General features: G+C 71.8%; 50 protein-coding genes and 1 pseudogene (1 of these 51 running past the window's edge). 29 read left to right on the top strand and 22 right to left on the bottom strand.

Translation table 11 applies throughout. From position 1 onward, the window contains the following. From ACWD12_RS20800 to ACWD12_RS20785, 4 genes are all read left to right on the top strand, one after another. On the top strand, positions 1–634 hold the 3' portion of the coding sequence (locus ACWD12_RS20800) for a helix-turn-helix domain-containing protein (protein WP_450100747.1). It extends 86 nt beyond the left edge of the window; the window shows 634 of its 720 coding nt (coding positions 87–720); the start codon falls outside the window, past its left edge; it ends in the stop codon at positions 632–634. Positions 635–826: 192 nt separating this feature from the next. Next, positions 827–1,759, top strand: a complete 933-nt coding sequence (locus tag ACWD12_RS20795) for a tyrosine-protein phosphatase (RefSeq protein ID WP_450100746.1) — start codon at positions 827–829, stop codon at positions 1,757–1,759. Positions 1,760–2,016: 257 nt separating this feature from the next. Beyond that, positions 2,017–2,643 (top strand): TetR/AcrR family transcriptional regulator, encoded by a 627-nt coding sequence (locus ACWD12_RS20790; protein WP_450100745.1) that lies wholly within the window; start codon positions 2,017–2,019, stop codon positions 2,641–2,643. Positions 2,644–2,766: 123 nt separating this feature from the next. After that, entirely contained in the window at positions 2,767–5,070 is a 2,304-nt protein-coding gene (locus ACWD12_RS20785) for an arylsulfatase (RefSeq protein ID WP_450100744.1), read from the top strand. A 52-nt stretch (positions 5,071–5,122) separates the two neighbouring features. On the opposite strand, the gene ACWD12_RS20780 is transcribed toward ACWD12_RS20785, so the two are convergent. The 6 genes from ACWD12_RS20780 to ACWD12_RS20755 form a co-directional block, all read right to left on the bottom strand. Further along, on the bottom strand, positions 5,123–5,476 hold the full coding sequence (locus tag ACWD12_RS20780) for a VOC family protein (protein WP_450100743.1): 354 nt from the start codon (positions 5,474–5,476) through the stop codon (positions 5,123–5,125). Between the two features lie 147 nt (positions 5,477–5,623). Further along, positions 5,624–6,544, bottom strand: coding sequence for a TauD/TfdA dioxygenase family protein (locus tag ACWD12_RS20775; protein ID WP_450100742.1), 921 nt, complete (start codon positions 6,542–6,544; stop codon positions 5,624–5,626). Next, positions 6,541–7,281 (bottom strand): TetR/AcrR family transcriptional regulator, encoded by a 741-nt coding sequence (locus ACWD12_RS20770; RefSeq protein ID WP_450100741.1) that lies wholly within the window; start codon positions 7,279–7,281, stop codon positions 6,541–6,543. Before ACWD12_RS20770 ends, ACWD12_RS20775 begins: the two co-directional genes overlap by 4 nt. Before the next feature lie 31 nt (positions 7,282–7,312). Then, positions 7,313–7,828, bottom strand: a complete 516-nt coding sequence (locus ACWD12_RS20765) for a MarR family winged helix-turn-helix transcriptional regulator (protein WP_450100740.1) — start codon at positions 7,826–7,828, stop codon at positions 7,313–7,315. Positions 7,829–7,917: 89 nt separating this feature from the next. Continuing rightward, positions 7,918–8,793: a TIGR03620 family F420-dependent LLM class oxidoreductase gene (locus ACWD12_RS20760; protein WP_450100739.1), complete on the bottom strand. Its 876-nt coding sequence runs from the start codon at positions 8,791–8,793 to the stop codon at positions 7,918–7,920. A gap of 106 nt (positions 8,794–8,899) precedes the next feature. Next, positions 8,900–9,232, bottom strand: a complete 333-nt coding sequence (locus tag ACWD12_RS20755) for an ArsR/SmtB family transcription factor (protein WP_450100738.1) — start codon at positions 9,230–9,232, stop codon at positions 8,900–8,902. 264 nt (positions 9,233–9,496) lie between these two features. Between ACWD12_RS20755 and ACWD12_RS20750 the strand changes: the two genes are divergently transcribed. The 3 genes from ACWD12_RS20750 to ACWD12_RS20740 all read left to right on the top strand — a co-directional run bounded on the left by ACWD12_RS20750 (position 9,497) and on the right by ACWD12_RS20740 (position 11,417). Further along, the gene (locus tag ACWD12_RS20750; RefSeq protein ID WP_450100737.1) at positions 9,497–9,919 is read left to right on the top strand and encodes a BlaI/MecI/CopY family transcriptional regulator; all 423 of its coding nucleotides are present in this window, start codon (positions 9,497–9,499) and stop codon (positions 9,917–9,919) included. A gap of 3 nt (positions 9,920–9,922) precedes the next feature. After that, positions 9,923–10,870 (top strand): M56 family metallopeptidase, encoded by a 948-nt coding sequence (locus ACWD12_RS20745; protein ID WP_450100736.1) that lies wholly within the window; start codon positions 9,923–9,925, stop codon positions 10,868–10,870. Positions 10,871–10,961: 91 nt separating this feature from the next. Next, positions 10,962–11,417 carry a tellurite resistance TerB family protein gene (locus ACWD12_RS20740; RefSeq protein ID WP_358358060.1) on the top strand — a complete coding sequence of 152 codons (456 nt, stop codon included), beginning with the start codon at positions 10,962–10,964 and terminating at the stop codon, positions 11,415–11,417. Positions 11,418–11,830: 413 nt separating this feature from the next. Here ACWD12_RS20740 and ACWD12_RS20735 read toward each other — a convergent pair whose 3' ends face one another. Further along, a complete protein-coding gene (locus ACWD12_RS20735; protein WP_450100735.1) occupies positions 11,831–13,417 on the bottom strand; it encodes an ABC transporter substrate-binding protein in 1,587 nt (528 codons plus the stop codon). Positions 13,418–13,565: 148 nt separating this feature from the next. On the opposite strand from ACWD12_RS20735, the gene ACWD12_RS20730 reads away from it, so the two are divergent. After that, a complete protein-coding gene (locus ACWD12_RS20730; RefSeq protein WP_358358055.1) occupies positions 13,566–14,252 on the top strand; it encodes a GntR family transcriptional regulator in 687 nt (228 codons plus the stop codon). Positions 14,253–14,324: 72 nt separating this feature from the next. On the opposite strand, the gene ACWD12_RS20725 is transcribed toward ACWD12_RS20730, so the two are convergent. Both ACWD12_RS20725 and ACWD12_RS20720 read right to left on the bottom strand, forming a co-directional pair. Then, positions 14,325–16,739, bottom strand: a complete 2,415-nt coding sequence (locus tag ACWD12_RS20725; RefSeq protein WP_450100734.1) for a CaiB/BaiF CoA transferase family protein — start codon at positions 16,737–16,739, stop codon at positions 14,325–14,327. A gap of 32 nt (positions 16,740–16,771) precedes the next feature. Then, the gene (locus tag ACWD12_RS20720; RefSeq protein WP_450100733.1) at positions 16,772–17,512 is read right to left on the bottom strand and encodes an NIPSNAP family protein; all 741 of its coding nucleotides are present in this window, start codon (positions 17,510–17,512) and stop codon (positions 16,772–16,774) included. A gap of 126 nt (positions 17,513–17,638) precedes the next feature. On the opposite strand from ACWD12_RS20720, the gene ACWD12_RS20715 reads away from it, so the two are divergent. The 14 genes from ACWD12_RS20715 to ACWD12_RS20650 all read left to right on the top strand — a co-directional run bounded on the left by ACWD12_RS20715 (position 17,639) and on the right by ACWD12_RS20650 (position 34,237). Continuing rightward, on the top strand, positions 17,639–18,385 hold the full coding sequence (locus ACWD12_RS20715) for an enoyl-CoA hydratase-related protein (RefSeq protein WP_450100732.1): 747 nt from the start codon (positions 17,639–17,641) through the stop codon (positions 18,383–18,385). Positions 18,386–18,600: 215 nt separating this feature from the next. Further along, positions 18,601–19,221, top strand: a complete 621-nt coding sequence (locus ACWD12_RS20710) for a TetR family transcriptional regulator (RefSeq protein ID WP_450100731.1) — start codon at positions 18,601–18,603, stop codon at positions 19,219–19,221. Between the two features lie 199 nt (positions 19,222–19,420). After that, positions 19,421–20,599 (top strand): amidohydrolase family protein, encoded by a 1,179-nt coding sequence (locus ACWD12_RS20705; protein ID WP_450100730.1) that lies wholly within the window; start codon positions 19,421–19,423, stop codon positions 20,597–20,599. Positions 20,600–20,639: 40 nt separating this feature from the next. After that, entirely contained in the window at positions 20,640–21,506 is an 867-nt protein-coding gene (locus ACWD12_RS20700; protein ID WP_450100729.1) for an amidohydrolase family protein, read from the top strand. A 59-nt stretch (positions 21,507–21,565) separates the two neighbouring features. Then, positions 21,566–22,687, top strand: a complete 1,122-nt coding sequence (locus ACWD12_RS20695) for an LLM class flavin-dependent oxidoreductase (protein ID WP_358358038.1) — start codon at positions 21,566–21,568, stop codon at positions 22,685–22,687. A 488-nt stretch (positions 22,688–23,175) separates the two neighbouring features. Further along, positions 23,176–25,428: an MMPL family transporter gene (locus ACWD12_RS20690; protein ID WP_450100728.1), complete on the top strand. Its 2,253-nt coding sequence runs from the start codon at positions 23,176–23,178 to the stop codon at positions 25,426–25,428. Between the two features lie 476 nt (positions 25,429–25,904). Continuing rightward, on the top strand, positions 25,905–26,726 hold the full coding sequence (locus tag ACWD12_RS20685; RefSeq protein WP_450100727.1) for an alpha/beta fold hydrolase: 822 nt from the start codon (positions 25,905–25,907) through the stop codon (positions 26,724–26,726). A 288-nt stretch (positions 26,727–27,014) separates the two neighbouring features. Beyond that, positions 27,015–27,494: a carboxymuconolactone decarboxylase family protein gene (locus ACWD12_RS20680; protein ID WP_358358032.1), complete on the top strand. Its 480-nt coding sequence runs from the start codon at positions 27,015–27,017 to the stop codon at positions 27,492–27,494. Between the two features lie 606 nt (positions 27,495–28,100). Then, positions 28,101–29,744, top strand: a complete 1,644-nt coding sequence (locus ACWD12_RS20675; protein WP_358358030.1) for a GMC oxidoreductase — start codon at positions 28,101–28,103, stop codon at positions 29,742–29,744. Between the two features lie 382 nt (positions 29,745–30,126). Continuing rightward, complete coding sequence (locus tag ACWD12_RS20670; protein ID WP_450100726.1) at positions 30,127–31,596, top strand: serine hydrolase domain-containing protein; 1,470 nt, start codon at positions 30,127–30,129, stop codon at positions 31,594–31,596. Positions 31,597–31,856: 260 nt separating this feature from the next. Continuing rightward, a complete protein-coding gene (locus tag ACWD12_RS20665; protein ID WP_450100725.1) occupies positions 31,857–32,399 on the top strand; it encodes a hypothetical protein in 543 nt (180 codons plus the stop codon). Between the two features lie 114 nt (positions 32,400–32,513). Further along, positions 32,514–33,146 (top strand): hypothetical protein, encoded by a 633-nt coding sequence (locus ACWD12_RS20660; protein WP_450100724.1) that lies wholly within the window; start codon positions 32,514–32,516, stop codon positions 33,144–33,146. Positions 33,147–33,590: 444 nt separating this feature from the next. Beyond that, on the top strand, positions 33,591–33,719 hold the full coding sequence (locus ACWD12_RS20655; RefSeq protein ID WP_358363318.1) for an LPFR motif small protein: 129 nt from the start codon (positions 33,591–33,593) through the stop codon (positions 33,717–33,719). Between the two features lie 80 nt (positions 33,720–33,799). Then, positions 33,800–34,237, top strand: coding sequence for an STAS domain-containing protein (locus ACWD12_RS20650; RefSeq protein WP_450100723.1), 438 nt, complete (start codon positions 33,800–33,802; stop codon positions 34,235–34,237). Between the two features lie 50 nt (positions 34,238–34,287). On the opposite strand, the gene ACWD12_RS20645 is transcribed toward ACWD12_RS20650, so the two are convergent. Continuing rightward, positions 34,288–34,701, bottom strand: a complete 414-nt coding sequence (locus ACWD12_RS20645) for a peptidase inhibitor family I36 protein (RefSeq protein WP_450100722.1) — start codon at positions 34,699–34,701, stop codon at positions 34,288–34,290. 158 nt (positions 34,702–34,859) lie between these two features. Beyond that, complete coding sequence (locus tag ACWD12_RS20640) at positions 34,860–36,056, bottom strand: MFS transporter (protein WP_450100721.1); 1,197 nt, start codon at positions 36,054–36,056, stop codon at positions 34,860–34,862. 161 nt (positions 36,057–36,217) lie between these two features. Here ACWD12_RS20640 and ACWD12_RS20635 point away from each other — a divergent pair, with 161 nt between their 5' ends. After that, positions 36,218–37,141, top strand: coding sequence for a LysR family transcriptional regulator (locus ACWD12_RS20635; protein ID WP_450100720.1), 924 nt, complete (start codon positions 36,218–36,220; stop codon positions 37,139–37,141). Between the two features lie 59 nt (positions 37,142–37,200). Here the strand turns inward: ACWD12_RS20635 and ACWD12_RS20630 are convergent, their stop codons facing one another. Beyond that, positions 37,201–38,118 carry a glutathione S-transferase C-terminal domain-containing protein gene (locus ACWD12_RS20630; RefSeq protein WP_450100719.1) on the bottom strand — a complete coding sequence of 306 codons (918 nt, stop codon included), beginning with the start codon at positions 38,116–38,118 and terminating at the stop codon, positions 37,201–37,203. A gap of 71 nt (positions 38,119–38,189) precedes the next feature. Continuing rightward, positions 38,190–40,112, bottom strand: a complete 1,923-nt coding sequence (locus ACWD12_RS20625) for an FAD/NAD(P)-binding protein (protein ID WP_450100718.1) — start codon at positions 40,110–40,112, stop codon at positions 38,190–38,192. 674 nt (positions 40,113–40,786) lie between these two features. Here ACWD12_RS20625 and ssuE point away from each other — a divergent pair. After that, the gene (ssuE, locus tag ACWD12_RS20620; protein WP_450100717.1) at positions 40,787–41,353 is read left to right on the top strand and encodes an NADPH-dependent FMN reductase; all 567 of its coding nucleotides are present in this window, start codon (positions 40,787–40,789) and stop codon (positions 41,351–41,353) included. A gap of 129 nt (positions 41,354–41,482) precedes the next feature. On the opposite strand, the gene ACWD12_RS20615 is transcribed toward ssuE, so the two are convergent. From ACWD12_RS20615 to ACWD12_RS20595, 5 genes are all read right to left on the bottom strand, one after another. Further along, positions 41,483–42,517, bottom strand: a complete 1,035-nt coding sequence (locus tag ACWD12_RS20615) for an LLM class flavin-dependent oxidoreductase (protein WP_450100716.1) — start codon at positions 42,515–42,517, stop codon at positions 41,483–41,485. Between the two features lie 100 nt (positions 42,518–42,617). Continuing rightward, a complete protein-coding gene (locus tag ACWD12_RS20610; protein ID WP_450100715.1) occupies positions 42,618–44,255 on the bottom strand; it encodes a dipeptide ABC transporter ATP-binding protein in 1,638 nt (545 codons plus the stop codon). Further along, positions 44,252–45,262, bottom strand: a complete 1,011-nt coding sequence (locus tag ACWD12_RS20605) for an ABC transporter permease (protein ID WP_450100714.1) — start codon at positions 45,260–45,262, stop codon at positions 44,252–44,254. Before ACWD12_RS20605 ends, ACWD12_RS20610 begins: the two co-directional genes overlap by 4 nt. A gap of 11 nt (positions 45,263–45,273) precedes the next feature. Then, positions 45,274–46,218, bottom strand: coding sequence for an ABC transporter permease (locus tag ACWD12_RS20600; RefSeq protein WP_450100713.1), 945 nt, complete (start codon positions 46,216–46,218; stop codon positions 45,274–45,276). A 7-nt stretch (positions 46,219–46,225) separates the two neighbouring features. Next, a complete protein-coding gene (locus ACWD12_RS20595) occupies positions 46,226–47,917 on the bottom strand; it encodes an ABC transporter substrate-binding protein (protein ID WP_450100712.1) in 1,692 nt (563 codons plus the stop codon). Between the two features lie 454 nt (positions 47,918–48,371). Here ACWD12_RS20595 and ACWD12_RS20590 point away from each other — a divergent pair, with 454 nt between their 5' ends. Continuing rightward, the gene (locus ACWD12_RS20590) at positions 48,372–48,842 is read left to right on the top strand and encodes a TIGR03667 family PPOX class F420-dependent oxidoreductase (RefSeq protein ID WP_450100711.1); all 471 of its coding nucleotides are present in this window, start codon (positions 48,372–48,374) and stop codon (positions 48,840–48,842) included. A 290-nt stretch (positions 48,843–49,132) separates the two neighbouring features. Here ACWD12_RS20590 and ACWD12_RS20585 read toward each other — a convergent pair whose 3' ends face one another. The 3 genes from ACWD12_RS20585 to ACWD12_RS20575 all read right to left on the bottom strand — a co-directional run bounded on the left by ACWD12_RS20585 (position 49,133) and on the right by ACWD12_RS20575 (position 52,991). Then, the gene (locus ACWD12_RS20585) at positions 49,133–49,426 is read right to left on the bottom strand and encodes a hypothetical protein (RefSeq protein ID WP_450100710.1); all 294 of its coding nucleotides are present in this window, start codon (positions 49,424–49,426) and stop codon (positions 49,133–49,135) included. Between the two features lie 136 nt (positions 49,427–49,562). Beyond that, a complete protein-coding gene (locus ACWD12_RS20580; RefSeq protein ID WP_450100709.1) occupies positions 49,563–52,085 on the bottom strand; it encodes an ATP-binding protein in 2,523 nt (840 codons plus the stop codon). Between the two features lie 180 nt (positions 52,086–52,265). After that, positions 52,266–52,991: a Crp/Fnr family transcriptional regulator gene (locus ACWD12_RS20575; RefSeq protein ID WP_450100708.1), complete on the bottom strand. Its 726-nt coding sequence runs from the start codon at positions 52,989–52,991 to the stop codon at positions 52,266–52,268. Positions 52,992–53,143: 152 nt separating this feature from the next. On the opposite strand from ACWD12_RS20575, the gene ACWD12_RS20570 reads away from it, so the two are divergent. The 3 genes from ACWD12_RS20570 (at position 53,144) to ACWD12_RS20560 (ending at position 55,854) form a co-directional block, all read left to right on the top strand. Next, entirely contained in the window at positions 53,144–53,998 is an 855-nt protein-coding gene (locus tag ACWD12_RS20570; protein ID WP_450100707.1) for a hypothetical protein, read from the top strand. Between the two features lie 40 nt (positions 53,999–54,038). Beyond that, complete coding sequence (locus ACWD12_RS20565) at positions 54,039–54,839, top strand: FadR/GntR family transcriptional regulator (RefSeq protein ID WP_450100706.1); 801 nt, start codon at positions 54,039–54,041, stop codon at positions 54,837–54,839. Positions 54,840–55,035: 196 nt separating this feature from the next. Beyond that, positions 55,036–55,854: a sugar phosphate isomerase/epimerase family protein gene (locus tag ACWD12_RS20560; RefSeq protein ID WP_450100705.1), complete on the top strand. Its 819-nt coding sequence runs from the start codon at positions 55,036–55,038 to the stop codon at positions 55,852–55,854. Positions 55,855–55,881: 27 nt separating this feature from the next. On the opposite strand, the gene ACWD12_RS20555 is transcribed toward ACWD12_RS20560, so the two are convergent. Further along, a complete protein-coding gene (locus ACWD12_RS20555) occupies positions 55,882–56,631 on the bottom strand; it encodes a TetR/AcrR family transcriptional regulator (protein WP_358363346.1) in 750 nt (249 codons plus the stop codon). A gap of 225 nt (positions 56,632–56,856) precedes the next feature. On the opposite strand from ACWD12_RS20555, the pseudogene ACWD12_RS20550 reads away from it, so the two are divergent. Beyond that, positions 56,857–57,050: pseudogene (locus tag ACWD12_RS20550) on the top strand (LLM class flavin-dependent oxidoreductase); the annotation flags it as partial.

Genomic DNA, 57,050 nt, shown 5'->3' with positions numbered 1-57,050 from the left:
CGAAAGGGTGGCGGCGACACTCGCGTCGTACGGCGTCAACGTACTGCCCAAACACGTCCGCGCCTGGGAGAACTCCTCCGTCGCCCCGACCGAGGACGAACTCGTCGCGCTGGCCCGGACGCTCGCGGTCCCCGTCGCCCAACTGATGGGCCCCACCGCGGCCACCCTGCACGCTCTCCGGCTGCGCGCCGGCCTGACGCGCGCGCAGGCGGGCAAGTCGGTCGGCATGTCCGAGGCCACGTGGACGCGCATGGAGCAGACGAACCGCTGGCGCGCCGACGAGCGGCGCACAGAGGCCCTGGTGCGCGTGCTCGGCGGCCTCTCGCACCGCCAACTCGTCGAAGTCTCCGGCGCCGCCGACGAACTGGCCGAACTCCTGGCCCGCGGCGTCTCCGACGGCCGGTGGCAAGCGCACCTTTCGGCCGTCACCGAAGTCCTGGGCGTCCGCCGCCGCCGCGTCGCACAGGCGCTGGAAGGCTTCGGCGCCGAGTTCCCGCCCGCCGGCGCCAAGCCGGACGACGCTCCGGCCCCGCTCCCCGACGGCGCGGTCGACCGCTTCTGGCACCACCTCGGCGACCCGCCCGCGGACCCCTTCGCGCCGGGCCCCTGGCGCCGGCCGCCCGGCCGCCGCTGAGACCCGACCGGCAGCGAGCGCCGACCGACGCCGTGGCCTGCCCTCACAAAGTGCGAGGGCAGGCCACGGCGTCGGCGCATTCACGCGACGTGCCCGTGCCGCGCGCCCCGAAGCCGCGACCGACGCACATTCCGGATTGCGGACACAACTGGTAAACCGGGTCCCGCTTGTCCCCGATCACACGGAGGAACCATGGGCTCGGAGAACTTCGCCATGCCGGAACGCGGTTCGTCGTCGTTCGGCCGCCGCGCTTTCGCGGCGGGTGTCGTCGGCGCCGTCGCCGCGGTCCTGCCGGGCGCTCCGGCGTACGCCCACGACGACCCGCGGCCGCACTCGCGCCTGATCCCGCTCACCGGTGCCGTCAACACCCGTGACCTGGGCGGCTATCGCACCTGGCACGGCCGCACCGTCCGCTGGGGACGCGTCGTCCGCGGCGACGCCCTCGGCAAGCTCACCGCTGAGGACGTCGCCCGGCTGGGCCGCCTGGGCCTGCATACGGTCGTCGACTTCCGCGGACCGAAGGAGATTGCGAAGGACGGTGTCGACCGCCTGCCGCCGCGAACTCTCCTGGTCAACAACCCCGTTCTCGATGCCGCCGGCGACGCCATGACCGACGCCATCACGCGGGCCCTGGCGACCGGCGACCCGGCCGTCCTCGACGAACTCCTCGGCGACGGCAGGGGCGCCGCGCTGATGACCGAGGGGCACCGCAGTTCGGTCACCTCACTCGCCGCCCGCGCGGGCTTCGGCGACACACTGCGCCGCATCGCCGAGCACGGGACGCCGCTGCTCTACCACTGCACCGCCGGCAAGGACCGCACCGGCTGGATGAGCGCGCTGCTGCTGACCGCCCTCGAAGTCCCCGACCGCACGATCGTCGAGGACTACATGCTCTCGAACGAGAACCGCCGGGCCTCGAACGAGGCGACGTACGCCTTCCTGCGCTCGCGCGGCATCGACGTCGAGCTGGTGCGCCCGCTCATGGAGCAGCGGCCCGCGTACATCGAGGCAGCGCTCGCCACGATGCGCGCCGAGTACGGGTCGGTGGACCGCTACGTCCGCCGCGGCCTCGGCCTGTCCGCCGGCACGATCCCACGCCTGCGCGCCCGACTCCTCACCCGTTGAAGCACGCCTGAGCACTCCCCGGGCGCGTCCCGGCAGGTCCGTCCCCGGTGCGAACCAGATCCGAAGCCGGCCGCAGGAACGTTTCCGAAGCCCGCCGCGGGGATGTTCGGGCACGTCCCTCGCCGCCCCGTGGCTTATCCGCAGCACACCCTCCACCCCTTGAGAGCACCGCTCCCCCGGCGGGCCGCACCCGGTGCGGCCCGCCGCTTCCGCACGCCCCCTTGACTCGTTAATGCGCGTGATTTAACTTCACCGTCGTGAACACCCGCGACGAATTGATCCTGGCCGCCGAGCGGTTGTTCGCCGTGCACGGCGTCGACGCCGTGTCCCTGCGCAGAATCAGCGCCACCACGGGGCAGCGGAACGTCGCGGCGGCGCAGTACCACTTCGGCGACAAGCAGGCCCTGATCCAGGCCATCTTCGACTTCCGGCTCGCCCACGTGGACGCGGACAGGCGCGCGCTGCTGGACCGGGTCCGGGCCGAGGGCCGCACGCACGACGTGCGCGCGCTGGTCGAGGTGCTCGTGCTGCCGCTCGCCGCGCAGGCCACCCGTCCCGACAGCCACTACCTGCGGTTCCTCAACCGGATGTGCGACCACCAGGGGCGGGCGGTGGTCCCCCTGTCGGACATCGGCCCGGTCAACAGCGCCGTCGAGGTCGGCCATCTCATCCTCGACGCCCTCGGCCCCGCTCCGGATCCGCGGACCGCGCAGCGCAACAGCCTTGCCGGGCGCCTGATCATCTCAGGGCTCGCCGACCTCGAACACCAGGTCGGCGCGGCGGGACCGTCCCCCGACACCGAGGTGTACGCGGCCGGGCTCGTCGACGCCGTCGTCGCGGTGCTCACCGCCCCGTCCTCGGTGCCCCGCCCGCAGGATGCCTGACCGCCGACACCGGCGCCCCTCTTCTTCGCCTCCACCGTCACCCGGCCGGGGGCGTGCGGCGGTTCCCGCTCCGACTCCCGCTCGTACCAAGTCCGTTGCCGATCCTCGAGGAATGGTGAGCCCATGACGACCCCGCCCGTACCGAACGGCAACCGCCGAGGCCGTACGCTGACCGCCTCGGCCACCGACCGGGTCTACCCCCGGGACCCGCGCCCGCGCGAGGGTGCGCCCGACGTGCTGGTCATCGTGCTCGACGACCTCGGCTTCGCGCAGATCGGCGCGTTCGGATCGGACATCGCGACGCCGAACATGGACCGCCTCGCGGCCGGCGGGCTGCGCTACAACCGGTTCCACGTCACCGCGCTCTGCTCGCCCACGCGCGCCGCCCTGCTGACCGGTCGCAACCACCACGCCGTGGGGATGGGCTTCCTGGTCGACCTGCCGATCGCGTACCAGGGCTACAACTCCCGGGTGCCGAAGTCGGCGGCGACGATGCCGCGCATCCTCAAGGACGCCGGGTACTCCACGCTGGCCGTCGGCAAATGGCATCTGACGCCGCGTTGGGAGCGGTCCGCCGCGGGCCCGTTCGACCGGTGGCCGCTCGGCTACGGCTTCGAGCGCTTCTACGGCTTCCTCCAGGGCGACGCCAACCACTGGGCGCCGGAACTCGTGTGCGACAACCACTACACCGAGCCCCCGGCCGGCCCCGAGGACGGCTATCACCTGAGCGAGGACCTGGTCGACACCGCGCAGCGGATGATCCTCGACCAGAAGCAAGCCGCCCCCGACAAGCCGTACTTCATGTATCTGCCGTTCGGCGCCATGCACTCGCCGCACCATGTCGCGCCCGAGTGGGTCGAGCCGTACCGGGGCAAGTTCGACGGCGGCTGGGAGCGCTGGCGCGAGGAGACCTTCGCCCGCCAGGTAGCGGCCGGCATCGTGCCCGAGGGCACCGAACTGCCCGAGCGGCCCCCGTGGATCCAGGAGTGGGAGGCCCTCGACCCGGACGACCGGCGGATGTTCGCACGCATGCAGGAGGTGTACGCCGGGTTCCTCACCCACACCGACGCCCAGATCGGCCGCCTGCTCGACTTCCTCGAACGCACCGGACGCCTGGACAACACCCTCGTGATGCTCATGTCCGACAACGGCGCCAGCGCCGAGGGCGGGCAGTTGGGCACCGTCAACGAGCACCGCTTCTCGTCCCGCATGGGCGACTCGACCGAGCGCAACATCGCCGACCTGGAGAACTGGGGCGGGCCGGACACGTACCCGCACTACGCCTGGGGATGGGCGTGGGCCGGCAACACCCCGCTCCGGCTGTGGAAGCGCTACACCTGGCTGGGCGGCACCCGGGCGCCGCTGATCGTGCACTGGCCCGACGGCATCGCGGCCCGCGGCGAGATCCGCAGCCAACTGACGCATGCCGTCGACCTGATGCCGACGATCCTGGAAGCCTGCGGCGTCGACATCCCCGAGACCGTGGACGGGGTGACGCAGCAGGAGGTGGACGGCCGTTCCCTCGTCGGCACGTTCGCCGATGCGTCCGCCGAATCCCCGCGCGAGACCCAGTACTTCGAGATGCTCGGCTCGCGTTCGATCATCCACGGGGAGTGGAAGGCCACCACCGACCACGTGTCGCGCGGCGTCCTGGACGAGGAGCGGCTGCTGCTCGGCAGCCGGGACTTCGCCACCGACCGCTGGTCCCTGTTCAACCTCGCCGACGACTTCGCCGAGGCGCGCGACCTGGCCGACGAACACCCCGCACTGGTCGAGAAGTTGGAAGACCTGTGGTTCGACGAGGCGGAGCGCAACCATGTGCTGCCGCTCGACGACACGATGCAGGAACGCCTCGCCGCGCTGATCTTCCCGACGTACGGCCTGCAACCGCGCGGCACGTACCTGCCCGGCGGCGGCCCGGTCCACGAGGAGTCCCTGCCCCCGCTGTTCGGGGGCTTCACGCTCACCGCCGACGTGGAGGTGCCCGCGGACGGGGCGGACGGAGTCCTGTGCGCGTTCGGCGACCTGACGGGCGGCTTCGTCCTGCGGGTGGCGGACGGCCGGCTGAGCTTCACCTGCTCGCGGGCCGGTGAGGTCGACCGGGTCACGGCCGACGCCCCGCTGGCGCCGGGCCGCCGCGTGGTCGGCGTACGCTTCCGCCCCGGCGCCGACGCGCCCGGAACGCTCGCGCTGCTCGACGCGGGCGCCGAGGTCGCCTCTGCCCCGCTCGGCGGGCCCTGGCCCGTCGCGTTCCAGCACGGCGGCGCGGGCCTGTCCGTCGGACACGACCACGGCCTACCGGTGGACCGCGACTACCGGCCCCCGCACCCGTGGACCGGCACGCTCCACACCGTCGAGATCGACACCGCCGCGGTGCCCGAGCCCGATCTGGACACCGCGCTGCGCACCGCCCTGCACAGCGACTGACCGGGCCGGGTGGGGGTGGACCGGGTCCACCCCCACCCGCGGCCGTGTCCCGCTAACCCACCGAGAAGTGCGGGTTCTCCATCACGCCCAGCACGCTGCCCTGCGGGTCCAACACGGTCGCCACGCGGATGCCGCCACCGACCTCGCGTACGGCGGCGTGCGGCTCGGCCCCGCGTTCCAGCAGGAGCGCCAACGCCGCGTCCGCGTCCTCGACGCCCCAGTACGTCACCGGCAGTTCGCCCAGCAACTCGACGGGCTGCAAGGCGAGTTCATAGCCGCCGACGTCGAACCCCACGTAGTACGGCTCGGCGAAATAGGGCTCGAAGCCCAACACCTGGGCGTACCAGGCCGTGGCGGCGGCAAGGTCGGTCGCGGGGTATACGACGGTTCGCAGTCCGAGCAGCATCGAAGATCGTCCGTTCGCCGGGGATCCCACTCTCGCACAGCACGGCTCTCGCACAGCACAGCTCTCACACAGCGCGGCGGTGCCGCCGATCACCGACCAGGTCCGTCCGGCGGTCCCGCCGACCGCTGCCCGGATCGGGTGTACCGCTCAGATCGGCCGGTCGCCGACGATGGTCACGCGCTCCATGACCCGCGGATGGGGGTAGTAGTCGGCGCTGGCGTAGTGCTGCGTGGCGCGGTTGTCCCAGAACGCCACCGTGCCGGGACGCCAGTGCAGCCGGACCTGGTACTCGGGGTGGCGCGCCTGGTCGTACAAGTAGGCGAGCAGGTCCCTGCTCTCCGCGTCCGGCAGCCCGACGATGTGACTGGTGAAGATGCGGTTGACATAGAGGAGCCGGCGGCCGGTCTCCGGGTGCGTGCGGATCACCGGATGTGTGACCGCCGGGTACTTGCGTTGCTGGCGGGCCAGTTCGTCGGCCGACAGTTGGGAGCCGAAGGTCCGCGTGAAGTCGTGGACGGCGGCGAGTGTGTCCAGGCGCTTGCGCGTGTCCGCCGGCAGGCCGTCGTACGCGGCGCCCATGTCCGACCACAGCGTGTCGCCGCCGACGTCGGGTACGCGTACCGCACGCAGGATCGACCCCATCGGCGGCGTGGTCTCGAACGAGGCGTCGGAGTGCCAGACGTTCTCGACGGCCGGCGAGTCCGCGCCGCGGCTGAGCCGGACGACCTCGGGCACGTCGGCCTTGGGCAGGAAGGGGTGCACTTCCGGGGTGCCCCACCAGCGCGCGAGATCGCGGTGTTGACGGGCGGTCAGGTCCTGGTCGCGGAAGAACAGCACCTTCCACTCCAGGAGTGCGCGGTGGAGTTCGGCGTGCAGCTCGGCGGTGAGCGGCGCGCCCAGGTCGACCCCGGAGATCTCGGCGCCGATCACCGGAGTGCAGGGCGTGAGCCCGAACAGCCGGTAGGGGGCGGACTCTTCGAAGTCCCCGGTCGGACTCAGCTCGCGGACCGGCACCGCGGATATGCCGTTGTCGAAGACGGGGCGCGGCAGGGTCTGGGCGTGCGTCATATGGTCCTCCCAAGAGGGGTGGCGCCCGCCGTCGCCGAGCGCAGCGCCGAGGACCGGGCCGGCGCCGTGAGCAGCGCGGTCGCGGTGTCGACGAGGTCGGCGACGAAGAGGTCGAGCGGCATCGTGCCGCCGCCCGGACCCCGGTCGGCGGGCGTGTTGTCGAGGTGCGCCGCTCGGCCCACGGACGTGCGCAGTTCGCGGTCGGCGAGCGCGTGGACGACGAACGAGCAGAAGTGGTGCCAGCGTTGGGCGCGGATCGTGTCCGGCAGGCCGGCCGTGAGTTCCATGGCACGGCGGTACAGGACGAGCAGCCCTTGGGTGTGCGGCCGCTCGCCCAATTGCGCGGGCTGCATGACCACCGCGTCCGGACTCACGGTGTACGTCGCCTGGACGCAGAACCGCAGGTACCAGCTCGGCGCGCCGCCCTCGCGCAGGAGTTCGGCCATCGGGAGGGTGAACGCCTCGGCGACGGCGTACGGGTCGCGCGCCCGCCCCTCGAGGTCGTGGCTCTCGATGAGGCCCGTGCGGCGCGCGTTGATCGGTGCCATCCGATGCTCGAAGATCGCGCCGACCAGGTCCTCCTTCGCGCCGAAGTGGTACCGGACGGCGTTGGTGTTGCGCTGCCCGGCCTCCGCCGCGATCTCCCGCACGGACACCCCGTTGATGCCGCGTTCCGCGAACAGGCGCTCGCCGGCGGCGATCAGGTGCAGCCGGGTGGCCGCGGTGGTCGTGTCCATAAACAGAAATTAACGCATCTGCGTTAACTTATCAAGGGCGTGATTCCCCGGCGGTCCCGGAGACGTTGGCGATCATGCGCTGCAGCACCCGCACGGTCGTCGCGTAGTCGGCGTCGCTGATGCCCTCGTGGATGTGCGCCCGCACCGACGGCCCGATCTCCTTGACGCGCAGCCGCGCCGCCTCGCCCTCCGGCGTGATCCGCACCCGGCCGTCGCCCTCCTCGGCCAGCCATCCGCGCGCGACCAGTGCGGCGGCCTCCGGCCCGAGGTCGTCGGTGGGCAGCAGGTAGGTGCTCATCGCCTCGGCGAGTTCTTCGAGCGACTGCGGCGCCCCGTCCGGCGACAGGTCGTCGGCGGAGAGGTTGCGCAGCAGCCAGAACTGCGGCTGCGTGATCCCGATCTCCGCTTGGCGGCTGCGGATGTACGCGATGACCTCGCGGTGCGCGAGCCCCGCCCAGTAGCCGACCGGCTGCCCGGCAAGCGCCGCGTCGGTGGCGGGTGCGGCAGCGGTGTTCGTGGTGGCAGTCGTCGCCTGCGTGTCGTTCATCGGGATCCCCTCCGGTTCGTGCGGTTCGTCGTGATCTTCACGCTACGCACGGCCCGCACCGGGCGAATCCGTAGAACTACCGGGATGCGCTACGGAAGCAGCGCCTCCCCCAGCACGCGCCAATGAGGCATGGCCGACTCGCCGGGCCGGACGCCGATGACCTGGATGCCGACGTGGTCGGCCCCCGCGTCCACGTGGCCGCGCAGCTTCTTGACGACGGCGTCGGGGTCGCCCCAGAAGACGAGGTCGTCCACGAACCGGTCGCTGCCGCCGTGTGCGAGGTCGTCGTCGGTGTAGCCGAGCCGGCGGAACTTCGCGATGTTGAACTCGGAGGCCAGGTAGCCGCTCAGGTGTTCGCGGGCGACCGCGCGGGCGGTGGCGGCGTCGGTCTCGAACAGCACCGCGTGCTCGACCCCCAGGAACGCGTCCGCCCCCAAGATCTCGCGGGACTGCTCCGTGTGCGCCACGTTCACGTGGTAGGTATGGGCCCCGGCCGAACGGTCGCGCGCCAGCTCCAGCATCTTCGGACCGTACGCCGCAAGGATCCGCCGCATCGGCGCGGCGGGCGCCGGATTGGGCGTCTCCAGCGCGTCCAACTCGTCCAGGTACTCGACCATCGCAGCGTACGGCTTCGTCCCCGGCTTTCCGCCGCTGACCCCGAGCCCGAGGACGTGGCGGTCGGGGTACGCGTCGGCCAGCAGCAGCCCGGCACCGTACGTCCAGCGCGCCTCCCGCGACCAGATCCGCGCGATCCCGTTGACGACGTGCATCCGCTCGGTCGACGCGAGCAGGAACCCGGCGTGCGTCAGCGCCTCACGCCCGTCACGCTCGGGGATCCACACCGCCCGCCAACCCAGCGCCTCCAGTTCCTGTGCCGCGTCGCGGATGCCGGCCGCGGGCAGGTCCTCGAAGTCGAAGGTCCAGATCCCGAAAGCACCCAGGTCCAAGCCGTCCAAATCACGCATAACGCCACTCCTCGTAAAGACGCGACCGCATCGCCGACGCATCGAAGTATCGCAGATTTACGATATGACGAGCAAGCGACCACCTCCGCGCAGGCCGCGCACGAGGCTAGAGCGCCTTCCCCAATTCCGCCACGAGGCCCGCGATCCGCGCCTCGTCGCGCTTGTAATGCGTCCACTTCCCGACCCGCGTGGCACGCACCAGCCCCGCCCGCTGCAACTCTGCCATGTACGCCGACACCGTCGACTGGGCCAGCCCCACCTTCGCCTGGATGTGGCTCACACACACGCCCACGTCGTGCGGATCGGCGATCGCCCCGGTCAGGTCGAAGTTCCGCGTCGGATCCCGCAGCCACATCAGCAGTTGCAGCCGCATCGGATTCGACAACGCCCGCAGTGCCCCGACCAGATCGGAGTCCGTCGCGATCGCACTCTCAGCCATGCCCCCGACGATACCCAACGACATTTCGCAAGTTTTCGATGGGACCAGGTCCACTCGGTCGCCAGCAGGCCGGCCACTGTCACCGCACTCCGGTGGCACGGATCCGTCTGCCAACCGGGATTTCTTCCACCCGCCGAGTGCGTCCACTCACCTCCACGGGCACGCGGCGCCGGTGCGACGGTGCCGGTGCGGGCGCTCGCGGTACGCTCCGGCGGAGGCGTCGGTTCCGGACGCCCGTTCCACGCGACCGACCGGGGAGGCACCATGACGGACCGTCGGCGGCGGGGGTCCGGCTCCGGACCGCGCGCCCCCCGGCGCGGGCCCGGCGAGTTGGAGGCCGCGGTCCTCGGGCTGCTCTGGGCCTCGGACGCGCCCGCCACGGCCACGTGGGTGCAGCAGCGCATCGGCGACGACCTGGCGTACAGCACCGTGGTGACGATCATGTCGCGGCTCTACGACAAGGGGCTGCTGACCCGCAGCCGGCACGGGCGCTCGTACGCCTACCAGCCCGTCTCCGACGAAGCCGGCCTCGCCGCCCGCCGGATGCGGCAGGTGCTGGACCGCGAGGACGACCGGGCCGCGGTGCTGGCGAGCTTCGTCTCGGACCTGTCCGACGAGGACGAGAGAACGCTGCGCGACCTCCTGCGCCGCGAGGCGCGGGATCCGGAAGACGGCCGCGGGGGCTGACCGGTGCGTCTGGCGGTCTACCTGCCCCTGATCCTGCCGCTGACGGCGCTGCCGGTGGCGCGGCTGGCGAGCGACCACTTGCATCCGCGTACCGCGACCCGCCTGCTCACGGCCGTCGCCGTGGTGCTCGCCGCGTGCAGCACGTTGTGCCTGGCCCTGCTCATGGTCGTGGGCACCGCCCAGGTCCCGGGCAATCCGCTGCCGGACGGCTGGGCCGATCCGGAGGTGCGCGACGAGGTCCCGCTCGTCCGGGTGTCCGGCTCGATCGCGATCGCGGGCCTGCTGGTGGTCCTCGTCGCGGCCGCGGTGGTGCTGCGCCGCGCGGCCCGGGTCCGGCGCGACGCCCTGAAGGCGATCGACGGGCTGCCGGACGACGGCGGCGTGGCGGTGCTGCCCGACGCGGAGCCGTACGCCTTCGCCCTCCCCGGGCGCCGTCCCCGCGTCGTGGTCTCCACCGGCATGCTCGCGTGCCTGGACTCCCGGGAACGCCGCGCCCTCATAGCCCACGAGCGCGCCCACCTGGCCCGCCGGCACGACCGCGTGCTGCTCCTCGTCCGGCTCGCCGCGGCCAGCCAGCCGCTGCTGCGCCCGTTGCGCACCGCGATCTCCTACACCGTCGAACGCTGGGCCGACGAGGAGGCCGCCGAGGCGGTCGGCGACCGGCGTACGACGGCCCACGCGGTCGGCAAGGCCGCACTCGCGACGCGCCGCCCCGCGCGCCCGGGCCTGCCCGCCTTCGCCGCGCCCGCGTCCGGATCCACCCCCGGCCAGGTCCCGCGCCGGGTCGCGGCGCTACTCGGCCCGACTCCGGACACCGCCTGGCCGGCACCGCGTTCGCGCACCGGACTGGCCGCGATCGTGGCGGCGGCCGGCACCACGGTGTCGGTGGTGTCCGCGCTCAACGCGACGGTCGCCCTGTTCGTGATCCTCAAGGCCGCCACCGCGCTGTGAGACGCTGATTTATACTTCTACAATTCTGTAGATTGAAGGCACCCGGGCGGCCGCAGCCCGGGCGCACGACGCCGCCGATCGGGAGAAGCACATGGCCCTCTGGGACAAGTTCAAGCAGAACGCGCAGACCATGCAGACCCAGCTCATCGCGAAGAAGAACGACCTCAAGAGCGGGGCGTTCCGCGACGCGAGCATGGCGATGTGCGCGCTCGTGGCCGCCGCGGACGGCTCGATCGACCAGGCCGAGACCGCGAAGGTCGCGCAGCTCATCGCGAACAACGAGGTGCTGCGCAACTTCGACAAGGACGACCTGCAGCGGCGCTTCCACGCGCACGCGAACCAGCTCCAGTCGGACTTCCAGCTGGGCAAGGTCCAGGTCATGCAGGAGATCGCCAAGGCGAAGAAGAAGCCCGACGAGGCGCGCGCGGTCATCCAGATCGGCATCGTGATCGGCGGCGCGGACGGCGACTTCGACCCGCAGGAGCGGGCCGTGGTACGCGAGGCCTGCTTCGCGCTGGGCATCGCGCCCACCGAGTTCGACCTCTGATCGCTCCGCGGACCGGACCGGGAAGGTGCCGGTCCGGTCCGCCGGTCCTCGCGCTCGGCACCGACGCCCGCGACGGGCCGTTCCCGCGCGCGGCGTTGCGCAAGGCGAACGACGACCCCGTCCTGGGCGCCGAGTTCATCGCCGCCTACGCGGCCGAGGGCCGTACCGCCTGACCGATGGACGCGGAGGCGGTCGCCCGTCTGACGCGGCGTCGGCCGCGCCGCGAGCCGGTGTACTTCCACGAGGCGGTACGGGCGGAGTGCGGTACTCGGAAGAGGACATCGCGTACCACCACGCACGCGACGCCCTCTTCCACCGGCTGCTGCCCCTGACCGCCCAGCCCCCGATCCACCGCGCTCTGGGCCCGGTCCCTGAGCCTGGGCGCGCGACGGTCAGGCCCGGTCAGGCTCCCGTCAGGTCCCGGAGCGGCCCAGACGGTCCATCAGGATCCCGGCGCCGCTGGTCAGTTCCAGCCCGCCGAACTTTCCCCGCTTCGCGTAGACGTACGTGATGGACTCCTGGAGCGGGATCATCAGGAAGTCTCGGCTGGTCACCTGGGCGAGGCGGGTGTAGGCGGCCTTGAGGTCCTCCGGCGTGGTCGCGGTACGGCTCGCCTCCAGCGCCGCGTCCGCATCGGGCGACGAGTAGTTGAGCCAGTTCGCGGGCGATTTGCTGTGCAGGGCGTTCCACAGCACAGGCTCCGCCGGGGTCGCGAGGTTGTAGTACGCCGCCTGGTAGTCCTTGCCCACGAGCACCTTCGCCATCATCGCGTTGATGTCGACGTAGTCGATCTTAACGTTGATGTTCGGGACCAGGTTCCACTGCTGTTGCAGGTATTCGCCGGTCTTACTGCTGTTGGTGCTCTGCGGCATCATCAGCGTCACGTTCAACGGCTTGCCCTCGTCGGCGAGTTGCTTGGCCAGCGCGGCCGCTTTCGCGGTGTCCTGGCGCGGAGTCGGGACCGCGTTCTGGTCGATCTGCGTCGAGGTGACCGCGAACAGGCTCTTGGGCGTGACGACCTTGCCGTCGTACATGATCTTGTTGAAGCCGTCCGGGTCGATCGCGAGGGTCAGGGCCTCGCGCGCCCGCGGGTCGTCGAGCGGTGCCTTGGCCATGTTGAAGAGGACGCCGCCGGGCCCGTTCAGGGCCAGTTCGGTGACGTCCATGCCGGCGTCCTTGGCGAGGTTCGCGTTGCGGCTGTCCAGGGTGATCGCCATGTCGGAGCCGCCGGTGTCGACGCTGTTGAAGGACTGCGTCTGGTCGGTGACGGTCTTGAACACCAGCTCGTCGAGGTAGGGCTTCCCGGCCTGCCAGTAGCCGGGGTTGCGGCCGTACGTCTGCTGGACCCCTTGCTGCCACGACTTGAGCAGGAACGGCCCCGCCCCGACCGGCTGGCGGGAGAAGCCCTTCGGGTCCTTCTGGTACGCGGTCGGGGAGACGACGTACGCGAGGTTCGCCGCCACGATCTGGTCGAACCGCGCGTTGGGCTGGGCGAGCGAGATGCGCAGCGTGCGCGCGTCCGCGACCTCCGTCGTCACGCCGCGCAGCGAACTGGCGTAGAGGGAGCGGTTGGCCGGGTCGGCCATGCGGTCCCAGGTGAACTTGACCGCGGCGGCGTCGAATACCGTGCCGTCGGAGAACTTCACGCCGTCCCGGACGACGAGTTGCCATGTGCGCCCGCCGTCGGGCGTGGTGAGCGCCTCGGCGATCTGCGGCTTGATCTCGCCGGTCTTGCCGTCCGCGTACACGAGCACGTCGTAGAGGGCGTTGAGCCGCGAGTAGTCTGTGACGCTCGACATCGCCCCGGTGAAGGGGTCGAGGCCGCGCGATTCGGTCACGATGTTGATCGTCAGCGAACCCCCCGCACGTGGGCTCGCGGAGGTCAGTCCGTCGCCCGGTGCGGCGTCGGAGTCGTCGTCCGAGGAACCTCCGCAGGCGGCAAGCGCCAGAGCCGCGGCGGCCAGGACGAGGGCGAGTCTCTTTGTGGTCCGAAGGTGCACTGCACACTCCTCAATGACCGCTCAGTTTGAGAAAACCTCATGTATACAATAGGAAGTGGCCAAACTTGTCCACAGAACCGGAGTGTTGGGTTTCGGTGTTCCGTGCGGAGCACACATCCAGGAGGTCGTGATCGTTACTCGTCCGGGCATGCCGCGAACCGGGCGCGGCTCGGTGGGGCCCGACGGCCTCGCCCGCCCCACCAGCGCGCACCAGGTCGCCGAATACATCCGGCAGCTCATCTTCGACAACCACCTGCGCACCGGCGACCGCGTGCCGCAGGACGAGATCGCCGCCGAACTGCGGGTCAGCCGCGTGCCGGTGCGCGAGGCGGTGATCGCCCTTGACCGCGAGGGCTGGGTCACCAGCGAGCCGCACCGCGGCGCGTTCGTCAACGGGCTGGACGAGAACTCCACGCGCGACCATTACGGGATGCTCGGCCTGCTGTACGGGTACGCCGCCCGCCGTGCCACCGAACGCGGCACCGACGAGGAGATCGCGTCCCTGGAGGCGGGCCACCGAGCCCTCCAGGCGAGCACCGACGCCGACGAGTTCTTCGACCTGAACAACGCCTTCCTGCGGACCGTCCTCACGATGGCCAGGTCGCGCCGGATGACCGCGATGGCCCGGGTGTTCGCCACGAACCTCGTGCCGGGGAACTTCTTCGCCGAGGTCCCCGGCGTCATGGCGATCCAGAAGCGCGGCCTGCGTGCGGTGATGAAGGCGGTCAAGGGACGGGACGGGGAGAAGGCGCAGCAGGAACTCGCCGACGTGATCGGCAGGCAGGCCGACAACGTGGTGCAACTACTCAAGAGCCGGGGGCTGCTGGCCCCCTGAGCAACCGCCTTCCCCTGGCAGGTCCTTCCGAGGACCCGCCTGCCGCGTGCCCTTGGCGAGCCCTGACACCCGTCACCCGCCGACGGGCCGTGTTCCGATGACCCCCGCCTCCTCAAGTTCCGCCAGTTCGGCCGCCGTCAGGCCCAGCAGGTCGCCGAACACGTCGCCGTTGTGCTCCCCCAGCTTCGGCGCCGGTCTCCGGTGGCGCGGGGCGTCCCCGTTCGCCCAGCGGGCCGGGAACAACGGGAGCGCCAGCCGGCCGGCCACGTCGTGGTCGACCGGCTGGAAGAACTCGCGTGCCACCAACTGCGGGTTGTCGTGGGAGCGTTCGGCCGGGACGACCTCGGCCGCGGGTACGCCGGCCCGCAGCAGCGCGTCCACGGTTCCGGCCCGGTCCCGGTCCGCCAGCACGGTGCCCAGCCACCCGTCGAGGCGGTCGTGCGCCTGGTGCCGGGCACGCGCGTACGCGAGTTCTTCCGGCGCCGCCCACTCCGGGTGCCCCAGCAGGCCCACCAGCTGGCGCCACTGTTCGTCGTCCTCGACGGAGAGCGCGAGGTAGCCTCCGTCGCCCCCGCAGCGGTACGCACCCTGCGGTGCGGCGGACGCCGAGCGGTTGCCGCGGCGTTCGGCGAGCACCCCGCGCGCGCTCCAGTCCACGACCTGTTCCGCCGTGACGCTCAACGCCGCGTCCACCAAAGGCGCTTCGATGCGCAGCCCGACACCGGTCGCGCGGCGCAGCCGGATCGCGGCGAGCACCGCGAACGCGGCGTGCAGGCCGCCGAGAGGATCGCAGACTCCGCGCGGGACCATCGGGCGGCCGTCCGGGTGACCGGTGATGTAGGCGAGGCCGGCCGCCTGCTCCATGTTCTGGGCGAAGCCCGGCTGGTCGCGCCACGGTCCGCTGAGCCCCCACGCGGGCATGCGCGCCACGATCAGGTCGGGGCGTTCACCGGGGTCCGGGAGGAGTCCGAAGCGCTCGACCACCCGTGGCGAGTAGTTCTCGATGAAGATGTCGCATCGTTCGAGCAGTCGGCGGGCGAGGGAGACGCCGGCCGGCCTGGTCAGGTCGAGGGTGATGCCGCGCTTGCCGGTGTTGACGCTGTGGAAGAGCGGGGCGCGCTCCCAGGGGCGGTCGCCGGAGGTGGCGTACGCCGAACTCAGGCGCGTGCCGTCCGGGCGCTGCGTGGACTCGAGTTTGACGACGTCGGCGCCGAGCCAGGCCAGGATCTGGGTCACGCACGGCCCGGCCCAGTACGACGTGAAGTCGAAGACCCGCAGTCCGCCCAGCGGAAGCGGCGCGGCCGACCCGCCCGGGTCGCCCCCTCCCAGGTCGCTCCCGCCCGTGTCACCACTGCCCGCAGTCGACTCGTCGGAGCCGAGCTCCGCCCGGAACTCCTCGGTGTTCGACCCGCGTTCGGGTGCCTCGCGGGGCGGCCGCGGCGGCAGGCCCGCGATGCGGTAGGGCACCACGGGCCGCAGGAACCCCAACCCGGGGTGCCGTACGAAGCTCCCCCTGGCCTTCATGTGGTCGAACTCCGGGGTGTCGCGCCCGTTGCCGACCGGCGCGACGGGGATCTTGCGGCGCATGGCCTCCGCGGCGATCTCCGCGGTCGTCCGGGTCCGCGCCCATGCGTCGATCTCGGGCCCGAGTTCGGCGGCGTGCAGGCCGCGCCGGTCGGCTCGGGAGTACTCCGGGTGGTCCGCCCACTCCGGCCGGCCGACCATCTCCGCGAACGCTCGGAACTGCGGGGCCGAGTTGGTGGCGAAGCCGACCCAGCCGTCCGAGGTCCGGATCACCGACGGGAGTTCGGTGTACAGGCGCGGCGGACCGGGCGGAACCGGCTCCGGGGCCAGTTGGTCGGCGACCGCCATGAAGCTGTTGAAGACCAGGGTCGCGACCTCCAGCATCGACACGTCCACGTGGTCGCCGCGTCCCGAGTCGGCGGCGGCCAGCAGCACGCCGAGCGCGCCGACCGCGGCCACGACCCCCGAGGCCCAGTCGGTCGTGTCGCCGCCGACCGCGAGCGGGCCGCTCTCGGAATCGCCCCGCCGCCCCGAGGAGCCGCCCCACGCCTGGAGCGTGAAGTCGTTGCCGGGCAGCCCCGCCCACGGTCCGGTCGTTCCGAACGGACTGATCGACACCACCACGCAACGCGGATGCTGCGCACGGATCTTGGCGAGGTCCGTGCCGCCCGGCAGGGTGCCGTCGGGGCGCACCGCGCCGACCGCGACGTCCGCCCAGCCAAGGAGCCGCGCGATCAACTCCGGGTCGTCGACGGCCGCGACGGAGCGCTTGCCCTCGTCGAGGTAGTGCCACAGCGGAGTGCGCTCCCGGACCATCGCCGTCGCGTCGGTCTCGACCTGGACCACGTCGGCACCGGCGTCGCTCAGCAGTTTGCCGCAGTATGCGGCGGCGATTCCCCCGGCGAACTCGACGGCGCGTACACCGGCCAACGGCAGTGTCGCCTCGACCGCGCCCGCTCCCACGTCCCCTCCTGCGCCGCCCTTCCCCTCCCCCATCACTCCGCCCACTCCGTCTTGCGGTCCGCGCGCGTGGGCTGGCGGCCGGTGCGGAAGGGCGACAACTCGGCGTCGGCCATCAGGAAGCGGTGGACCGAGGTGAGGCGCGAGTAGAAGTCCCGGCGCCAACGCCCGAGTTTCGTGTCCGCGCGCTCCGCCTTCTCGGCCTCGGCCCACTGCTCCCAGCTGGGGATCGCCCAGAGCAGGAACGCCTCCGAGTCGCCGGTCATCGCGGTCTCCCATGCGCCCGCGAGCTCCCAGCCGTGCTCGGACAGCAGCGGTTCGCCGCCCTCGGCGACGCGCTCGAGGAGTTCGCGCGCCTTCCCGGGGGTGGTGCGCAGTTGCTCATGGGCGTACGTCTCGCCGCGCACGCCGTCCGCGCACAGTTCCTCGATCGTCCGGGTCCACGGTGCCGGGACGAGCAGGCGGTCCTCGCCGTGGGAACGGAACTTCGCGGCCTCGGCCCACCACTTGGCCAGCGCCGGGTCCTGGAGTCCGGCGCCGGCGAACTCGTGGCGGAAGGACGCGGCCATGCCGTCGAAGCCGTCTTCCTCCCAGAGGTTGACGACGGACGGCCACTCGCGCGTCGTGCCGACCACCCCCCATACGCCGTAACAGAGCTGGTGGCGCTCCTCTTGGGCGATCGGGCTCCAGTTGGCGGTCATGTGGTGCATGTAGTTGGCGCGGTTGTGGCCGATGATGTCGATGAACTCGTGGATGTAGAGCTTGTCGTTGGCCATCGTGCGTCGTCGCTCCCCGCGGTCCCCCGGCGCCCGGCCGAGTCCGGCGCCGCATACCGGGCCACTCCAGCACGAGTTGATATTGTATTCAATACGCGCCGGCGATTCTGCCTTACGATTGTATACATGATACGAGCGCGCATGGATGACGGCTTCGGGATCATCACCCTCGACGACGCGGCCCACCGCAACGCCCTGTCGCCCGCCCTCAGCAGGGCACTCGCCGACGGTGTCGGCGATCTCCTCGACCGCGGCGCCCGCGCACTCGTACTGACCGCCGCACCACCGGTCTTCTGCGCCGGAGGCAGTCTCGACGAACTGGAGAAGGGTCCGGCCCTCGACCTCGACGCCGCCTACGCGGGGCCGTCCGCGCTGGCCGCCGCCCCCGTCCCCACCCTGGCGGCCGTCGACGGCGCCTGCCTCGGCGCCGGCGTGAACCTCCCACTCGCCTGCGATGTCATCCTCGCCACGCCGCGCGCCGTGTTCGACCCGCGCTGGCTCGACGTGGGAATCCACCCGGGCGGTGCGCACATGTGGCGGCTGGAACAGCGCGTGGGACGCCAGACCGCGGCGGCCATGGTCCTGTTCGGCGCCACGCTGACCGGCGAGCAGGCCGTCGCCCACAACCTCGCGTTCGCCTGTGTCGACCCGGACGACCTGATGCGCGAGGCCTCCGCCCTCGCCCGCCGCGCCGCGCGACGCGATCCGGACCTCGTACGCCGCACCAAGGCCACCCTCGCCGCGAACGACACCGTGTCCGGCCCGGCGCAGGCGCACGACCTGGAGCGCGCCGCGCAACTCTGGTCGCTGTCACGCGAGGGCTTCACCGAGCACGTCAAGGCGCTCCGTGCCCGGCTGGGCGCACGCGACTGACCGCCGTCCCCATCTCTCACCGCCCATCGCGGCCCGTCACCGCCCATCACGACCATCACGTTCCAGCACGGCCCGCAGCCGCCTGCCACAGCCCGGCGACGGCCACTGCCGCCGCTCCAACATCTCCAGCAAGAACCGGGTTTTCAATTCACGCCGACTGCCCCGCGCCGCCGACGGCCCCGCCGACCCGCGCGGGCGCCGCTAGACTGCGCTGCGTGCCGACCAGCGAACTTCCCCCGCGCGCCCTGGAGGGCATGACCCGGGCCCAGCTCGCGCGTCGGGGACGCATCACCGACGCGGTGATCGAACTTGTCGCCGAGTCGGGCCCCGACGTGCTCCAGATGCGGGACGTCGCGGCGCGCTCCGGCATCTCGCTCGGCACCATCTACCGGTACTTCTCCTCCAAGGAGCACCTCCTCGCGGCGGCCGTCGCCGACTGGCAGGAGCGCCTGACCCGGCAGGTCCTGACCGAGATGGGGTCGAGCCGGGCGAACCGCCCCGCGGATTCCGGCGCCGAAGAGCGCGTACTCCGCTACGCCCGCCGCGAACTGCGGGCGTTCCAGCGGCATCCGCATTTCGCCCGCCTCACGGTGGCTATGGTCGCGTCGGCCGATCCGTACGCGAGCGAGATGATCGCGCGCATGCACGTCTCGTCCGACGAGGCGATGGCCGCGCTGATGCACGACGTCCCGGCGGAGCACGCCGGGACCATCCAGGTGGCGGTCCAGGCGGTCGTGCTGACCGGGCTGGTGGCCTGGGTGACCGACCGCAAGACGTGGACGGACGTCCTCGCTGACCTCGAACGCGTGACCCGTCGCGTCTTCGCCGGCATCTGACCCCCGATCGCCTGCCTCCGACCGTTGACCCAAACAGGAATCGTGTTCTAGTTTCATCGCGTCGTGAGCCGCCGGGCGTTCGGCGCGTCCGCGTACGCCCGGCCGCACACGGCACCGCCCGGCACAGGCCCGGCAGCGACGCGACGTGGCTGCCGGCGCCGTACCGGACCGACGGCGCACACGGAGATGAGGGGCCCACATGCTGCCCGAGAACTTCCGAGCATTCGACGCGGACAACCACTACTACGAGGCCCTCGACGCCTTCACCCGGCACCTGGAGCCCGAGTTCCGCAAGCGCTGCATGCAGTGGGCGCAAGTGGACGGCAAGACCCGGCTGCTCGTCGGCGGCAAGGTGAACAAGTTCATCCCCGACCCGACGTTCTCACGGCTGGCACAGCCCGGCGTGCTGGAGAACTGGTTCCGCGGCACGGCCACCGGATCGCTCATCGAGCAGTTCGGCGAACTGGAGCCCACCCGCCCGGAGTACCGGGACCGCGACGCCCGCCTGCGCGCGATGGACGAACTCGGCCTGGACGGCGCGATGTTCTTCCCGACCCTGGGTGTCGGCATGGAGCAGGCGCTGATCCACGACATCCCGGCTCTGTGCGCCGCCTTCCGCGCGTTCAACCGCTGGCTGGACGAAGACTGGGGATTCGCCTACCAGGAGCGGATCTTCGCGGCGCCGTACTTCACCCTCGCCGACCCCGAGAACGCGGTGCGCGAACTGGAGTGGGCGCTCGGCAGGGACGCCCGCGTGATCGTCATGCAGTACGGGCCGATCCGCACCGACCGCGGCTGGACCTCGCCGGGCGACCCCGCGCTCGAACCGTTCTGGGCACTCGCCGCCGAGGCCGGCGTCACCGTCGTCTACCACGGCGGCAACAGCGCGTACGCGCAACTCGTCTCGTGGTGGGGCGAGTCGCACGAGATGGAGGCGTTCCGCGCGACCCCGATGCGCGGCCTGATCAGCCCCGAGCCGATCGCGGACACCATCGCGGCGCTGCTGTCGTACGGCGTGCTCGCCCGGCATCCGCGGCTGCGGCTCGCGGCGATCGAGACCGGCGCGGACTGGATCCCGCCGCTCTTCCAGCGCCTGAAGAAGTCCTACTCGCAACTGCCGCACGCCTGGGCCGAGGACCCGCGCGAGACGCTGCGCCAGAGGCTCTGGGTCTCCCCGTTCCACGAGAACGACCTGACCGCGCTGCGCGAGGTGATCGGTGTCGAGCGCATCATGCTGGGCTCGGACTGGCCGCACACCGAGGGCATCGCGCGGCCGCTGGACTTCGCGAAGGACCTCGACGCGGCCGGCTTCGGCGCCGACGAACAGGTCCGTGTGATGCGCACGAACGCCGAGTCCCTGGTCCGGCGCCTGCCCTGAACCGCTTCCGCTCCGCTCCGCTCCGAGGAGAGTCGGCACGATGGTGTTCCCCACGGATGTCCCGGTCGTCGACACGATGATCGGCTTCCCGCACGACGGTTGGGACCAGTACGCGTTCATCCGGCGCCAGACCAAGGACCGCGAGTCGCGCGAGTCCTTCGACTTCCCCGCCGAGTACATGTTCAAGGGGGTCCCCAAGGACCTGCCCACCGACAACCCGGTGGAGTTCACCGTTCAGGAGATGGACCGCTTCGGGATCAGCCACGGCCTCATCGGCGTCGGCGACGAGACCTCGCGCGAAGCCCTGCGGCGCCACCCGGACCGGTTCGTGGCGGCGTCCAACGTCGACCCCAACACCGGTATGGACGGCATCCGGCAACTGGTACGCGAGCACCAGGAGTTCGGGGTACGCGCGGTCGGCTGCTTCCCGTCGGGGACGTTCCCGCAGGTGCCGATCAACGACAAGAAGATGTACCCCTTCTACGCCAAGTGCGTGGAGCTCGACATCCCGGTCTTCATCTGCGCCGGCGTCCCCGGCCCCCGCCTCAAGTTCGCGGCGCAGCACGTCGAGCTCATCGACGAGGTCATGTACGACTTCCCGGATCTGGTCATGGTCACCCGGCACGGCTGCGAGCCCTGGGTGGACCTCGCCGTCAAGCTCATGCTGAAGTGGCCCAACCTGTACTACTCCACGTCCGCGTTCGCGCCGCGCTACTACCCGCAGGCGATCATCGACTACGCCAACACCCGCGGCGCGCACAAGATCCTGTACGCCGGCTACTTCCCCATGGGCCTCACCCTCGACCGCATCTTCGGCGAACTCCCGGGCGTCGGCTTCAAGGACGACGTGTGGCCGCAGTTCCTCGCCGGCAACGCACGCCGCCTCCTCAAGCTCGACCCGCTGTAGACCGCGCGCCGGCCGACCGCAAGAACCCGCACCGACCACATCAACCACCAGGAGTACCAATGGAGTTCGGCGTCTTCCTCCAGGGCTACAACCCGGCGTTCCGGCGCGAGGGCAACCCGAACGCGGAGCACGAGGCCCTGATGAACGACATGGCGTACGCGATCGCCGCCGACAAGGCCGGCTTCAAGTACGTGTGGCTGAGCGAGCACCACTTCCTCGACGAGTACTCCCACTTGTCCGCGAACGACGTGATGTGCGGCTACCTGGCGCACGCCACCGAGCGCATCCACATCGGCTCGGGCATCTTCAACCCGCTCCCCCAGGTCAACCACCCCGCCAAGGTCGCCGAGCGGGTTGCCATGCTCGACCACCTCAGCGGCGGCCGGTTCGAGTTCGGCACCGGCCGCGGCGCCGGAAGCCACGAGATCCTCGGCTTCCTCCCCGGTATCGAGGACATGAACCAGACCAAGGACATCTGGGAAGACGTCATACGCGAATTCCCCAAGATGTGGCTCCAGGACGAGTACCAGGGCTACCAGGGCAAGTACTGGTCGCTCCCGCCCCGCCGCATCCTGCCCAAGCCGTACGGCAAGGCCCACCCGGCCATGTGGTACGCCGCCGGCTCCCCGCCGTCCTACGAGATGGCCGCCCGTATGGGCCTCGGCGTCCTCGGCTTCTCGATCGGCGACGTGGAGCAGGCCGAGAAGCTCACCGCCGGCTACAAGCGCGCGATCCGCAACGCCGAGCCCGTCGGCGCCTTCGTCAACGACAACGTCCTGTGCGTGTCCACCGGCTTCGTCGACGAGGACCGCAAGCGCGCCGTCCAGCGCGCGGTCGACGCCCGCACCACGTACCTCGTCAGCAACGTCTACCGCTACCACGACACCTTCCCCCACCCGGAGGGCCTGCCGCGCTGGCCCGAGGTCATTCCGGACATCAATGCCGAAATGGTGGAGTTCGCCGCCGACGCCGGCGCGATGATCGTCGGCGACCCCGACAGCGCCCTCAAGGCGGTCAAGGCCTACGAGTCCGCGGGCATCGACCAGCTCGTCCTCGGCCTGGGGCCGGACACCCGGGAAGGCACCCTGGAGACCATCCGCCTCTTCGGCGAGCACATCGTCCCCAAACTCGACACCGTCGCCGAGCACCGCACCACGACCCACCGCCGCACCGCCCCCTGAGCCACCCCGCCCCACCCTCACCCCCGAACGCCGCCCCTGCCGCCCCCAGCGGCACGGGCGGCGTTTCGTCGTGGCGTACACCCAGGCGAGGATCCGCGGAGGTGCGGGGGTAGCAGGATCTTGAATTCGTACGCCCCACGTAGTACTGCACTTCGGACCCACCGAAGGAGCTGCGGCGGGGTTCGGTCCGGAATACTTTTCGCTATCAGAACCATCCGAACCACGATCCGCCCTCGATCCACCACTGCTCGCTCCTGCCACTGACCGAACGTCCGGCGACCGGCCGCGGTGGGGACCGCGACTCCCGCGCAACGCGGTGAGTGCTCCCCGCCACTTGGGCCGTCGCACACCTGACTTCCGGCGTGACCGCTGCCACAGCCTCGGCATGCCGTTTTTGCCCCTCGCGTTCCGCCCGACCGCAGCCAGGTGCCGTCCGGGCCGGTCCCGCACGCCCCGTCTCGCTCTCGACCGACCCGGAGTCCATTCCCATGGCAACTCTCCTGTACCGACTCGGACGGCTGACGTTCCGTCGAAGGCGCCTCGCGCTGCTGATCTGGATGGCGATCCTCGTCGCCGTCGGGGTCGGTGCCGCGACGGCGTCGAAGCCCGCCACCAAGCCGTTCTCGATCCCCGGGATCGAGGCGCAGAAGGCGATCGACCTGCTGGAGGAGCGCAGCCCCGACACGGGCGGCAGCGGCGCGACCGCGCGCGTCGTGTTCCAGGCCCCCGACGGCACCCGGATCGACGCCCCGCAGAACAAGGCGGGCGTGGACAAGACGATCGGCGCGTTGCAGGGCACCCCCGAGATAGCCGACATCTCCGACCCCTTCTCGGCCGCGACGGTGAGCGGGGACGGCACGACGGCGTACGCGACCGTGGACTACCTGGTCGGCGCCGACATGCTGAAGGACTCCACGCGGGACGTCCTCGAGGACGCGGTCAAGCAGGGCCAGGCGGCCGGGCTGAAGGTCGAGGTCGGCGGTGACGCCCTGGAGGCGGAGACCAGCGTCGGCAACGGCGAGATCATCGGCATCGCGGTCGCGGCGGTCGTGCTCGCCATCACCTTCGGCGCGATGATCGCCGCCGGGCTCCCGCTGCTCACCGCCATCCTCGGGGTCGGCATCGGCATCGCCGGGATCACCGCGGTGGCCGGCATCTTCGACCTGTCGGAGAGCACGTCCACGCTGGCGATGATGATCGGCCTGGCGGTCGGCATCGACTACGCGCTGTTCATCGTGTCCCGCTTCCGCAGCGAGCTGCGGCTCGGCCGAGAACCGGAGGAAGCCGCCGGACGCGCGGTCGGTACGGCCGGATCCGCGGTGGTCTTCGCGGGCCTCACGGTCGTGATCGCGCTGGCCGGCCTGGCCGTCGTCAACATCCCGGTGCTCACCGAGATGGGCCTCGCCGCGGCGTTCACCGTGGTCATCGCGGTCCTCGTGGCGCTGACCTTCGTGCCCGCGCTGCTGGGCTTCGCCGGCAAGCGCATCTTCGGTCGCAAGGAGCGCAAGCGCAGGGCCCGGGAGCCGCAGGTGCAGGCCGAGGGCAAGCCGAACATGGGCTCGCGCTGGGCGCGGTTCGTGCTGCGGCACCCGGTCGCCGTGCTGGTGGGCTCGATCGTGGGCCTCGGTGCCATCGCGCTGCCGGCCGCGAGCATGAACCTCGGTCTGCCGGACGACAGTGCGAAGCCGACGAGCACCACGCAGCGCCAGGCGTACGACATGCTCGCCGACAGCTTCGGCCCCGGCTTCAACGGCCCGCTGCTGCTGGTGGTCGACACCGCGAACACCGCCGACCCGGTTGCCGCCGCGGACGCGGTGCGCCTGCAGGTCGAGACGCTCAAGGGCGAGGGCAAGGGCCAGGGTGTCGCGTCGGTCGGCGCCGCCAACCTCAACGACGCCGGCACCCTGGCCACCATCCAGGTCACGCCGACCACGAAGCCCAGCGACACCAAGACCGAGACGCTGGTGCACGACATCCGTGACGTGGTGAAGCAGGCCGAGGCGCAGACCGGTGCCAAGACGCTGGTCGGTGGCACCCCGGCGCTGAACATCGACTTCTCGCAGAAGCTGAACGACGCGCTGATGCCGTACCTGCTCCTGGTCGTCGGGCTCGCGTTCCTGCTGCTGATCGCGGTGTTCCGGTCGATCCTGGTGCCGCTCAAGGCGGCGCTCGGCTTCCTCCTGTCGGTCACCGCCGCGCTCGGTGCGGTCGTCATGGTGTTCCAGTACGGCTGGCTGAACGGGCTGTTCGGGGTGGAGCAGACCGGCCCGATCATGAGCATGATGCCGATCTTCCTGGTCGGCGTGGTGTTCGGGCTCGCGATGGACTACGAGGTCTTCCTGGTCACCGGGATGCGCGAGGCGTTCGTGCACGGCCAGTCGCCCAAGGAGTCCGTGGTCAGTGGGTTCAAGCACGGCGCCCGGGTGGTGACGGCCGCGGCGATCATCATGATCGCGGTGTTCGCGGGCTTCATCGGGGCGAGCGACTCGATGATCAAGATGATCGGCTTCGGCCTCGCGGCGGCGGTCTTCCTGGACGCGTTCGTGGTCCGCATGGCGCTGGTCCCGGCCGTGCTCGCGCTGCTGGGCAAGTCGGCCTGGTGGCTGCCGAAGTGGCTGGACCGCATCCTTCCGAACGTCGATGTCGAGGGCGACAGCCTGCGCAAGCACATCGACGCGCAGACGGCGGCACAGGAGCCTGACCCGCTGCAGGAACGCGAGCGGGAGCCGGTCGGCACCTGAACCGCCCCCGGCGGCGGGCCGGGCAGGGCCCGCCGCCGAACCTCCTGATCTCCCTGCCTGCTCCCGTCGCTTGTTCCGACGTGAAGACCGCCCCGGCCGGGTGCCATGCGCACCGGGCCGGGGCGGTTCCGCGTGCGCCCGGTTTTTGCGGCGTACGCGGCCCGGCGGCACCGGCGACCCATGCCGTCCCGACATGGACCCATGCCCGGTCCGGAATCCGACGGCGCGCGCATTCCCGCAGGTGGACATGCGTGTTACGTTCCGCGTCCGGCCGAGGTGGAGGGATGCCGCACGTGACCACGACAGAGCGCGGCCCTCAGCCGGGGCCGGACCCCGCCGCCGACCCCGCCGGTGCCCCGGGCCCTGCACCCGTTCCTGGCCCCGGCCCCGGCCTCGATCCGCGCCCCTGTTCCGGCGGCGCGGCCGCCTGGGCGGACTCTGCGCGCACCGTGGAACTCCCTTTGCGCGGACCGGAGTTGACTGGCAGCACAGCAGACCCCGTGGGCCTGCACTACTGCGAACTCCCGGCCGTCGCACCGGCCGACGACCCCGCCCCGGTGCTGTTGCTGCACGGATGGGCGGGCAGCGCGGCCGATTGGGACGACGTCGCGCCGGCGCTCGCGGCGGACCGGCGGGTCGTCGCGTACGACCACCGCGGGCACGGCGGCAGCGCGAAGTTCGCTACGCGCGACGCCTACACGTTCGATCTGCTGGCCGCCGACCTGGCGGCGTTCGCGGAGCGCGTCACCCCCGGACCGGTCCACCTGATCGGACACTCGATGGGCGGGCTCACCGCCCTGCGCCACACGCTCGCCCACCCCGAACGGGTGCGTTCGCTCGTCCTGGTGAGCACCTCCCCGCGGCCGTCGGCGGCGCCGCACGTACGCCTGCTGTTCGGGTTCCTGAACCTGCTCGTGCGCCGACGGGGCATGGCGCCGCTGGAGGGGTTCGTCCGACGCCGGTTCAAGGTGCCCGAAGACATCGCCGCCGAGCAGCGCGCCCGCCTGGAGCGGCAGGGCCGGGCGCTCGTAGGCATGGACCCGGTCGCGTTCGTCGCGTTCAGCAAGGCCGTCCGGAAGTACGCCCCGGTCCTCGACGGCCTCGACGCGATCACCTGTCCGGTCACCGTGGTCAACGGTGCGCTCGACATCGGACTCCGTTCCGGCGCCGCGCAGTTCGCGTCCCGCATCGCCGGGGCCCGGGTCGAGGTGGTCCCCGGGGCCGGGCACAGCCCGCAGACCGAGGCGCCGGACGCATGGCTCGCGGCGGTTCGCGAACACCTCGCCCGGGCGGGCTAGCGGCCCTTCCGGCCCGTCGTGCGGCGACCTCCGGAAAATTCCAACTGCGGGATTCCTGCCGTGCGTTGGTGAGACATACGACCCCGCGGTGACTAGTTTCCCAGGGACCGCAAGGGCTTCGGGACCTCGGAAAAACGCTCAGTTGGCAAGATGTGCCGAGAGGGGCTTCGCGGGGCGAAAATCCGTGGTGCCGGGGCTCTGGGAATGCCGCACTCCGGTTGCTATCTTCCGCCGCATGATTCCCGCACGGGCCGGGGGTCCGGGCACGCTCGGAAGGAAGACGCAGCCGTGATCATCGACATTCCCGAGGGCGAGGACGCCATCCCGTACGTCTGGGCCGAGATGGTCCCGGAAATCGGCACGGCGGCCGCGACGTACTCGATGTCCGTGTACGACCACAGCAAGCTCGGGCTCCGCGAGTTCGAGGCGGCCCGGCTCCGCATCGCGCAGATCAACGGGTGCATCTTCTGCCTGGACTGGCGCACCGAGCGCGACGGCGTCAAGGTCGAGGAGGAGTTCGCCGACGCGGTCACCGAGTGGCGCACCACCGAGGCGTTCGACGACCGCACCCGCCTTGCCGCCGAGTACGCCGAGAGGTACGCCGTCGACCACCACAACATCGACGACGAGTTCTGGGTGCGCATGAAGGCCCACTACACCCAGCACGAGATCGTCGAGCTGAGCATGGCCATCGGCTCGTGGCTGGCCTTCGGCCGGCTGAACCACGTCCTCGGCCTCGACAGCGTCTGCGTCCTCACGAACCACTGATCCGCAACTGCCCGGCCCCTGCCCTCCGGCGTGCCGCCCAGTACCGCCGTTCAGAACCGCCGTTCAGTACCGCCGCCCGGCAATGCTCCTCAGCACCGCCGTTCAGTACCGCCGCCCGGCAATGCCGTCACAGCACCGCTGTTCAGCACCGCCGCTCAGACCCTGATTTCCGGCGCTGAGACCGAACACCGATTTCGACCCCGGTAACGACCACCGGGCCCGGAATCGCCCGCACCGCTCCGTCGTACCTCCAGCCCCCCGGCCGCCCCCGGCCCAATTCACCGGCAGTCCGGCAAGTCCGGCACCAAGCGCAGGCGTCTCGGCCCGGTCCAGGCGCCGATCGCCCCAGGCCCGCACCGCGCATTCCGCGCGGGCTCGCACCCGCTCTGCCCGGCACCGCAACCTGCTCCACTCGCCCGGCCGACCTTCCGCCGGTCCCCGCGGCGAACGCTCTCGTCTCCGTGGCAAGCCCCTCGTGCCACGGCCATGCCCGCATGCCCGTTCCGGGGCCGTCGGGCGCACGATCCGGAACGCTACGTTCCGGTACCTGCACAGCGCACACGCACAGCAGCAGGTGTTCACTCCCGTCCGAAGTGAGGAAACCTCATGCGTGAAACCGTCCTCCCCGACTCCGGCGCCTCCGGAGTCTCGCGCCGCCGCTTCGTGGTCGGAGCCGGCGCGGCCGTCGGGGCCGCCGCGATCGCGGGCCACGTCGCGGCCCCCCGCGCGTACGCCGCCCCCGCGGCCGGTCCGATCGCCAACGGCGCCCGGGTCCCCGTCCTGGTGGTCGGCACCGGCTACGGCGGCTCCGTCACCGCGCTGCGCCTCGCGCAGGCCGGCGTCGACGTCCACATGATCGAGATGGGCATGGCCTGGGACACCCCGGGCTCGGACGGCAAGATCTTCGCCAACACGACGACGCCGGACCACCGTTCGTTCTGGCTGCGGACCCGCACCAAGCAGCCGCTGAGCAACTTCCTCGGCTTCCCGATCGACAAGAACATCCCGAAGTACACCGGCATCCTGGACGCCGAGGAGTTCGCCGGGATCATGGTGTACCAGGGCCGCGGGGTCGGCGGCGGCTCGCTGGTGAACGGCGGCATGGCGGTCACGCCCAAGCGCGAGAACTTCGCCGGGATCCTGCCGTCGGTCAACGCCGACGAGATGTACTCCACGTACTACCCGCGCGCCAACGCCGGCCTGGGCGTCACCAGCGTCGACCAGCGCTGGTGGGAGAACGCGCCGTGCTACCAGTACGCCCGCGTCGGCCGCAAGCACGCGCAGCGCTCCGGCTTCCCGTTCGTGTTCGTCCCCAACGTGTACGACTGGGACTACATGAAGGCCGAAGAGGCCGGAACCGTACCGAAGTCCGCCCTCGCGGGCGAGGTCATCTACGGCAACAACGCCGGCAAGAAGTCGCTCCAGAAGACCTACATCGCGCAGATCAAGTCGACCGGCCGCGTCACCATCACCACGCTGCACAAGGTGACTTCGGTCGCCCCCGCGGCGGGCGGCGGCTACACGGTGCTCATCGACGAGATCAACACCACCGGCGACACGGTGGCCACCAAGTCGGTCACCGCGGACCGGGTGTTCTTCGCGGCGGGCAGCGTCGGCACCTCCAAGCTCCTCGTGAAGCTCAAGGCGACCGGCGCGCTGCCCAACCTCAACAACGAGGTCGGCAAGGGCTGGGGCGACAACGGCAACGTCATGTGCGGCCGGGCGAACCACATGTGGGACGCCACCGGCAAGCTCCAGTCGTCGATGCCGACCGCGGGCATCGACAACTGGGCGGCGGGCGGGGCGTTCGCCGAGGTGGCGCCGCTGCCGACCGGCATCGAGACGTACGCGTCGTTCTACCTGTCGATCACCAACACCCCGCACCGCGCGGAGTTCAGCTGGAACGCCGCGACCGGCAAGGTGGACCTGAGCTGGCAGACGGCGTGGAAGCAGACCTCCATCAACATGGCGAAGACCATCTTCGACAAGATCAACCAGAAGGAGGGCACGATCTACCGGACCGACCTGTTCGGGACGTACAAGATCTGGGGCGACCACCTCACGTACCACCCGCTGGGCGGTGCGGTGCTCAACAAGGCCACCGACAACTACGGGCGCCTGCACGGCTACCCGGGCCTGTACGTGATGGACGGCTCGCTCATCCCCGGCAACGTCACCGTGAACCCGTTCGTGACGATCACCGCGCTGGCCGAGCGCAACATCGAGAACATCATCGCGAACGACCTGTAGGCCGCCGCCGGCCCTGACCGGCCGGGCATGTCCGTCCGGGCCCGACCGTCGGGCCCTGGTCGTCCGGGCCTGGTTTGGCCAGGCGCAGGTACGCGGGATCGGCTGACGGCGGGGGCGCACCACGCGCCCCCGCCGCGGCGCGTCCCGCGCTGCCGACGCTTCCGGCGAAGCCCTGGACCCGATCCATCAGTTGGACAATAGCCGCTGGTCAGGTGACTCGTGTCGACCTGATGGGGCGTCGGAAAACTCCAATACCGGGAGGTGCGGCCGGTGGGACGGTGCGACCCGACCACGACGGCCGTCGGTCCCTGCAACGAGGCGGCGCACGCACCCGACGGGTTCCGTCCCGCCCAGGAACAGGTGTACTTCCCAAGGGGTTTCCATGCCACTGGCACGCTGGTTCCGAAGTACTCGACGCACACACACCCCACGCGGAAAGGCCGGTGTCGCCCTCGTGGTCGCCGCCGCCTCCCTCGCGACGCTCGGCAGCCTCGCGGTGGCGCCCGCCGGGGCCTCCGGCGGCGGTCCCGCCGCCGGCCCCGCGGCCACCGACCACGCCGCCCTGCTCGCCGCCATGCAGTTGGTGAGCGGCAACGTCAACGACGGCAACACGCCACCCGGCCCGCACGGCATGGACGCGATCCCCGGAGTCGTGGCCCGTACCGACATCGGCGGCGTCCAATGGACCGGCACCGCGGACAACCCCGGCAGCGCCGCGACGCGCCAAGCCGACGGGGTGTTCCGGGCGGGCAGCGTCACCAAGATCTTCACCGCCACGGTCATCCTGCAACTCGTCGGCGAGGGGCGCCTCAGCCTCACCGACGACGTGTTCGGCCTGCTCGGCCCGGTCCTCAAAGACAACACCGTGCGCGGCTGCAACCTGACGACGTGGAAGTGCTTCAACCCGCCGGGGCCGGGCGTCGCGCCCATCACCGTCGAGCAGTTGCTGCAACACTCCAGCGGCATCTTCAACAACATGGCCGACCTGTCGTTCCAGGCCAAGGTCGCCGCGCAGTTCCCGAACATGGCCTTCACCCCGGCCGAGTTGGTGGCCGAGGGGGCGAGCCACGGGCCGCAGGCGGCGCCCGGGACGACGATGGCGTACTCGAACACCAACTACGCGCTGCTCGCCCTCGTCATCGAGTCCGTCACCGGCAAGCCGTGGCACCAGGCCCTGACGGAACGGGTGGTGACGCCGCTCGGGCTGACCAAGACGTGGGTCCCGGCGCCGACCGACACCGTCCTGCCGGGGCCGCACGACACGTTCGTGTCGAACCTGCTGTTCCCGCGCAACGGCACGTCGTTCAACACGCTGCCCGCGAGCGACCAGAACGCGTCGTACGGCTACGGCGGCGGCAACGTCATCTCGACGACCGCCGACCTGATCACGTTCATCAAGGCGCTGATCGGCGGACAGTTGCTGCCGCCCGCGCAGTTGCAGCAGATGATCACCAAGGTGAACCCCAACACGATGGGGACCCCCGCCCCGGCGCTGCCGCCCGGTATCACCTGCAACACCGGCCTCGCGTGGCCCGAGTGCATCCCCAACCCCGCCAAGTTCAACGTCACCTCCAACGCGAACGCGCCCACGAACTGGTACGCGTACGAGCCCTGGAACCAAGGCGTCGCGAACTACAGCCTCGGCCTCACGCAGCGCGAACTCACCTGCTCCAACGGCCAGAAGGTCACGTTGTACGGCCACAACGGGGCGATCCCGGGCTCGATGTCGTACGTCTACACGACCCCGGACGCGAGCCACTCCATCGCCTTCAACCTGAACGCCGACTGGCCGCAGCACGAGTTGTACGACATGTACGGCATCCTGGCGGCGGAATACTGCCCGGCAGCCTGACCGACCGCCCGACCCGCCCGCTCCGTCCGGGGCTCGGCGCCCGGGCCCACTCCCCGCACCGCTCCTCCGACCGCTTCAGGACCCCCGCCCCGGTGCCCACCGGGGCGGGGGTCCTCGCGGTTGGGGCTACGGCAGTTCGCCCGGCGCGGCCACCGTGCGGCGGCGCCGTGCGGGTACGGCCCGGTTCAGGGCCCATCCCGTTTTGGAAGGCGTTTCCCGGGCAGCGCGCCTCACGGAGTCCCCCCACGTTGGAGAGTGTGATGTCCACAGGTGCAGTGATAGCCATCATCATCATCGTCATCGGCGTGCTCGCCGTACTGGGTGCCGCGATGTGGATGCTCAATCGCAGGCGTCACCTGCGGGAGCGCTTCGGGCCCGAGTACGACCGGATGGTGGAGTCCGGCGAGAACCGGCGCGCGGTGGAACGCGAACTGCGGGACCGCGAAAGGCGCCACAACGAGTTGGACCTCAAGCCGCTGCCGCCGCGGGAGCGCGAGCGCTACGCCAAGGAATGGGTCGCCGTCCAGGAGAACTTCGTGGACACCCCGAGCAGCGCGGTGAACGACGCGGACAACCTGGTGACCCGCCTGATGCGCGACCGCGGCTACCCCACCGAGGGCTACGAGGAGCAGGTACGCCATCTCTCGGTGGAACACGGGCACACGCTGGAGCACTACCGCGAGGCGCACGAGATCAGCAACCGGGCCGCCGCCAAGGAGGCCACGACCGAGGACCTGCGCGGCGCGATGGTCCACTACCGGGCCGTCTTCGAGGACCTGCTGACGCGCAGCGAACGGGCCTGACCGGCACGTCGCCCGCCGACGGCCGCCCGGCGTGCCCCGGTACCGACACCGGTCGCGCCACCGCGAGTCCGCTTCGGATCCCCAACTCCCTTCCACCACGACGAAAGAGTCGAGATGCGACACGAAGGCAGCGAACACCGCGACCCCGGGCACGGAGACCGGGACCCCCGGGCCGACGAGCGCGCCCGACCGGAGACCGGCTCCCAGCCCGGCACCCGGGACCTCGCCGACGCCGGGAAGACCGACTCCCCGACCACGGCAGCACAGGCGTCCTCGCCGGCGCGACCGGCCCGACCGCCGTCCCTGCCGCACCCGCAGAAGCACGCCGATGCCCGGACCGAGCGGGAGAGCGGCGCGGCCGAGGGCGCGGGCACGACGGCCGAGCGCTCGGGAACGACGGCCGAAGGCGCGGGAACGAGGCACGAGCCGCCGCGCGGCCTCCCCGACGAGTCGTCCGCCGAGCGGCTGGCCCAGGAGGACCACGCGCTCCTCGAACCGGGTGACGCGAAGGACTTCCGGGTGAAGTGGCAGGAGATCCAGTCGGACTTCGTCGACCACCCCAAGGATGCGGTGCGCGAGGCCGACACCCTGGTCGCCGAGGTCATGCGTACGCTCGCCGCGTCTTTCGCGTCGCGCAAGGACGGCCTGGAACGCCAGTGGGCGCAGGGCGACGACGTCGTCACGGAGGACCTGCGGATCGCGCTCCAGCGCTACCGCTCCTTCTTCAACCGCCTGCTCAGCGCCTGACCCCTCGTCCGGCGGCGCCCCCCGCCGCCGGACGCATGCCGAGGCCGCCCCCGGACGCCGTTGTCCGGGGGCGGCCTCGACGCGTGGGGCCCGGCACGAAGCGGCGGCCACGCGCGAGCCGGTACTCGGGCCTGCCCCGGTCAGGAAATTGCGCACCGCCTCGACCGGCGTCTCCCCATGGTCCGGAATCCCGCGGCGGGGCCGGTGCCGCCGTCGGCGACAAGGCCGGTGAGCGGGTCCCCGATACTCTTGGGAGCCGCCGGCGCCGGTCGGCCGCTCCCCCTTCACGTACGGACCGAAGGCGTCCGGAGTTCAATCGCGCGGGACGGTCCTTCCGACTCCGTTTCCTTCGGCGGACCCCGGGCAGCCACTTCATATCCGGGATTTCGAACGCGCGCATCCTGCCGCCGCTTCGTATCGTCCCGGCCCGATCGGAGGGATCACATGTTCAGAGCCATCGGAGACGTTTTCCGGAAGATCGGCGGAGCGATCGCAACCGTGGTCACACTGCCGTTCCGTGCCGTTGCCCGGCTGTTCGGCGGGGCGTCCGATTCGGCGCGCGGCCGCCACTGACCACGGCCGAAACCACGAACCGGCTCGACGCACCAAGACCGACGAAACGGATCAATGAAGCGGATCCAAGAGGAGTATTGATGACCGACCCGAGACGCGTGCGCGAGCCGCGGGCCGTCCCGAGCCGGGTGAGCCTGCTCGCCCCTCGGGGCGAGCTGGACGAGGCCGCGGCGGACGCCTTACGGACGGAGGCCGCCGCGCGGATCGCCGAGGGCCGTCCGGACCTGGTGGTCGACCTGTCCGGCGTCACATTCTGCGACGCCTGCGGCCTGAGCGCTCTGATCGGCATCCGGCGCGGCGCCCTGGAGGCCGGTGGCTCGCTGCGGCTCGCGGCCGTACCCGAGGACCTGGACCACCTGCTGACCAGGACCGGGCTCCGGGATTTCCTGATCGCGTTCCCGACCGTCGAGGACGCCGTGTCGGCGCACGACGCGAAGCGCATGACGCAGCCGCCCAAGCACCCCGGCCGGACGCGTCGCGCGGCGCAGGCCGGGGCTTCCCGCGAGCCCAGCCGATAGCCGCGGGTCACCCGGGTTCGTGGCGCACCACCGCCCGGGCCCGGCCGCCGCTATTGGGCGACCCAGACGCTCGCGGGCGAGAAGCCGCCGAGGTCGGCGATCCCCGAGCGTCCGGGCACCTGGTACGGGCCGCCCACACAGTCGTCGTTCATGAACATGGCCGCACTCGAGGTGTGGGTGTTGGCGACCGAACGGACGCGGCCGACCCAGCCGTGGTCGACAAGACTCACGCAGGTGCCGCCGGGGACCAGCGAACTGACCGTCAGCCTTTGTCCCGTGAAGCCCGTGCCGTCGAACAGGCACAGAGTCCGGGTGAGCGAACACGCGGACGGTCCTCCCCCGGACGACACCGACGATGCGGTCGGCACGGCGGCTGCCGCGGTCGGCGCGGCCGCCGCCGTCGTGGCGATCGCCACGGCGATCCCGGCGGCGGCCCTGGCATGGGTTCCGGTGTAGCGGCGCATATGGCTGCCTTCCCTCCGTTGAGGCGACTGCCTCCGTTGAGTCGACTGCGGACCCGTCACAGCCTTCGTGTTGCAGCCGTCTCGTTATAACGAGGACACCGGAGAACATCCACCCAGATGACGCCCAACTCCCTTGCCATAAAAGCCTGTTCTCATGCTCAACGGGTCGGCTCACGGCGCGGGGGCCGCTCCGCACGGGGCCGCGTCGCCGCCAGGACAAGCGCCGCCGCAGACGCCAGCGCGCCCCCGAGGTACATGACCGAGGCGGTGCCGAGACCGTCGGCGGCGCGTCCGCCGAGAAATGCCCCCAGCGCTATCGCGGTGTTGAAGACACCGACCAGAAGGGCCGAAGCCGCCTCGCGTGCCCGGGGGACGGCGGCCAGGAGCCAGGTCTGCACGGAAACGGACACCCCGCCGTAGGCAACGCCCCACAGCACCAGCAGCGCCGCCGCGGCCCACACCGAGTCGCCGAGCGCGGGCACGAGGAACACGGTGGTGGCAAGCAGCGCGGACAGGAGCAGCAGCGTGCCGCGCGCCGAGCGGGTCGCGCCGAAGCCCGCCGCGAAGTTGCCCGCCACGCCCGCGATGCCGTACCCCAGGAGCAGCGCCCCGACCAGGGCCGCCCTGATCCCGGAGACGTCCTCCAGGACCGGGCGCACATACGTGTATGCGGCGAAGTGCCCGGTCACCAACAGCGCCACCACCACCAGCGCGACCCGCACGCGGGCGTCCGCAAGGGGTTCGGCGAGACGAGGGCGCGCGGCGTCCGGCGGCAGCGCCGGGAGCGCCGCGGCCAGGGCGACGGCCAAGCCGAGGCCGAGACCGCCGGCCGCCACGAAGGCCGCCCGCCAGCCGAGGAGTTCGCCGACATATGCGCCCGCCGGAACGCCGAGCACCGAAGCCACCGCGATACCGCTGAACACCAGCGAGGTCGCCGCGCCGACGGAGGTCGGCGGCACGAGGCGTACCGCGATCCCGGCGGCCAGCGCCCATACGCCGCCCATCCCGATGCCGACCAGCAGGCGCGCGGCGGTCATCACCGCGAAGTTCGGCGCCCATGCGCTGAGCAGGTTGCCCAGGCCGACGAGCGCCATCAGGAGGACGAGGGCCCTCCTCCGGTCGTGCCGGGCGAACACCGGCGCCAGCGCGGGCGCGGCGACGGCCGCCGACAGTCCGGTGACCGTGAGGGTCAGGCCGGCCGTGCCCTCCGAGACGGCCAGTGACTCACCGAGAGGGGTGAGCAGGCCGACGGGCAACATCTCGGACGTGACGACGGTGAAAGTCCCGGCCGCGACGACGGCGACGGCCGGCCAGCCGCCGCGCGCGGAGTGATCGACTTGATCGACAAGAGCCATGCCGCCAGGCAACCGTCCCGCCTCCCGGGGAACAACGGGAGATCTCTCATCCTTTGCATGAGCGTGGCTCATCGATCGCGGCGGGCCGCGCGACGGCACGGGGCGGAGCGACCCGGGCGGGCGGGCCCAGGGGCGCCGCCGCATCGGGAGAGTGGAGCGGCATGGCGGGCGGGATCGAGATCCGGGAGATCGAGGCCTTTCTCGTCCTCGCCGAGGAACTGCACTTCGGCCGGACCGGAGACCGGCTGTACGTGTCGCAGAGCCGCGTCAGCCAGTTGCTGCGCGCGCTGGAGCACCGGGTCGGCGCACGCCTCGTGGAGCGTACGAGCCGCCGGGTGCGCCTGACCCCGCTGGGTGCGCGCTTCCACGCGTCGCTGACCCCGGCGTACGCGGCGCTGCGTACCGCCGTCGACGACACGCGCGCGGCGGCCGGGGACGTGGCGGGCACACTGCGCCTCGGTTTCCAGGGCAGCGCCAACGACCAGCTCATGGACGCGATCGCCGCATTCGAGAGCCGGCATCCGGGCAGCGCCGCGGAGGTCGGCGAGGTGCCGTTCAACGACCCCTTCGGGCCGCTGCGGCGCGGCGAGGTCGACGCGGCGATCGTCCTGCTTCCGGCCGAGGAGCCGGACGTGGCCGTAGGACCGGTGTTCTCGCGCCGCCGCCAGACGCTCGCGGTGTCGGTGCGGCACCCGTACGCGGACCGCGCCGAGATCACCGCCGAGGATCTCGCGGCCTGCGATCTCATCACCGTCGCCGGTCCGGCCCCGGACTACTGGCGGCGCGCGAACGCCCCCGAGCGCACTCCGGAGGGAAGGGCGATCCCGCGCGGTCCCGCGGTGCGCACGCTTCAGGAGGGCCTGGCCGGCGCGGCGGTCGGCCGCGGCGCGATGCTGCTGTGCGAGCCGACCGCCGAGTACCACGCACGGCGCTCGCTGGCCTTCGTGCCGGTGACGGGCCTGCCGATGTCCGCGCTGGCGCTCACCTGGCTGCGGAACGGCTCGGGGCCGTCGGCGCGCGTGGCGGCGTTCGCGCGGGCACTGGCGGACACGGCCGACCCGGCCGACGACCCCGAGGAGCACTGACCGCGCGGGTCCTCGGCCGCTCTACCAGCCTGTCGGCCGTCCCCGGCCCGGTCCCCCGCTCAGCCCTTCGCCCACTCCTCGTCTCGCCGTACCGCGGCCTCGTGGACCGCCCCCGGCGGCTTCTCGCCCAGGATCCTGTCCCGCTGCGCGCGAAGGACCTCCGGGCGCGTGGTGCCCGCGAACTCCGGCCGCTCGTACAGGCGGCGGGTGTAGGCCCACAGGTTCGGGTAGTCGGGCAACCCGCGCCCGTCGCGCTCGATCGCGGCGTGGTAGCCGACCTCGAAGCGGATCAGCTTCACCCACAGCCGGATGTCCGAGAGCGTCAGCGTCTCGCCGTGCACGAACGCCGACTCGGCGAGTTGCGCCTCGTGGGCGTCGAGCGCGTTCACGCCGTCGACCAGGCCACCGGCCTTCACCTCGGCGGTGATCCGGCTGTCGAACGCGTCGATCTCGCCGTGCAAGTGCTCCGGGTAGAGGTCGACCGACGCGTCGCCCCAGGCGTCGAACCGCGTCGCCAGGTCCACGGGGATGACCGGGAAGTCGTTGCTCACCACCCGGGTCGTGGCGCGGTCCCAGAGGGTCGGCACCGAGATGTGGCCGTCGTACCCGGGCTCGGTGAGTTCGTACGCGTCCCGCAGCAGCGCGAAGCCGTTGACCGGGTCGGGGCCGAAGCGCTCGCGGAACGCCCAGCCCCGGCCGTCGCGTTCCTCGTCCACGTAGGAGGCGGTGACGACCTCCTCCAGGTCCTTCGCGGCCCGGACGACGGATACGATCTGCGCCCACGGGCAACCGTACGAGACGTACAGGTGGTACCGGCCCGGCTCGGCGGGGTACGGCGACGATCCCGGTGCGCCGATGCGGTCCTGAAAGGGATAGAAGGGCCGTTCGACCCCGTCACGCGGGGAAGGGTGCCTAGCCTGGTATGCGCCGAACACCTCGGTGTCGACAGGGCTTGCGAAGACGGCTGCGGTGGTCATTGTGACTCCTTCGGTCGCGAACCGGTCGTGGTCCGGTCGTGAAAAAAGCGCTCGTGAAGCGGTCGTGGTGGTCATGCGGTGAGGCGTTCGGTCGGCGCCGCGACGGGGGTGGGGGCCGAGGCCGCCAGACCGCGCAGCACGTCGCGTGCCAGGCTGTCGTTGACGCGGAACGTCGGCGCGTCGAACCGCGGCCGGGCGAATCCGCCCACGGCGACACCGCCCGCGACCCCGTGCCCTGTCGCGAACCGCGCGTTGTGCCCTATCCCGTCGGAGTCGACCAGGCGGTGGGTGCCGACCTCGGTCCGCACCTTGCCGGTGGGCACCCCGGCGAGCAGTTCCTCGGATACCGCCCCGCGGGCGTACAGCCTGCGCAGCAGCGGGTCCAGGGTGCGCGCCAACGCCGGCTCCGGAAGCCTGGCCTCGACGAGGGCCCGGGCGCGCACCACGCCGGGAACCGCCGGGCTGTGCGCGACGAACGCGCCGTCACGGGCGGCCACCGCCGTGTCCGGGCCGACGAAGCGGATGACGCCCGCTTCGGCCAGGGCGGCCATCTCCGCGAGGCGCGGCCCGGGCGGACCGCTCGCGATGTAGCTGAAGTAGTTGTGGAATTTCGAAAGTTCGTGCAACTGCGCGCTGTCGGAGATACGGCCTGCGGCCAACAGTCGGGCGATGACGCCGTATGCGACCAGCAGGGCGTGGATGACCGCCAGATCGGCACTGAACCGGGGGTCCGAGCGCCGGGCCAGATCAGCCGCCATGTGGGTGAGCAAGGCCTCTTGTAGCTCCGTCGCGTCGGCGAACCGCCTTCCGAGCAAGGGGCGGTCGAGGAGTCCGAGGTCGAGGCGGTCGTCCGGGCCCGGCACGGTCGCGTTGACCAACGGCGCATGATCGCCGTCGGCGAGTGCTTCGGCCAGCGGTTCGGCGACGTCGGCCCAATCGGCGGTGGTGCGGTCCCGGTGGGCGGTGAACAGGCGTTGGTAGTAAGCCCACAGCATCTCCCGGTCGAGTGCGGGGCGAATGTCGCGATGCCATTCCAGCGCCCGGGGCCCGGGGCGGTCGTCGAAGGTCTCGATGGCGAGGAACCGGGGCACATGGCGGTCCCCCGTCAGTTCGTACCCGGTCTTGGCGCGATAGGGCACGCCGCGCCGCGAACCGACGTACAGCACCGGTTCGTTGCCCGAGGGATGGTAGGTCGGCACGCCCTCGGCGCCGCGCCCGAACCGTCCGCCGCGCCCCGAGCTGACGCGGACCATCAGGTCGACGAAGGCGAGGCCAAGGCCGCGCACGATCACCGGCTCACCTGGGGCCAGGACCCCTAGGTCCTGGTCGGCGGCGTAGCCGCGCGGCAGGTAGGTCAGGCCGTTCTCGCGTGCGTAGCCGACGAATTCCCGCTCCGACGGGTCCGGCTCGTGGTCGAGGTGGCCCTGCGCGAGCACGACGGCGTCGGCGACGATCCCGGTGCCCCCGGCGAGTTCGAGTTGCTGGCGGCCGAACGGTCCGTCCGTGAGGTCGACGGCGCGGTCCCGGTGCACGATGATGCGGACGTTCGGCGGCGCGGATGCCGCCGTGGCCCGGAACACCCAGGCGAGGTAGGCGCTCAGCAGCGGTCGGCTCGGAAACGAGACAGGCGTCAGCCGGGACAGTTCGTCCGCGTACGGCGCAAGCGCCGGTTGGGTACGCCCTTCGCGGATCTCGGCAGCCCGGTCGCGCCCCCACTCCCACAGGGAGGGACCAGGCGCTATCGGTCCTTCGCATGTCGCGGCCTCGTCGGTGAACAAAGTGATGTCCGAGGCCAGGGAGTTCGCCCACAGGAGCGGTGACTGCTCGCGCCGCCAGACGCGGCCGGCGCCGGGTGGATGGGGGTCGACGACGTGCAGGTGCAAGGGATGCCGCGGCAACAGCTCGGCGGCGTTGGCGACCAGGCGTTCGATCAGCGAGGTGCCGCCAGGGCCCGCACCGATGACGGCGACGGAGAACGGACGGGGGTGGGCCATCGGGGTCTCCCGGATACGGGCGCGGCGGCCGGCGCGGCGCCGCTCGAATGCGTACGGAGAGTGGGGGGATTCCGCGCACCGCCGCACGGCCACGACCGCAGGGCTGTGCCTGTCGGGCCGTGGCTCCAAAGGCTGTGCCTGGAAGAACGTGATACCAGGACGTGCCTACAAGGACGTGCCTACGGCGGCATGACCATGAGACGCGGGGCAGGCGCCGGTGCGGGAAGCGTCCGGCGGAGCGTCAAGCGGCCTCAGACGCGCGGACAGCAGGTGCCGGCCACTCGGCAGTAGTCGATGTGGCGGCAGGACACCAGGCGCAGGTCCGTACTCACGTAACGGACGCTACGAAACCCGGCGCCGCGCTGTCAACGCCGAGGAGCCCCGGACGGCGTATCGCCCCCAGGCTTCCTGGGTGGCGAACCCGCCTTGTTTCACGGTCGGTTCATGTCGCTGTCACAACTGCGGACGACGATGGGTCAGTCGGGACCATCGAAGGGCGGGAGGCGTGATGACGTACGAACCGTTCCTGTCCGGCCGCCGCTACCTCGACTTCGGGCACGCCGTCAGTGCCGCGTGTCGCCCTCGCTGACGCCGTCTCACACCCGCGGCAGAGCCCTCACCGACGCCGGACGCCACCCGTGCGTCGTCCCGCCCCTCCCGTTCGGAGTCCCGTCATGCCATCCGTCCTCACCTTGTGGGGTTCGCCGTCGCGCGTGTCGCGCACCGGCATCGTCGCCGCACACGTCGCCGACCGCCTTGCCAAAGCCGGCCACCGCGTCGACCGTCTGGCCGTACGCGACCTCCCGCCGCAGGCACTGCTGCACGCCGACTTCGCCGATCCGGCGATCCGCGACGCGCTCGCACTGGTCGACAAGGCCGATGCGGTGGTGGTCGCCAGCCCCGTCTACAAGGCCGCCTACAGCGGCGTGCTCAAGGCTTTCCTCGACGTCCTGCCGCAGTTCGCGCTGCGCGGCAAGGCCGTCCTGCCGGTGCTGACCGGCGGCACCCCCGCGCACGTCCTCGCACTCGACTACGCGCTGCGGCCCGTGCTCACGTCCCTGGGCGCGACGCACGTTTCGCAGGGCTGGTTCGTCCACGAGTCGTACGTCCATCCCGGCGACGGGAACGGGGAAGGGGACGGCGGCACCGGCCACCGGCTCGACCCGGAGGGCCTGGCGCCGCTGTACGAGCTGGTCGACGCCTTCTCCGCGCACGTGGCGGGCCCTGCCTCGACCGGCTGACCGCGCGGGGCCGCCCGGCGGCAACGGCCACCCGTGGTCGACGCCCGTGGGGCCCGGACCGGAGTCGGTCCGGGCCCCACGGGTGTTTCCCTGCCGCCTGCGCCCCTCGGGCGCCGCCACGACGCGGTCTCAGGACCAGACCGCGGAAGGCAGCCGGGCCGCGACGTGCGGCACGACGTCCGAGGCGAACAGCTCCAGGACGCCGCGGCGCTCGTCGGCCGCCAGGCCCTCCACGCCGAGTGCCTGGACCTGGTGGCCGTACGCCTCGTGGTAGCGGCCGATCTTGTCGACGATCTGAGCCGGGCTCCCGACCAGCGCGGGCCCGCGTTCGATCGTGTCCTCCAGCGAGGCGAACGGCGAGTGGTTGTGCTGCGCGGCGGCGGTCCGCGAGAAGGCGTCCCAGTACGGCTGGAAGCGCTGCCTGGCCTCCTGCGAGGTCCGTGCCACGTAGCAGCCGCCCGCCCCCGAGCCGACGACGGCGTCGCGGGGATCGTGGCCGTACGCCTCCCAGCGCTCGCGGTAGTGGTCGATCAGGGCGGCGTACTTCGCCATCGGGTGGAACCCGTTCGCGGTGAACAGCGGGTCGCCCCACTTCGCGGCCAGTTCCGTCGACTCGGTGCTGGTGGCACTGCCGTGCCAGATGTGCGGCCGGGCGCGGAACGGCCGGGGCTGGGTCGTCACTTCGGCCAGCGGCGGCCGGAAGCGACCGGACCAGGTCACGTCCTCCTCGTGCCAGAGGCGGCGCAGCAGCTCGAACTTCTCCTCCTGGTACTCCCATTGCCGCTCCTCCTCCAGGCCGAAGAGCGGGAAGTGCCGGGGGTCGTTGCCCTTGCCGACCATGAGTTCGAGGCGGCCTGCGGAGAGCTGGTCGAGAGTCGCGTACTCCTCGGCCACCCGCACGGGGTCGAGGACGCTGATGACCGTGAGGGTGGTCAGGAGCCTGACGCGGGAGGTCCGCTCGGCCACCGCGGCCAGGACCACGGCCGGCGAGGAGGAGAGGAAGGGCGCGCCGTGGCGTTCCCCCACGCCATAGGCGTCGAAGCCGAGTTCCTCGGTCAGCACGGCGGCGTCCACGACGTCGCGGAGCCGGTCGTACGGCGAGAGCACTTCTCCGGTGACGGGGTTGGGGAGGTTGGCGACAAGGGTGAAGACCGCGAATTTCATGGTGTCTCCGGTCGGCGCGGGGCGAAAGACGGGGAACGACCGCAGGGCGGACCGCGGTGCGGCGGGTGGCAGGTGGCGGGGATCCGATGCGGACCCTGGCTCAGGTTCGGGGCCGCAGCGCGGTTCGGGCCCCGCCGGGCACCGCGGCGATGAGGTCCCGCGTGTACGCGTGCCGCGGCGAGCGCAGGACCTCGTCCGCGGTCCCGGACTCGACGAGGCGGCCCTGCCGCATCACCCCGACCCGATGCGCCACCCGGCGCACCACGGCCAGGTCGTGCGAGATGAACAGCAGGGCGAGCCCCAGCTCGTGCTGGATGTCGGTGAGCAGTTCGAGCAGTTGCGCCTGCACGGACACGTCGAGCGCGGAGGTCGGTTCGTCGCAGACGAGCAGGTCCGGGCCGGGCGCGAGGGCGCGGGCGATCGCGACGCGTTGGCGCATGCCGCCGGACAGTTCGGCCGGGCGGCGGTCGAGGACGTCGGGGGCCAAGGCGACCTGGTCCATGAGCGTGGCGGCGCGGTCCCGGCGGGCCGCGCGGTCGCCGATGCCGAACGCCCGCAGGGGTTCGGTGACGATCTGCGCGACGGTCAGCCGCGGATCGAGCGATGCGTACGGGTTCTGGTGCACGACCTGCATGCGGCGGCGCAGGCGGCGGAGTTCGGCGCGGCCCGCGCGGCTCCGGGCGAGGCGGGTGACGTCGGCGCCGGCCACCTCGGCCGTGCCCCGGGTCGCGCTCTCCAGCCCGAGGACCAGCCTGGCGGTGGTCGACTTGCCCGATCCCGACTCGCCGACCAGCGCGTACGTCTCGCCCCTGTCGATGTGGAACCCGACGTCGTCGACGGCCCGCAGGGTCGAACCGTCCGGCAGCGGGTAGTCCTTGCCGAGGCCTTGGACGGCGACGATGCGGCGGTCCGCGGCGCCGGATTCGGTCGGCGGCTCGGGGCCGAGGCCGTCTTCGAGGCCCGGGGCCGCGGCGACGAGCGTCTGGGTGTAAGGGTGTTCGGGTCGCCGCAGCACCTGGTCGGCGGGGCCCGACTCGACGACTCGTCCCTGGGACATGACCACGACCCGCTGCGCCCGGTCGGCCGCCAGCCCCAGGTCGTGGGTGATCAGCAGGACGGCGATGCCGTGTTCGCGCGTGAGCGTGCCGAGGTGGTCGAGGATCCCCTTCTGCACGGTCACGTCGAGTGCGCTGGTGGGCTCGTCGGCGACCACCAGCCGGGGGCGGCACGCGAGGGCGATCGCGATGAGCACCCGCTGCCGCATTCCGCCGGACAGTTCGTGCGGGTACTGCCGGGCGCGGATGTCCGGAGCGGGCAGGCCCGCTTCGCCGAGGAGGCGTACCGCGTTGGCGCGGGCGGTCCGGGCGTCCGCGGCCTTGTGCACGAGCAGCGCCTCGGCGACCTGGTCCCCGACCCGGCGCACCGGGTTGAGCGACACGGCCGGGTCCTGCGGAACGAACCCGATTCCCGCGCCCCGGACTTCGCGCATGTCTCGCTCGGGGAGCGTCAGGAGGTCGCGCCCCTCGAACAGCACCCGTCCGCCGGTGACCCGCCCGGCCCCCGGCAGCAGGCCGAGTACGGCGTGTGCGGTGGTGCTCTTGCCGGACCCGGACTCCCCCACCACTGCCACGACTTCGCCCGGACCGACGGTCATGTCCACGCCGTGCACAACGGTTCGCGGCGCGGAGTGACGTCCCTGGTACGCGACTTCGAGTCCGCTGATCTCCAGCAGCGTCATCGGTCGTCTCCTCGTTCGGTGTCGAGGGCCCGGGAGATGCGGTTGGCGGCGAGTACCGTCGCGGCGATCACCAGGCCGGGGAAGGCGGTGAGCCACCAGGCGGTGGCGACGTAGTTGCGGCCCTCGGAGACCAGGGATCCCCATTCGGGGGTCGGCGGGGTGGCGCCGAAGCCGAGGAAGCTGAGGGACGACACGGCGAGGATGGCCACACCGAATTCGAGGGCGGCCATCACGAGGACGGGCCCCCAGGAGTTGGGCAGGATGTGCCGCAGCAGCACACCCGTGGGGCGCACCCCGCAGGCGTGCGCCGCCTCCACGTAGCCGGCGGACCGTACGCGGAGCACTTCCGCGCGCATCACGCGCGCGAACCCCGCGGCGCTGGCCAGCCCGACCGCGAAGGCGACCTTGGTGGTGCCGAAGCCGAGCGCGGTGATGACGGCGAGCGAGAGCAGGAGCCGCGGGATGGCCTGGAGCACGTCCACGAGACGCATCACGGCGTCGTCGACGACTCCGCCGACGAAGCCGGCGGCGAGGCCGAGGGACGTGCCGAGCACCAGGGCGACGACCACCGCCAGCGCGGTGGCGTGCAGCGACAGGGACGTGCCGTGGACGACGCGCGTGAACACGTCCCGGCCGAGCTGGTCGGTACCGAACAGGTGTTCCGCGCCCGGGCCTTGCAGTTTGTCGGCCGGTTCGCCGGTCAGCGGGTCGCCGGGGGCGACGATGCCGGGAGCCACCGCGGCGAGCAGCACAAAGGCGACGAACACGAGGGACACCGCGAGCCCGGGCCGGTGCCGCAGGAAGGTCCCGCACCCCAGGGCCCGCCCGCGAAGTCGGGCGGACCGCGGCGGTACGACGGCGTCCTTCCCGCGGGCAGGCCACGGCTGATCGGTCGTCGCGGCGGCGGCGATTCTCTCGGTTCCGGATCGGTCCGCCGGGGTGGCGCCGTGCGCACCGTCACCGTCGGCCGCTTCCGCGGTGCGCGGCGGGTCGAGGGTTTCCGACATGGGTTCCTCCCTCAGACCCGTCGCGCGGGCACGGTGGCGATGCGCGGGTCCAGCAGCGGATACAGCAGGTCGACGAGCAGGCTGACCAGCACGAAGACCAGGGCGGACAACACCACGACGCCCTGCACGACCGGCACGTCCTGGGTGTCGACCGCAAAGGCGGTCACCCGGCCGAGGCCGGCCCGCGAGAACACCGTCTCGACCACCACCGATTCGGTGAGCAGGTTCCCCGCGAGCACGCCGAACACGGTCAGTGCGGGCAGCGCGGCGTTGCGCAGCGCGTGGTGGATGTGGATGCGGGCGCGGCTCGCGCCTTTCGCCCGCGCGGTGTCGATGTAGGGAGACGCGAGTGCGGTGGTCATGCTCTTCGCGAGGATCTGGGCGATGAACGCGGACGCGGGTAGGGCCATGGTGATCGCGGGCAGGATGAGGCTGTCGAACCCTTCGTTGCCCAGCGCGGGCAGCGCCCGCCACTGGAACGACACCACCTGGATGAGCAGCAGCCCCACCCAGAAGACCGGCATCGATATGCCCAACGCCGGCAGGGAGAGCAGGAATTGCCGCAGCCACCGATTGCGGGCGTACGTCGCCGCGAGGGCCAGGCCGACGCCGAACACCAGGGTCAGGAGCAGGGCCAAGCCGGTGAGTTCGAGTGTTTCGGGGAGCGCGTCGGCGATCATGCCGCGCACCTCGCCACCGGTCTGGACCGAGTGGCCGAAGTCGCCGGTCACGGCGTTGCGCAGGGCCTTCGCGTACTGGAGCAGAACGGGGTCGCCGATGCCGTACTCGTCGCGTACGGCCGCGATTTCCTGGGGTGTCGCGGTCGAGTCGATCCCGCCGAGCTTGATGCCGACCGGGTCGCTGGGGAGTGCGAAGAGCACGAAGTAAGACAGCGTGAACGCCGCCCACAACACGAACAGCGCCTGGAGGAGCCGGCGGACGAGGTAGCGCGCCATACGCCCGTCAGCCCTTCAGCCAGGCGTCGTGCAGGCTCAGCCGCGAGGACGCGTCGAGGGTGACTCCCTGCACCTTCGCGGCGAGGCCGTGCACCTGCGCGAGTTCGAACAGCGGTATGGCGTAACCGCGTTCGACGATCACCCGCTGTGCCTCGGCGACCTGGGCGTACCGGAGCCCCTGGTCGTTGAGGCGGGACTGCTGGTCCAGCGCGGTGTCGAGGGGGCCGACGGGCAGGTGGCCGCGGTTGGCGCTCTTGGTCGAGAACACCACGCGGAGCACGTCCGGGTCGGACCGGGTCAGGTTCAGGTAGCTGAAGTCGAAGTCGCCGCCGGCCAGGACGGTGTTGGTCTCCCCCGGGGTCAGCTTGCGAAGGCGCAGGTCGACCCCGACCTTCTTCAGTTGCTGCTGGACGAGTTCGAGGACGGACTGACTGGCATTGAAGGCCGGTGCGAAGACCACGTCGAAGCTGAGCTTGCGGCCGTTCTTGGCGCGGATGCCGTCCGATCCCGGCAGCCACCCGGCGGCGTCCAGGATCCGCTTGGCGCCTTCGGGGTCGTACCCGAGTGCCGCGCCCTGGTCGACGTAGCCGGGCGTGACCGCGGCGAGCGGACTGGTGGCCGGCTTGTACCGCGGGCTCAGCACGGTCTGCGTCAACTCGGGCCGGTCGACCGCCTTTTGCACGGCCTGTCGCACCGCGTCGTCGTCGAGGCCGGGGCGCACGACGTTGGGGAACAGACCGAAGACGACACCGGGGTTGGGGCGCGTGACGACGGTGTACGCGCCGCCCTCGAAGCGTCCCTCGTCCTGCGGCTGGATGTCGCTGATCGCGTCCACCTGGCCGGACTCCAGCGCGCCGGCGCGTACCCCCGATTCAGGGATGATCTTGTAGACGACCTTGTCGAGGTGCGCCTCCCCTTCCTTGTGCCAGAGCGACGAGCCCCAGTTGTACCCGGCACGCCGGGTGATCTCGACGCTCTGGTTCTGTTTGTACGAGCCGAAGACGAACGGCCCGGAGCCCACCAGCGCCCCCTGGCACCGTTCGTCGGCGGACCGGGCGAGCGTCGCCGGTGCCAGCAGACCGAGCGAGACCGTCGAGGTGGCCTGGAGGAACTGCGCGCTGGGCGTGCCGAATTCGACCCGCACGGTGGTCGGGTCGACGACGGTGGACCCGGTGTAGCCGGTGAGGTAGACGCCCGCGATCTGGGCCTTGGCGCCGAGGGCCACCACCCCGTCGAGGTTCGCCTTGACCGCGGTCGCGTCGACCGGCGTCCCGTCGCTGAACGTCACGCCGGGCCGCAGGTGGAACGTGAACTGCGTGGCCTCGGGGTTCACCTCCCAGGACTGCGCGAGCCACGGTTTGATCTCGCCGGTCGCCGGGTCCTGGTCGGTCAGCGAGTCGACGAGCTGACGGCCCACGTTGAGGCTCGCGTTGAGGCCGTACTGCTGGGGGTCGAGGCAGGTCGGGTCGACGGCGAGGGCAAGCGTCAGGGTGCCGCCCGCGCGCGGCGGACCCGCGTCCGCGGCGGCCGCCGTGGTCCCGTCCGTCCCCGAGCACGCGGACGCGGTCAGGGCGAGTGCGACCGCGGCGGCGGGAAGAAGGGCAGGGCGGCGGATGCGTCCGCCGGGACGGCGGACGGCGGCACCGGTCCGGCCGGGGGTTGCGACGGTGCGGCCGGCGGTGCGGCGCGATGCGGGCACGGGGTTCTCCTGAGGGCGTCAAGGCGGCACGCGACGCCGGCGGGCCGCGCGATCGGGGCGCGCGGCAGGCCGGAATGTGCGGCGGCGTGCTGGAGGCGGGAACAGAGTCGGGTGCCGGGCACGGCACCGGCGAAACGGCGCGGTGGACGCACGGCGGCGTCCGACCGGGTCGCGGCGTCAGCTGATGCGACAGCCCGCGCTGTGGACGCGCCCGAGGTCGATGTGCCTGCGGCTGCACAGCGGTTGCATGGTGCTCCTTGCCGTTGTGGCCCGCCCTGCCCGGCCGGCTTGGCTCCGGGAGCAGATGCGTACCCGCAGGAGCCTAGAAGTCGCGTGCGCCGCGAACAAGCCTGGTCACCGCGGTAGTTGATGCACCGGTATGAACTCTTTGTGTCGTGCCCCGCGGCGGACGCCGCGCCCGGGCTTCCGCAGCCCTGGCGCGCGGGAGGACGGCATGTACGATCCCGGCAAGATCACCGACGCCGCGGAGAGGGCCCCCATGAGAATCACCTCGCACCTCGATGCGCCCGACCGCGAGCGGGTCGAGTCCCGACTCGCCCGGAACCTCATCGCGTGGCTGACGAGCGTCCGGCCGGACGGGCAGCCGGTGAGTGTGCCGGTGTGGTTCCTGTTCCGCGACGACGAGACGATCCTGGTCTACAGCCGTCCGGGCAAGGCGAAGCTCCGCAACCTCGCCGCGAACCCGCGCGTGAGCCTGACGCTGGACGTCACCGACATCGGCCGCAACATCGTGCGCATCGAGGGGACCGCGCGGCACGACGCGGAAGTGCCGGCCGCGCACCTTGAGCCCGCGTACCTGGCCAAGTACATCGAGCGCATGGGGGCGATGTTCGACACCCCCGAGCGGTTCGGCGAGATGTTCTCCGCGCCGCTGGTCATCACCCCCGCGAAGGTGCTGATCTGACCGCCGGGCCGTCCCGCGCCGTACCGGGCCGCCCGCCCGCGGGGTAGGGGTGTCTTCACTTTCGCGTCGGCCAGCCCGCGGGCCGTGGTGCGTACACGCCCGGCCTGGCGGCCCTCCCAAGCAAGGCGCGGGCCCGCCCTCGGCCCGGGTTCGGCTTGGGAGGGCCGTCAAGGCCCGGCGGCAGAGTCCGTGACGTAGGGACGTGGGCGAGCGAAGGAGGGCCGCCGGGCCCGGCGCAGGCCCGGAGCGTGCCACGGTTCGCGAGCCCGGCGGGAACTTGAAGACACGACCTAGCGGGCGTCGTCCTCTGCGGCCCGCGGGCCGTCGTAATGGATGTGCATTTCGCCCTCCATCACGGTGTAGACGGTGCCGTGGTCGTTCGCGGTGTTCGCCTGGGCGGGCGCGGCCCCCGACGGCGGGCCGGCGTCCGGGTCCACGGCCGGGTCCACTTCGGATGTCGACCGCGCCGCCGCGTCGGGGGCGGCCTGCCGGATTTCCACGTGGTTTCCGCTGCCCACGATCAGCGGGGCCGTGGCGTCCCCGCCGATCCGGACCACGAACCGGTCGCCTGACCCGGATGCCATGAGGTTCCCCTGCCGTCGGAAGTCACCAGCGGGGACACGATATTCGACAACTGCGCCGACGGGGACCGGCGCGGCGGGGACGAATCGGGGGTCGTTGGGGGTCGGTCGGGACGGGTCGAGGGGGCGGCGGCGGACGCTACCTCGACACCCGGGTCAGGCTCTGTGTCCCGCAGGCGGGACAGGCCTGGAGTTGGTCGTTCGCGTCCAGCGCGGGGACTTCGCCCACCAGCCGGGCGGTCGCGCCGTCGCGGGCGACGGTGACGGTCGTCTCGATGGTGCCGAGCGTCGTGTCGCACGAGCCGCTGTCCAGGTCGTACAGCGGCTGCGAGCCCGTGTAGGTGCCGTTGCTTCCGGTCATCGTCACGCTGATCACCTCGCCACACGGATTGGTGCCCCGCCAGGCGAAGCTGCCCGGCCCCGACGCGACGAAGACGTACAAGTTGCCCTGGGTGTCCCGCCATTGCCCGGCAAGGCCGGTGTTCGCCGTCGGGGACGCGGAACGGGTCGGCGTGGCGCGGGTCGTCGACCCGGCACCGGTCGGCGAGGGCGCCCCGGTGTCGGTCGTGGAGAGGTCGAGCACCGACGCGCTCGACGAGCGGTCGTCCGAGTCGTCGTCCTTCTGGGCGTTGACCGTCACGGCCGTGGCGACGACGGCCCCGACGACGGCGAGGCCGACCAGGATACCGGTCAGCGAGGATCCCGCCTTGGCGCCCGTCGCGGCGCCCCCGGCCGCCGCCCCCTGCGCGGCCCCGCCTGACGCGGCTCCGGCACCCTGTCCCCCGCCCGGCGGGAAGGACCACGCCGCGCCCGGATCGGCCGGGCCTGGCGACGGCGGTCCGGGGACGGCCGAGCCGCCGGAGTCCGCGCCGGGGGGCGCCGAGCCCGACGGCGTGGGGCCTGACGCCGCGGGACCGGGGGTCGCCGCCGGCGGCACACCGGGCGGCGGCGTCATGCCGGCCCCCGAGGTGACCGCCCCGGGGAAGTCCGCACCCGGCAGCGACGTGCTCCGGGCGAGTTCCGCCATGTGCGACACCGCCTGGTCGGACGACGCGCCGGGGTCGAAGCCCGACACGATCCCCGAGTCCGCCCCCGATCCGAGACCGTCCGCACCCGGGAATCCGTCGCCTCCGGGCCCCGCCGGCGAAGCCCCCTCCGCGAGGCCCGGCCCGTCCGAGGGCACCGTCTGCGGCACCCCCGGTCCCTCTGGTCCCCCCAAGCCCCCCGCCGCTCCCCCGTCCGTACCGCCCTCCCCCAACTGCCGCCAAATGACCGCGGCTTCGGCCAACAGGACCGCGGACACGACACGCCGTCCGGTCAGGAGACTGCGAATGCCCTCCTGGTGGGTGAAGTAGGCCGCCGCCCGCGGGTCCCCCGCCCGCCGGGCCGCACTCCACCCGCGACCGAGCAATCGGCCCCACACCCCGAACCGCAGCGACCTGGCGGCGGCCGGCGAAGCGGCCCGCAACATCGCGACCGCCACGGCCGGTTGCCCGGCGTCCTCGGCAAGTGCCGCCGCGACCTCCAGCACCCGTGCCTGGTCCGCGACTTGAGCGGCAGTGGTGCTGGGCCGGGACAGCCAGTCGGTGAAGTACGCGCACAGCGGGTCCGCGGGGAACGGGTCGGGGTGGCGTCCCCGAGTCGCCGCCGCGACGTCCGGCACCGCCCGGAACCCCCGCTCGCCTTCCCCCGCGAGCCCCAGAGCCGCCAGACGCGCGCACAACGCCGCGGGGTCGGCGACGCCCACCAGCGCTCCCACGTGCTCGGCGGCCAACTCGGCGTCGCCCATGGAGGCCAGCAGCCGCAGGACGTTCGTCTCATGGACGTCGAGCCGGTCGAGCAGCAGCGCGAGAACTTCCGCGACCGCGGTGGGCCGGGGCAGCGCGGCCCCGGCCGACCCGTCCGTCCGGGCGAGCGCGGCGGCACGGAGCAGCAACCGCGGCCGGCCGTCGGCGGCCTGCCAAAGGTCCGCGGCGGCCCCGGTGTTCTCCCAGACGATGCCGCCCAGTTCGCGTGCCAGCAACTCGGTGGCGGCGGCCCGGTCGAGCCCCCGAACCTCGACCGTGACCCCTTCCGCCGGCAGAGATCGTTCGCGCCCCGCGAGAACGAAGGTCGCCGACGGCGCGGCGTCCATCAGGTCGCGGAGCTGCTCCTCGGGAAGATCCACGTTGTCGACGTACACGCGCACCCGCAACCCGGCCATCAGACGCCGGAGTTCGGGGATCGACGGGGCGTAGCCCGGCGCCTCGTAGCAGGCTTCGAAGATCTCCTGGGCGAGGTCGGCGGGGTCACGGTGGGCCGCGGAGAGAAAGACCGTGCCGTCGGCGCCCGGGGAGAACGTACCGGCCGCATGCCGCAGGATGGAGCTCTTGCCGATCCCCGGCGGTCCCCAGATCTGGACCGGGCCGCCGGACCGCACCGCGTCGGCCAGCAGGGCGAGTTCGGCGCTCCGGCCGAGCGGCGCCGCCTGGACGCGCGGCAGCAGTTCGATCCGCTCCCGGCGGACCGGGCGCGGCTGGTCGCCCCGCGTCACCAGGTTGACGACCGCGCCCTGCTGCGCGTCGATGACGACGTTGTGGTTCCCCGCGATCACCGCGCCGGAAGCGTTGCCGCGGATGTCGATGCGGTTGCCGGCACCGACGCCCTCGTCCGCGCGTTCCATGCTCCCCCTCGTGTCCCGGACCGCCTGTTCGATCACCGCCCCACGGTCGGCGGCGGGTGTTCAGGCTAGCCATCCGTCCGCCGCAAGAAGCCGTCAAAGTACGGGATTCGCGCGCACCGGCCGTTCGGTTTCCGCCCGGCGGCGAGCGGCATCGGCCGATCCGGCGCGGGGAACGACCGTTCAGGCGAAGGCAATCCGGTGCAACTCGGCCAAGTCGTCGATTCTGATGACCCGGTAGCCGGTGGACAGGACGCCCGACTCGCGCAGTCTCCGCAGCGCTTTGTGCACACTCGGCTCCGCCGCTCCCGCGAGGGCGGCGAGCTCCGGCTGCGTGATCGGCCAACGGATGACCGCTCCGGGGCCGTCGGGTTCGCCGTACCTGACCGCGATCTGGTGCAGCACGCGGGCGAGCCGGGTCGCGACGTCGCAGCCGGTGAAATCGATGCGAGATGCGGTCGCGGTACGCAATTTTGCGACCACGGACGCGTTCAACCCCTGCGCGATGTGCGGATCGCCGCGCAGGCACGCCAGGAACTGGGTGCGCGTCGCCGAGCGGGCGACGACCGGGCCGCAGGCGGTGACGGTCGCCGAACGCGTGCCGCCGTCCAGCGCGGCGAACTCGCCGACGAGGTCGCCGCCCATGCGGACGGCCAGCAGGGCGTCGCGGTTGTCGTGCGTACGCCCGGTCACTTTCACCACTCCGTCGAGCAGGACCAGGACGAAATCGGTCGCGTCCGCCTCGCGCATCAGCACGCGGTCGGCGGGATAGCGCACCTGTACGCCGAGCGCGAGCAGTTGCGCCCGCGCGTGCGGGGCGAGTCCGCCCAGCAGGCTCTGTCGAGGCCACTCGCCCGCATGCGGAGGCCGACCTGTGCCGGGCTCACCGTCCCCGCGCGCAGCGTCCATGACTCCTGATCGTATGCGCGCCGGCCCGAACTCCCGGTGTCACACGGCCGTTCCGCGCGATGGCGTACGGTCATGGCAGCCCTCCGGAGGCGTCGGCGCCCACGAGCCGCTCCGGACGGGCACCGGCCGCGCCGCGTCCCCAGGAGTGCCGTATGACACAGGAGCCGCAGTTCCGGTCCCGAGACCTGGAGTACCGAGACCCGGAGTATCGGGACCTTGAGTACGGGGACCTTGAGTACGGGGACCTTGAGTACCGGGACCAGGAGTACCGCGCCGCGCTCGCCGTCGACATCGAAAAGTCGGCGGGACGCGGCGACGCGGCACTCCTGACGATCCGTCAGGCACTGCGCACCGCGTTGCGCGAAGCAGTCGAGCGCAGCGGCATCGCCTGGGACCGCTGCCTGCGCCACGACCTCGGCGACGGCCTGCGCGTGACGACGCCCGCGGGTACGCCCAAGGTCCGGCTGATCCACCCGCTCGTGCCGGAGCTGTCCGCCCGACTGCAGGCCCACAACCGCCTCGCCGGCCCGCTCACGCGGATCCGGGTGCGCATGGCCCTGCACGCCGGCGATGTCTGGCTCGGCCCGGGCGGCGAAGTCGCCGGGCGGACGCTGGAACTGCTCGCCCGGCTGCTGGACGCCGCTCCCGCCCGTACCGCACTTGCCGAGGCCCCGGCGCACGTCCCCGTCGCCTTGCTCATCTCCCGGCACTACCACGACGAGACGGTATGCCACGGCTACCCCGGCGTCGACCCCGACACCTTCCACAAGGTGGCGGTCGCGGCGAAGGAGTGCGCCACCGACGCATGGCTGCACGTGCCGGGTGTCGCATCGCCCCCGCCCCGGCTGCCGGACCGGGAAGCGGCGCGGGTCCCCGGCGGCGCTCAGATGATCAACATGGCCTCGGGAAACGGCGTCGTCCACGCGACGCAGTACGGCACCCAGCACATCCACGTCACCGGGCCGCAGCCGCGGCCGGAGGAATCCGGGCACATGTCAGGCGGGTGACGCAGGGGGCCGCAGCCGGGCGGCCGATAGGATTGCGGACATGTCCTCTCCGTCCGCCACGGTCCGCACCGACGCACGCAGCAGCGACTCGGGCCCGATCCGCTACGCCGCCATCGCCGAGGTCGTCGCGGCGGCGCTGCGCCGGCGGATCCTCGACGGAGAACTCGCCGACGGCGACGTGATCCCCAAGCAGGACGAGCTGATGGCCGAGTTCGACGTCGGCCGCACCACGCTGCGCCAGGCGATCCGGATCCTGGAGACCGAGGGGCTGATCACCGTCCGGCGCGGCAAGGTCGGCGGTTCGGTGGTCCACAGCCCCACGCCGCAGGACGCCGCGCGCATGTTCGGCATGGTGATGCACGCCCGGCACGTGACGCTGGACGACCTGGCACAGGCACTGCGACGCCTCGAACCGGTGTGCGTCGCGCTGTGCACCCAGCGGCCGGACCGGACGACCGCGGTGCTGCCGCGGCTGCGCGAGGTGCACGAACGCATGGCGGCGGCGATCGGAGACCCGCTGGCGTACATCAGGCTGAGCCGCGAGTTCCACGAGGCGATCGTGGCCGGCTGCGGCAACCAGACCATGCAGATCCTGCTGGGCATGGTCGAGACGCTGTGGGCGCGGCAGGAGCAGACCTGGGCCGAGCAGTCGGCGGCGGACGTGAGCGACGAGATCCGTGCGCTGGGCGTTCGCGAGCACCAGGAGTTGATCGACCTCATCGCGGACGGCGACGACAGCGCCGCCTACCGGTTCGCGGTGCGGCACCTTGAGGGCGCGCACGCGTACCCGCTGCGCGGCCACGGCGCGCGGCCCATCGACTCCGACCCGCCGACCCACTGAGGCGCCTCCACACACCCCCGTCCTCTTGTGCCGTCCTGCCTCTCCGCCTTCCCTGGCCGCGTTCCTTGCTTCCTGACGCGCCGCCCCCCTCTGCGCTCGGCTTCCGGCCGTCGACATGGATGCTTAATCATGGCTATGATAGCCAGGAAGAGTACGCAGGCCTCCGGCTTGCCCGCGCCACCTGCCCGGAGGCCTCATGCGCTTCAGCTTCAACACGTTCAACCACTCGACCTACTACGGCCTCGCGCCGTCGCTGCCCGCGCAGATCCGTGCCGCCGCCGCGGCCGGATACGACTTCATCGGCCTGGACCTCCTCTCGGTCCTGGCGCACGAGCGCGACGGACTGCCGCCGCGGGAACTCGCGAAGCTGCTGGTCGAGCACGAACTGCCGTGCTACGAACTGGTGTCGCTCTCGATCTCCGCGGACCGCGACGCGACGCGGCGCAGCCTGGACCACATCCTGCGTACCGCCGAGGTCCTGCGCCCCCGCGAGGTGCTGTGCGTCGTGACCGGGGAGCCCGATGCCGCGATCGTCACCAATGCCGCCGAGTGCGCGGCCGCGCTCGCCCGCGAATCCGTGGGCCTGTCCCTGGAGTTCCTGCCGACGCGCGACGTCGACTCCATCGAGGTGGCCGACGCCCTGCTCGATCGGGTGGCACACCCGAACCTGCGCCTGGTCGTCGAGAGCTGGCACTTCTTCCGCGGCCCGAGCACCTGGGACGACCTGGCCCGCCTCCCCCTCGACCGCTTCGGGTTCGTGCAGTTCGCCGACGCCCCCGCCCCGGTGTCGGACGACATCCACCACGAGTCCATGCACCGCCGTGTCCTGCCCGGCGAGGGCGTCTTCGAACTCCGGCGATTCTGCGACGCCGTCACCGGCAAGGGCTACGACGGGGTCGTGAGCATGGAGGTGCTGTCCGAGCAGTGGCGGCAGGCCGACCTGGGCGACTTCGCCCGCGCGACCCTCGACTCCGCCCGCCGGCTGTGGGCGCGGCCGGACCGCGCACCGGCGTGACCTGTGCCACGTGTCCCGGGTACGCCGCTACCAGGCGCCGGCACTCGTGAAGAGCGGTGCGAGCGGCGCCGGCTTGGGCCTGCGCTCGCGGCCCGCGCCACCGGTGGTGGCGTCGGCGACCCCGCCCAGCCCCTCCAGAGCCACGATGGTGTTGTCGATGACCAGGCCGTACAACCGCTCCATGGCCTCAGGCAGCCGGTCGATCACCGGCTCGACGCGCGCCCGGTGTTCGGGCGCCGCGTCGCGCAGCGCCTCGCGCATCACGGGTGCCATCTCGTCGGCCGGCGCGCGCTGCGTGGCCAGGATTGCCTGGCCCACGATCGTGGTGCCGACCAGCGAGATGGCCAGGGCCATGTCCTCGTCGTCCAGCCCCAAGGGACTCAGCAGACTGGTCAGCATGATGAACGAGGGCAGCCACGCGGGTTGCCGCGTCGACGCGATGTACGGCAGCAACTGCGGGTAAGGGCGCAGGTGTTCCATGCTCGTCAGCATCCACGCGCGCAACTTGTCCTGCCACGTCGCGCCCTCGGGGGGGTCGAAGTGCATGTCCGTCGCAACCCGGTCCGCCACCGCGTGCAGCAGATCGTCGCGGTCCGGGAAGTACCGGTACAGCGCCATCGGCGCGGACCCGACCGCCTCCGCCACGCGCTTGATGGTGAGCGGCGCGCCGGGGTCCGCATAGACCAGGGCCACCGCGGCCTCGATGATCTGCTCGCGCGAGAAGCGCGCGGGTCTGCCGCGCCCCCGTGTGGCAGTGCCGTCCGCGCCCTCAGTCATGCCAGTCCTTTCGCCGCGCCCCGTACTGCGCCGAGTCCGTGTGGCTCAAGGTTACGCAGTCGAAGCCCGGCCGGGGACGGCACGGCCGCCGCGTTTGGCCCTCGCCTGGATCTTGAATGCGCAGGCAATTCATGTAACGGTTCCACAATTACGTTCGCCGATTTACGCGGCCGCGCCGCGGCACCGTCGGCAGGCACACTTCTGAACGACCGAGGAGGACTCCCGGTGGAGTTCGGCATCTTTCTGAACGGGTTCACCCCGGGACCGGCTGCGCACGACCGCCCGTCCGAGCACCTGTCCCTGATGCGCGAGTTGGACCTCGCGATCAAGGCCGACAAGCACAATTGGAAGTACGTCTGGTTCGGTGAGCACCACGCCCTGACCGAGTACTCCCACATGTCGGCCCCCGAGGTCGCGAT

The organism is Streptodolium elevatio, assembly GCF_053592165.1.
This window is presented reverse-complemented; position numbering and strand designations above follow the sequence as displayed.

Coding starts and splice junctions, on each gene's coding strand:
- ACWD12_RS20795 (WP_450100746.1), top strand. CDS start 827: ATGGGCTCGGAGAACTTCGCCATGCCGGAACGCGGTTCGTCGTCGTTC.
- ACWD12_RS20785 (WP_450100744.1), top strand. CDS start 2,767: ATGACGACCCCGCCCGTACCGAACGGCAACCGCCGAGGCCGTACGCTG.
- ACWD12_RS20780 (WP_450100743.1), bottom strand. CDS start 5,476: ATGCTGCTCGGACTGCGAACCGTCGTATACCCCGCGACCGACCTTGCC.
- ACWD12_RS20775 (WP_450100742.1), bottom strand. CDS start 6,544: ATGACGCACGCCCAGACCCTGCCGCGCCCCGTCTTCGACAACGGCATA.
- ACWD12_RS20770 (WP_450100741.1), bottom strand. CDS start 7,281: ATGGACACGACCACCGCGGCCACCCGGCTGCACCTGATCGCCGCCGGC.
- ACWD12_RS20765 (WP_450100740.1), bottom strand. CDS start 7,828: ATGAACGACACGCAGGCGACGACTGCCACCACGAACACCGCTGCCGCA.
- ACWD12_RS20760 (WP_450100739.1), bottom strand. CDS start 8,793: ATGCGTGATTTGGACGGCTTGGACCTGGGTGCTTTCGGGATCTGGACC.
- ACWD12_RS20755 (WP_450100738.1), bottom strand. CDS start 9,232: ATGGCTGAGAGTGCGATCGCGACGGACTCCGATCTGGTCGGGGCACTG.
- ACWD12_RS20750 (WP_450100737.1), top strand. CDS start 9,497: ATGACGGACCGTCGGCGGCGGGGGTCCGGCTCCGGACCGCGCGCCCCC.
- ACWD12_RS20740 (WP_358358060.1), top strand. CDS start 10,962: ATGGCCCTCTGGGACAAGTTCAAGCAGAACGCGCAGACCATGCAGACC.
- ACWD12_RS20730 (WP_358358055.1), top strand. CDS start 13,566: ATGCCGCGAACCGGGCGCGGCTCGGTGGGGCCCGACGGCCTCGCCCGC.
- ACWD12_RS20720 (WP_450100733.1), bottom strand. CDS start 17,512: ATGGCCAACGACAAGCTCTACATCCACGAGTTCATCGACATCATCGGC.
- ACWD12_RS20715 (WP_450100732.1), top strand. CDS start 17,639: ATGATACGAGCGCGCATGGATGACGGCTTCGGGATCATCACCCTCGAC.
- ACWD12_RS20705 (WP_450100730.1), top strand. CDS start 19,421: ATGCTGCCCGAGAACTTCCGAGCATTCGACGCGGACAACCACTACTAC.
- ACWD12_RS20700 (WP_450100729.1), top strand. CDS start 20,640: ATGGTGTTCCCCACGGATGTCCCGGTCGTCGACACGATGATCGGCTTC.
- ACWD12_RS20695 (WP_358358038.1), top strand. CDS start 21,566: ATGGAGTTCGGCGTCTTCCTCCAGGGCTACAACCCGGCGTTCCGGCGC.
- ACWD12_RS20690 (WP_450100728.1), top strand. CDS start 23,176: ATGGCAACTCTCCTGTACCGACTCGGACGGCTGACGTTCCGTCGAAGG.
- ACWD12_RS20675 (WP_358358030.1), top strand. CDS start 28,101: ATGCGTGAAACCGTCCTCCCCGACTCCGGCGCCTCCGGAGTCTCGCGC.
- ACWD12_RS20670 (WP_450100726.1), top strand. CDS start 30,127: ATGCCACTGGCACGCTGGTTCCGAAGTACTCGACGCACACACACCCCA.
- ACWD12_RS20665 (WP_450100725.1), top strand. CDS start 31,857: ATGTCCACAGGTGCAGTGATAGCCATCATCATCATCGTCATCGGCGTG.
- ACWD12_RS20660 (WP_450100724.1), top strand. CDS start 32,514: ATGCGACACGAAGGCAGCGAACACCGCGACCCCGGGCACGGAGACCGG.
- ACWD12_RS20655 (WP_358363318.1), top strand. CDS start 33,591: ATGTTCAGAGCCATCGGAGACGTTTTCCGGAAGATCGGCGGAGCGATC.
- ACWD12_RS20650 (WP_450100723.1), top strand. CDS start 33,800: ATGACCGACCCGAGACGCGTGCGCGAGCCGCGGGCCGTCCCGAGCCGG.
- ACWD12_RS20645 (WP_450100722.1), bottom strand. CDS start 34,701: ATGCGCCGCTACACCGGAACCCATGCCAGGGCCGCCGCCGGGATCGCC.
- ACWD12_RS20640 (WP_450100721.1), bottom strand. CDS start 36,056: ATGGCTCTTGTCGATCAAGTCGATCACTCCGCGCGCGGCGGCTGGCCG.
- ACWD12_RS20635 (WP_450100720.1), top strand. CDS start 36,218: ATGGCGGGCGGGATCGAGATCCGGGAGATCGAGGCCTTTCTCGTCCTC.
- ACWD12_RS20630 (WP_450100719.1), bottom strand. CDS start 38,118: ATGACCACCGCAGCCGTCTTCGCAAGCCCTGTCGACACCGAGGTGTTC.
- ACWD12_RS20625 (WP_450100718.1), bottom strand. CDS start 40,112: ATGGCCCACCCCCGTCCGTTCTCCGTCGCCGTCATCGGTGCGGGCCCT.
- ssuE (WP_450100717.1), top strand. CDS start 40,787: ATGCCATCCGTCCTCACCTTGTGGGGTTCGCCGTCGCGCGTGTCGCGC.
- ACWD12_RS20615 (WP_450100716.1), bottom strand. CDS start 42,517: ATGAAATTCGCGGTCTTCACCCTTGTCGCCAACCTCCCCAACCCCGTC.
- ACWD12_RS20610 (WP_450100715.1), bottom strand. CDS start 44,255: ATGACGCTGCTGGAGATCAGCGGACTCGAAGTCGCGTACCAGGGACGT.
- ACWD12_RS20605 (WP_450100714.1), bottom strand. CDS start 45,262: ATGTCGGAAACCCTCGACCCGCCGCGCACCGCGGAAGCGGCCGACGGT.
- ACWD12_RS20600 (WP_450100713.1), bottom strand. CDS start 46,218: ATGGCGCGCTACCTCGTCCGCCGGCTCCTCCAGGCGCTGTTCGTGTTG.
- ACWD12_RS20590 (WP_450100711.1), top strand. CDS start 48,372: ATGTACGATCCCGGCAAGATCACCGACGCCGCGGAGAGGGCCCCCATG.
- ACWD12_RS20585 (WP_450100710.1), bottom strand. CDS start 49,426: ATGGCATCCGGGTCAGGCGACCGGTTCGTGGTCCGGATCGGCGGGGAC.
- ACWD12_RS20580 (WP_450100709.1), bottom strand. CDS start 52,085: ATGGAACGCGCGGACGAGGGCGTCGGTGCCGGCAACCGCATCGACATC.
- ACWD12_RS20575 (WP_450100708.1), bottom strand. CDS start 52,991: ATGGACGCTGCGCGCGGGGACGGTGAGCCCGGCACAGGTCGGCCTCCG.
- ACWD12_RS20570 (WP_450100707.1), top strand. CDS start 53,144: ATGACACAGGAGCCGCAGTTCCGGTCCCGAGACCTGGAGTACCGAGAC.
- ACWD12_RS20565 (WP_450100706.1), top strand. CDS start 54,039: ATGTCCTCTCCGTCCGCCACGGTCCGCACCGACGCACGCAGCAGCGAC.
- ACWD12_RS20560 (WP_450100705.1), top strand. CDS start 55,036: ATGCGCTTCAGCTTCAACACGTTCAACCACTCGACCTACTACGGCCTC.
- ACWD12_RS20555 (WP_358363346.1), bottom strand. CDS start 56,631: ATGACTGAGGGCGCGGACGGCACTGCCACACGGGGGCGCGGCAGACCC.